This is a genomic window from Actinoplanes flavus, from assembly GCF_017592555.1.
Classification (GTDB): domain Bacteria; phylum Actinomycetota; class Actinomycetes; order Mycobacteriales; family Micromonosporaceae; genus Actinoplanes; species Actinoplanes flavus.
In genome coordinates, this window is record NZ_JAGFNS010000004.1 from 113227 (window position 1) to 168653 (window position 55427).

Genomic DNA, 55427 nt, shown 5'->3' on the forward strand with positions numbered 1-55427 from the left:
CAGCTGCGCGACCTGACCGGGCGGAGCCTGCGCGAACTCGAACGCGACGTCCACGTCAGTAGTTCCTCGTTGTCCCGTTACTTCTCCGGGCAGGCCGTTCCACCGTGGCCGACGGTGGTGGCGCTGTGCCGGGCGGCCGGCCGTGACCCGCGGCCGTTACGGGAGATGTGGGAGCGGGCGAAGGACGAGCCTCAGCCCTCGGTGAGCCCGGCCGCCCCGCCGCCGGTGCGCAACGATCTGCCGCACGACGTCACCGCCTTCACCGGGCGGGAGGCGGAACTGGACGCCCTGCGCGCCGCCGCGCGCGACACGCCGGTGGTGGCGATCGACGGCATGGGCGGGGTGGGCAAGTCCGCGCTGGCCATCCACGCGGCGCATCTGCTGGCCGCCGAGTTTCCCGACGGCCGCCTCTACCTGGACCTGCACGGGTTCACCCCGGGCCGGGAACGCGTCGAGCCGGCGGAGGCGCTGCGTGTGCTGCTGGCCGCGCTCGGTCTGCCGCCGGGTGGCATTCCCGACGGGGTCGCCGAGCGGGCCGCGCTGTGGCGTTCGGAGCTGGCCACGCGCCGCGCGATCGTGCTGCTGGACAACGCCGCCGACGCGGATCACGTACGCGATCTGCTGCCCGGCGCCGGTCCCGGCTTCGTCGTGATCACCAGTCGCCGGCGGATGGTGGAACTGGACGGCGTCCAGCCGATCTCGCTGGACGTCCTGCCCACCGAGGAGGCGGCGCAGCTGTTCGTGGCCTCCGCGGGCGGGACCCGGCCCGGCGACGTCGGCGAGGTGCTGCGCCGCTGCGGGAACCTCCCCCTGGCCATCCGGGTCGCCGCCGCACGGTTGCGGCACCGGCCGGCGTGGACGCTGGACACGCTGGTGGAGCGGCTGCGTGAGGGCGAGCTGGCGGTGCCGGACGTGTTCGAGATGTCGCTGCGCCAGCTCGACCCGGCCCAGCGGCGGATGTTCGGGCTGCTGGGGCTGGTGCCGGGTGAGGACATCGACGCGTACGGCGCCGCCGCCCTCGCCGGGATCCCGCCGGCCAACGCCCGTTGGCTGCTGGAGGACCTGGTCGACGTCCACCTGGTCCAGGAGCCGGCGCCGGGCCGCTACCGGATGCACGACCTGCTGCGGCAGGTCGCCCGCGCCGAGACCACCGTCGCCGGCACCGTCCCGGCGATCGCCCGGCTGGCCGACTACTACCTGAGCGGCATGCTGGCCGTGAAAGAGCTGGTCGAGGTCTTCGTTCCGCTGCCGGTCACCGTGTCACAGCCGCCTCCCGCGCGGCCTCTTCTCGGCGACTACGAGACCGCCGTGGATTGGATGGACACCGAGTGGGCCAACCTCACCGCGGTCTTCTCGCTGGCCGTGGAGTTGTCGATCGACGCGGCGGCGGTCGGGCTCGGCCAGCTCGCCCTGATCTCCCACGCGCGCCGCGGTGGCGTGGCGCAGCTGCACCGCGGGCTCGAGGCCAGCCTGGCCGCCGCCGAACGGCTCGGCGATCGCCGCCTGCTGGCCTCGCACCGGTACCTGCTGGGTTTCGCGCTGACCCGGGCCGGCCGGATGGCGGAGGCGGAGCCGGAGCTCGAGACCGCCCGCGGGCTGATGGCCGCGGAGGGCGACGTCGTCGGTGAGGCCTTCACCCTCCTGCTGCTGGCGGAGATCCGGATGCACACCGCCGACGCCGAGGGCGCCGTCGCCCTGCTGCGGCGGGCGACCGGACTGCTGCCACCCGGCGAGGCCGCCGTCCGCGTGCGCGGGTCCACCGGTCTCGGCTACGCGCTGGTGCAGCTGGGGCGCTACCGCGAGGCCCGCGAGGTGGTCCTGGAGGTGGTCGAGACCGCACGCGGGCTGGACCGGCAGACCGAACGCCGGTGCCTGGAGGTGCTGGGCCGGGCGGCACTCGGCCTGGGCGACGCCCGGACCGCCCTCGATTTCGCGGAGCAGGCCGTCGCGCTCGACCGGGCGACACGCCATCCGATCTTCGAGGCGGCCAGCCTGACGGACGCCGCGGTCGCCCTGCGTCACCTCGGTCGCGCCGAGGAGGCGACGGCCAGGCACGCCGAGGCCATGCGGATTCTCGAACGGGCGGGCGAGCCGCACCGGATCGTGCTCTGCCTCCTTCCGTACGCGCGGGCGTGCCGGGACACCGGCGATCCGGATGCCGCGGCGCGGCACTTCCGGGCGGCGCTGGCGACGGCCACCACGCATCGGCTCGACTATCTGGTGTCCGCCGCGCGTGCGGGTCTGGACCGGGTGTCCCGTCCCGTCCCGGGACACCCGGACGACAGCCGTCCGCAGCGGTGACAGCGCAGGTCAGCCGGGTGCCGGCGGGCCGGCTGGTGTCCCGCCGGGCGCGGCCCGGTTTGTCCTGACCGGACGCTCGGCCGAGGCTCGTCGCCATGACTACGAAGCAGACGTTCGACACCCCCGGCCCGATCACCGCCGTTCTCGACTTCCCCGCCGGGCGCGTGCGGCTGGTCGCCACCGACCGGGCCGACACCACGGTCGAGGTCCGGCCCGCGGACGCGGCCAAGGGCCGCGACGTGAAGGCGGCCGAACGGACCGTGATCGAGTACGCCGACGGCGTCCTGCGGATCCACACCACCGAGCCCGGCAACCGGGTGCTCGGCGCCTCGGGATCCCTGGAGGTCACCGTCGGGCTGCCCGCCGGCTCGCGCATCGAGGCCACCACCGAAGCCTGTGAGCTGCACGGCTCCGGCCGCCTGGGCGACGTCGCGTTCGAGGGCGCCTACCGCCGCATCAAGATCGACGAGGCGGCGACGGTTCGTCTCACCGCGGTCGACGGCGATGTCGAGGTCGGCCGGCTGGGTGGCCCCGCGGAGATCAGCACAGCGCGGGGCGACATCCGGATCGGCGAGGCGGTCGCCGGAACGGTGGTGCTGCGCACGCAGGCCGGCGACGTGTCGGTCGGCGCCGCGCCCGGCGTCTCCGCCACGTTGGACGCCGGCACCGGCCAGGGCCGGATCGACAACGCGCTCAAGAACAGCGGCGCCCCCGACCTGATCATCCACGCGACCACCACCCGCGGCGACATCGTCGCGCGCGGCAACTGAGAAGCAGCGGTCAGCACCGATCCGGCCACCGCGGCGAAGGGGTACGGGAGTCCACAGCGGACGTCTTCGCCCGGTGGGCCGGTGGTATGCCGAAAGGAGAGGTTCGGAGCTGTTCCCCGGCCGGTGCGGGCGTCGGACGTATCGACGACGATGGAGCGTGATTGGATGGGCGGGTGACGATCACGGTTGGCGACTCGCCCGAGAAGGGCCGCTTCGAGGCGCGCGACGAGTCCGGTGAGCTGGCCGGGGTGCTGACCTACCAGGTGAGCGGCGCCATCGTCGTCTACACGCACACCGAGGTCGATTCCCGCTTCGAGCGGCAGGGCGTCGGCTCGGCCCTGGCGCGCGCCGCGATGGACGACGCCCGCGAACGGAACCGCACCGTCGTACCCATGTGTCCTTTTCTCGGCGAATGGCTCGACAAGCACAAGGAATACGACAAGATCGTGGCCCGGTCGACCCGAAGGGTCAAATAGCCTTTCGCAGCCGGGGCGCCAGCTCGGACTCCGCGACCGGTTCGCCGATGTGGGCGATCAGGGTGCGGGCCCAGGCGGTCAGGTCGGTCACGGCCACGTCGTGCGGGGCGGCTTCGGCGTACGGCTCGATGCGATCCGCGGCGCGGGTGAGCAGCCGGACCGCGCCCACCGTGTTGCCCCGCCGCAGATGGGTGATGCCCACCGCGAGCTGCGCCAATCCCTTCCACAGCTCCCGGTTGTCGTCGTCGCACGCCTTCCACGCGGTCTCCAGCACCTCGTGGGCGTGGAACGGGCGACCGGCGTCGAGCAGCCGCTGCGCCTCCCGCAGGGATTCGCCCGGCGGCAGCACCAGGTCCTCCGGTGTCGTCGGCACCCCGGTGAGGCCGCGTGGCAGCGGCCGGCCGAGGCCGTCGCGTGGGCGGTTGTTGCGGGCCCGCCCGGAGGCGTCGCGATCACGGGGGACAGGTGTTCCGGACGTCATGCCCCCATGGTGCCGTGCCGGCTCAGGCGGGGCCGACGAGGGTGGCGATGCGGGCGGCGTCGCCCCAGGACAGGGTGAAGCCGGCGCCGCCGTGGCCGTAGCAGGCGTAGACGGGCCGGTCGTGGCCGGCGACCGCCTCCACCCGCACGCCGGCCCGGCCCGGCCGCAGCCCGGTGGCCCGCGACAGCACCGGCTGCCCGGCCAGTTCCGGCACGAGGGCGGTGACCCGCCGCAGGATGCCGGCCTCGATGTCCGGGTCGATCCGCTCGTCCCAGGAGCCGATCTCCCCGGTGCCGCCGCAGACCACGTCGTCGCGCCGGGGCACGACGTAGGTCAGCCCGTCCGGATTGTCCGAGTCGGTGATCCACTCGGTGAGCCCGGGATTGGCCAGCCGCACCACCTGGCCCCGGATCGGGAAGCAGGCCTGATCGTCGCCGAGCAGCGCCGCCGACCGCAGCCCGGCCGCCACCACCACGGCGTCGGACGGCGGCAGGTCCGCCAGCGACGTCACCTCGGCCCGGTCGGCGGCGACCCCGAGGGACAGCACCGCGGCACGCAGCCACGTCAGGTAGGTGCTCGTCTCGACCAGTGGCACGACGCACCGGATCCCGGTGGTTCCGGCCCACTCGGCCGGTTCGGTGTGCGGCACGGCCCGGGTCCAGCCGGTGTCCGGGTCGGGGTGGCGGGACAGGACGGTGCCGGGGCGCATATGGACACCGGTGCTGGGATTGCCGGCCAGTTCCTCGAGCCGCCGGTAGGTGACCGCGGCCGCGTCGAGGACCGACGGGGAGTGGTCGACGTCGTGCGGGAACCAGATGGCGGCGGCCACCCCGGAGACCCCGTCCACGGCCTCCCGGTCGGCGACGATCCGCACCTCGTGCCCGGCCACGGCCAGTTCGTACGCGACGCTCAACCCGATGACCCCGGCGCCCACCACCGTCACACTGCCCACAGACCCCGACGATACCGGCGTTTGGCCGACGGTCACCGGGGCATCCGGGCGCCATGAAGATCCCCGCCGCGCGCGGACCCGTCTCGTCGGCGCTGGCCGCGGCCCTCGGGCGGGCGCCGCACGAGCTCGCTCCGGAGATCGCCGCCGGATTCGTGCCGGACCCGGCGCCAGCCGCGGACCTCGCGTGGGTGCCGCACGAGGTCGCCGCCGGATCCGTGCCGGACCCGGCGCCGGCCGCGGACCTCGCGTGGACGGCGCACGAGGTCGCCGCCGGATTCGTGCCGGACCCGGCGCTGGCCGACGAGGATCTCCAGTTGTCGCTGTTCGTCATGTACGAGCTGTCCTACCGGGGCTGGGACGGCGTCGACGACCGGTGGGAGTGGCAGCCGAGCCTGATCCGGCTGCGGGCCGCCGCCGAACAGCGGTTCGAGACGGCCCTGCGCGCACTGGCCGGTCCCTACCGCGACGCCGTGCCCGATCCGCTCACGCCCGCGTCGATCGCGCACACGCTGACGGCGATGACCGGCGAGCAGGGCGGCCCGTCGCTGTCCAGGCACCTGCGCGGCCGGGGCACGCTGGAACAGTTCCGTGAGTTCGCCGCGCACCGGTCGGTCTACCAGCTGCGCGAGGCGGATCCGCACACTTTCGCGATTCCCCGGCTGAGCGGCGCGGCCAAGGCCGCACTCGTCGAGATCCAGATCGACGAGTACGGGCAGGGCCGGGCGCCCCGGATGCACCAGGAGATGTTCAAGGCCACGATGACGGCCCTCGGGCTGGACACCACCTACGGCGCCTACGTCCACGTGGCTCCGGCGCTGACGCTGGCGACCAACAACCTGATGTCGCTGTTCGCCCTGCACCGGCATCGGCGCGGGGCTCTGCTGGGTCATCTGGCGGCCTACGAGATGACGTCGACGGGACCCAACCGGGCGTACGGCAACGGCCTGCGCCGGCTGGGTGGGGACGCCGGCGCCACCCGCTTCTATGACGAGCACGTGGAGGCGGACGCCGTGCACGAGCAGCTGGCGGCGTACGACATGTGTGGCGAGTTCTGTGCGGCCGAGCCGGATCGTGCCGCCGACGTGCTGTTCGGCGCCCGCTGCGCGCTGGCCCTCGACGGGTTGTGGGCGCAGCGGGTCCTGGACTGCTGGGAACGGGGCGAGAGCTCCCTACCCGGGTTCGTCTGAGCGCGGGGCGGGCGTCTGCCGGCCCGCTCCGGCCCGGAAACCGGCCGCCTTGTGGGAGCCGTCGCAGAACGGTTTGATCGCCGACTTCCCGCACCGGCACAGCGCCACCGTGGCCCGTCCCGGGTCGATGACCTCGCCGTCCGGCGTCCGGAGCGTGAAGTCGCCGCGGACCAGCAGCGGGCCGTCCTCGTAGACCACCACGCTCGCACCGTGCCCGTCGTCGCCGGCCTTCATGTGGCCGCTTGCCCGTCGCCGGCCTTCATGTGGGCCGCTCGCCCGTTGCCGGCCTTCATGTGGGCCGCTCGCCCGTTGCCGGAGATCATGTGGCCGCTTGCCCGCAGCCGGAGCGCTCAAACGCGGGTGGCGGTGAGCAGGACGAGGGCGATGCGCTCGGCGTGTGCGTAGGCCGGGCCGTCCAGCTCCTCGCCGTACACGTCCGGGTCGACCTCCCGGTACGCCCAGGTGAGCCCGGTTCCGGCGAGGCGCCCGGCGACGGCGTCGTGGAACGGGTCGCGGCCCTCGACGATCCCGGAGCTGGAGAACAGCACCAGCGTGCCGCCCGTGGCGAGCCGGCCGGCCGCCGCCGCGGCGATGTCCAGGGACAGTTCGTGCCCGTGCGGGCCGCCGTCGCGGTAGGCCCGCCCGGCCGGGTCGATCATGAACGGTGGGTTGGCGATGATCAGGTCGAAGTCGCCGTCGACGCCGTCGAGCAGGTCGCTGCGGCACACCCGCACGTGCGGTGTGCCGGCCAGTTCGGCGTTGAGCCGGGCGAAGCGCAGCGCGGCCGGATTGATGTCGACCGCCAGGATCTCCGCGCCGGGTGCGCGCTTGGCGACGGCGATCGCGCCGGCGCCGGTTCCGCAGCCGATGTCGACGGCCCGGCGTACCGGGCGGTCCCGGCTCTCGATCTCGGCGATCGCGGCGTTCGCCATCCGGTAGGTGTCCGGCCCGAAGAACACCGCGTCCGGCGCCGTCGTCGGAAACGCCGAGTGCACGAACAGTTCGCCGTCGTAGCAGGAGAATCGCACCCGGCTGCGCCAGCCGTCCGGGCCGCGGTCCAGGACGCCGGCGGCGTCCATCAGCCGCACGATCCGGTCCGGCAGCACACCGGGCCCGAACGGCCGGCTCCAGCCGAAGACATCACGCGGGCTCCGGGCCCGCGCGTTGCCGGGCCGCCGGTTGACCCGCTCGTGGGTGGCCGGCGTGATGGTGGTGAACCGGTAACCGCCGGCCCGCAGCGCGTCCCCGAGTGCGACGAGCGCGGCGTCGGTCTCCCGCTCCGCGGTGGTGGTGATCGTCATGTCGGCCGGGTGCCCACCGCGCGACGTTCCAATCCGCCGTGCCGACGGGATCCGGCCACACGACTTGACGTGATCGACCGGCCGTCGGAGGCTGCACACACATCGCCGTAACGATGCGGGGAGGTGGGATGCCGGGCTTCGAGGTCGTCACCATGGGGCGCGTCGGTGTCGACATCTATCCGCTCCAGACCGGCGTCGGCCTGGAGGACGTCACCTCGTTCGGCAAGTTCCTCGGTGGCAGCGCGACGAACGTGGCGGTCGCCGCGGCCCGGCACGGCCGCCGGACCGCCGTGATCACCCGGGTCGGCGCGGATCCGTTCGGCCGGTACGTGTGCCGCACGCTGGCCGAACTCGGGGTGGACGAGCGTTTCGTCGCCACCGTGCCGGGCCTGCCGACGCCGGTCACGTTCTGCGAGATCTTCCCGCCGGACGACTTCCCGCTCTACTTCTACCGCCTGCCGACCGCCCCCGACCTGATGATCCAGCCGGACGAGCTGGATCTCGGCGCGATCCGGGCGGCCGCCGTGTTCTGGTGCACGGTCACCGGCCTCTCCCAGGATCCGAGCCGGTCCGCGCACCACGCCGCGTGGCGGGCGCGTGGCCGCCGTCCGTTCACCGTGCTCGATCTGGACTACCGGCCGATGTTCTGGGCGTCGCCGCAGGCCGCGCGGACCGCCGTCCAGGAGGCGTTGCCGCACGTCAGCGTGGCGGTCGGGAATCTCGGCGAGTGCGCGGTCGCGGTCGGCGAGGACGATCCGGACACGGCCGCCGCCGCGCTGCTCGGCGCCGGGGTGTCACTCGCCGTCGTGAAGCTGGGGCCCGAGGGCGTTCTGGCCAAGACCAAGGATCATGAGGTACGGGTGCCGCCCGCCGAAGTGGACGTGGTGAACGGCCTGGGCGCCGGGGACGGTTTCGGTGGCGCGCTGTGCCACGGCCTGCTGGCCGGCTGGCCCCTGGACCGGATCATCCGGTTCGCCAACGCGGCCGGCGCGATCGTGGCGGGCCGCCTGGAGTGCTCCACCGCCATGCCGACCACGGCCGAGGTGGAGCGGGTGCTGGCGGCCGGCCGTGTCTGACCCGGTCCGCGCGGGCTCGTGCGGTCGTGCCGGTGGTCCGGGTGGGTGGAGAGGGATTCGAGGAGGCAGGTCATGAGCTTCGCGAACCGCATCGGTGGGGCGCCGATCTCCTGGGGCGTGTGCGAGGCGCCCGGCTGGGGGTACGAGCTGTTCGCCGACCGGGTTCTCGCCGAGATGGCCGCGCTCGGGTTGCGCGCCACCGAGCTGGGCCCGACCGGCTATCTGGGCATGACCTCGGCGGACGTGCGGGCGGTGCTGGACCGGCACGGGCTGCGGTTGATCGGCGGTTTCCTGCCCGTACCCATGCATGTCGGGACCGGCGCCGACCTGACCGCGGCGGCGCTCGCGATGGACACGCTGGCCGCCGCGGGCGCGGAGGTGGTGGTTCTGGCCGCGCGTTCGGGCGACGGGAGCTACGACCGCAAGGTCCGCCTGGACGACGGCGAGTGGCGCCGGCTCTTCGCCACCCTGGACACCCTGCGGGAGATGGCCGGCGACCGTGGTCTGCGGCCCAGCCTGCACCCGCACGTCGGCACGGCGGTCGAGGACCGGGACGCGGTGCTGCGGCTGCTCGACGGCAGCGACGTGCCGGTCTGCCTGGACACCGGTCACCTGCTGATCGGCGGCATGCACCCGGTCGAGCTGCTGGACCAGGCGGCCGACCGGATCGCCCACGTCCATCTCAAGGATGTCGATCTCGCGGTGGCGGCCACCGTGCGCGACGGCGGCCGCAGCTACATGGACGCCGTCAAGGCGGGCCTGTACACCCCGCTCGGCGCCGGTGACGCGGATGTCGCGGGGATCGTCGACCGCCTGGAAACCGCCGGCTACACCGGCTGGTACGTGCTGGAGCAGGACTGCGCGCTCGCCGGGCCGCCGGACGCCGGCGCCGGCCCGGTCGGCGACGTGCGCCGCAGCCTGGAGTTCCTGATGGAGGTGGCGCGGTGACGACCATGGTGCAGCCGGGGCAGACCCCGGCCGAGGCGGGCGGGCCAACGGTGACCCGGATCGGTGTCATCGGCACCGGCGTCATGGGCGCCGACCACGCCCGGCTGCTCACCGAGGCGGTGTCCGGCGCCCGGGTCGGCGGGGTCTTCGACGTCGACGGGGGCCGGGCCCGCGGGGTGGCGGCGGCCAGCGGTGGGGCGCGGGTCTTCGCCGACCCGTACGCGCTGATCGTCGACGACGGCATCGACGCGGTGCTGATCGCTTCGTCGGACGCCACCCACGAGGACTACGTGCTCGCCTGTGTGGCGGCCGGCAAGCCGGTGCTCTGCGAGAAGCCGCTGGCCCCGACCGTCGAGGCCTGCGCCCGGATCGTGGAGGCGGAGACGGAGCACGGCAGCCGGCTGATCACCGTGGGGTTCATGCGGCGCTTCGATCCGGGCTACACCGGCATGCGGGCGCTGCTGGCCGCCGGCGAGATCGGCGCGCCGTTGCTGATGCACAACGTGCACCGGAATCCGGCCGCGGTCCCGGGGCTGCCCAGCTCCGCCCTGATCACCAATTCGGCGGTGCACGAACTGGACGTCGTGCGGTGGCTGTTCGGGGAGGAGATCGTCGAGGTGGCGGTGCACACGCCGCGGCCGAGCGGGCATGCCGGCGGCACCCTGGACCCGCAGCTGCTGGTCCTGACGACCGAGTCGGGGGTGCTCGCCGACGTCGAGATCTTCGTCAACGCCCGGTACGGCTACGAGGTGCGCTGTGAGCTGGTCGGTGAGACGGGCACGGTGACGGTGGACGCGCCGCCGCCGACGTCGCTGCGCCGGGGCGGGCTGCACGCGCGGGCGCTGCCGGGGGACTGGCGGCCGCGGTTCGCCGAGGCGTACCGGCTGGAGTTGCAGGACTGGATTGACGGGGCGTCCGGTGGAGCGTCCGCCTGGGACGGGTTCGCGGCGACGTTCGTGGCGCACGCCTGTGTCGCGGCGCTGGCCAGCGGTGAGCGCCATGCCGTGGATTTGCCACCGGTGCCCGCTCTCTACCGGCGGTGAGGTTCTACCAGCGGACCGGCACCTCCTCGAGGCCGCCGACCAGCAGGCCCTGACGGCGGCGCAGCTCGTCGACCGGCACCGCCAGCTCCAGTCCGGGCAGCCGGTCCAGCAGGACGGTCAGCACGGTGCGCAGTTCGACCCGGGCCAGCGACTGACCGAGGCAGGAGTGCGGGCCGGCGCCGAACGTGAGGTGCGAGTTGGGGGAGCGGGCCAGGTCCATCTCGTCGGCGTGGTCGAAGACGCGTTCGTCCCGGTTGGCCGACGGCGTCGAGGACAGCACGGTGGTGCCGGCCTCGACGACCGTTCCGGCGATCTCGGTGCGTTTGGTGACCAGGCGGTGCATGCCGAATCCGAGGTTGGCGTCGAAGCGCAGCACCTCCTCGACGGCGCTCGGCACCAGGCCGGGCTCGGCCAGCAGGCGTTCCCAGCGTTCCCGCCGGGCCAGCAGCATGGCGGCCATCTTGCCGATCATGTTGGCGGTGGTCTCGTGGCCGGCGACGAGCAGCGCCTGACCGGTGAAGACCAGCTCCTGCTCGGTGAGGCGGCCGTCCTCCGCGTCGACGACGGTGACCAGCTCGGACAGCAGGTCGTCGCCGGGCTCGGAGCGTTTGGCCTCGACGTGGGCCCGCATGTACTCCCACATCTCCAGGCCGGAGCGCCGGGTCTCCTCGGCGGTGAACCGGGTGATGTTGAGGAAGTGGTCGGACCAGCGGGCGAATCGCTCACGGTCGGCGGCGGGCACGCCGAGCAGGTCGCAGATCACGTAGACGGGCAGCGGGAACCCGAGGGCGGTCCGCAGGTCGGCGGGTGGGCCCTGTTTGGCCATCTCGTCGATGAGGTCGTGGGCGATCCGGGCGATGCCGGGCTCCAGCGCGGTCATCCGCTTGGCGGTGAACGAACGGCTGAGCAGGCGGCGCCAGCGCAGGTGCTGTTCCTCGCCGGCCATGAACGCGGCCTGGGTGCCGACGGCGTTGTTGCCGGCCGGCGTGTTGCGCACGAAGCGGCGGTCGGTGATGGTGGCGCGCACGTCGTCGTACCGGGTGAGCAGCAGCGCCTCGGTGCCGGCGGCCGTGCGGACCGGTGCGACCGGGCAGGTGGCGCGCAGTTCCCGCCATTCGTCGGGCGGGTCCACGGCTGTCGGTGGCGTGAACGGGTAGTCGAGCATCTGCACCCTCTCCCTGAGGTAAACGCCTGATTACTTGGTACCGTACGCACGGGATGACCCGGTAGCAAACGGTTGAAAACGATCACCGGAGGAGCCATGAAGGTCACCGTCGACGAAGACAAGTGCATCGGCGCTGGTCAATGCGCTTTCACCGCGCCGCACGTGTTCGACCAACGCGACGAGGACGGCGTCGTGATCCTGCTGGCGGAGATCCCGTCGGCCGCCGACGAACCCGCCGCCCGGGACGCTGCCACCCTCTGCCCGGCCGGCGTCATAAAAATCCTGGACGGTGATGTCGAGAACCGGTGACCGGCTCCGTCCCCGGTCCGAACGCCGACCACAATGGGTCGCAACAGCACCGAGGAGATGCCCATCATGGCCAAGTACCTGCTGCTCAAGCACTACCGCGGCGCCCCGGCGGCGGTCAACGACGTGCCCATGGAGAAGTGGACGCCGGAGGAGATCTCGGCACACATCAAGTACATGGGCGACTTCGCGAGCCGGCTGGTGCAGACCGGCGAGTTCGTCGGCGAGCAGGCGCTCCTGCCCGAGGGCTCCTGGGTGCGGTACGACGGGGAGGGCCGCCCGCCGGTCACCGACGGCCCGTTCGCCGAGACCAAGGACCTGATCGCCGGCTGGATGATCATCGACGTGGACAGCCACGAGCGGGCCGTCGAACTGGCCGGCGAACTGTCGGCCGCCCCGGGCAAGGACGGCAAACCGATCCACGAGTGGCTGGAACTGCGCCCCTGCTTCGCCGAGCTGCCCACCATCACCGAATGACGCCGGAGGATCTGCGGAGCCTCACCCCGGGCGTGCTCGGGATCCTCGTCCGCCGCGGAGCCGACTTCGCGGCGGCCGAGGACGCCGTCCAGGACGCGCTGGTCGAGGCGCTGCGGGTGTGGCCGGACGACCCGCCGCGCGACCCGAAGGGCTGGCTCGTCACGGTGGCGTGGCGGCGGTTCCTCGACGCGGCCCGCTCCGAGACGGCCCGCCGCCGCCGGGAGGAGGCCGCCGATCAGGAGCCGCCGCCCGGCCCCGCGACCTCGGTCGACGACACGCTCCAGCTGTACTTCCTGTGCGCGCATCCGTCGCTGACCCCGGCATCCGCGGTGGCGCTGACGCTGCGGGCCGTCGGTGGACTGACGACCCGGCAGATCGCCGAGGCGTACCTGGTGCCGGAGGCCACCATGGCGCAGCGGATCAGCCGCGCCAAGAAGACGGTCTCCCGCGTGCGTTTCGACCAGCCCGGTGACGTGGCGACCGTGCTGCGGGTGCTCTACCTGGTGTTCAACGAGGGCTACACCGGCGACGTCGACCTGGCGGCCGAGGCGATCCGGCTCACCCGGCAGGTCGCCGCCGCCATCGATCACCCCGAGGTGTACGGGCTGCTCGCGTTGATGCTGCTGCACCACGCTCGGCGCGCCGCCCGTACCGATGCCGACGGTCTTCTCGTGCCGTTGGCCGAGCAGGACCGCACGCGCTGGGACACCGCGCTGATCGCCGAAGGCGTGATGATCCTGCAGGAGGCGCTGGCGCGCGACCGCCTTGGCGAGTTCCAGGCGCAGGCCGCGATAGCGGCCCTGCACGCCGACGCGCCGACGGCGGCGGAGACCGACTGGGTGCAGATCGTGGAGTGGTACGACGAACTGCTCACCCTCACCGACAGCCCGGTGGTGCGGCTGAACCGGGCCGTCGCGGTGGGCGAGGCGGACGGCGCCCGGGCGGGCCTGGCGGCCCTGTCAGCCTTGGACCGAGCCCTTCCCCGGTACGCCGCGGTCGCCGCCTACCTGCTCGAACGTGACGGCGATCGGAAACGGGCGGCCCGGCTGTACGCGGAGGCCGCCGCCCAGGCGCCGAACCTGGCCGAACACGACCACCTGACCCGCCAGGCCGCCCGTCTCAACCGTCAGCTGTGACGGGCCGCCGCCTCCTCGACCGGGAGCGCGGCGACGTACCGCCGCATGAAGGCGTTGAACCCGTCGACGTCGGCCTGAACAGGTTCGGCGGTGTCCAGCCGGGCGCCGGCGAAGACGACGTCGGTCAGGAAGGCGTCGAGGCTCTGGCCGGGCGTGCGGGCGGTGCGGAAGGCGGCCAGCACCGCGATGCCCCAGGCGCCGCCCTCGGAGGCCGCGTCGCCGACCGACACCGGGGTGTCGATGGCGGCCGCGAGCAGCCGCTGCGCCACGCCCTCGGTCTTGAACAGGCCGCCGTGCGCGAACATCCGGTCCAGCCGCACCGATTCGGCCTTCTGGAGCACGTCCATGCCGATGCGCAGGGTGGCCAGGGCCGAGTACAGCTGGGTCCGCATGAAGGTGGCCAGATTCAGGCTGCTGCCCGGTTCCCGCAGGAACAGCGGCCGCCCCTCGTGCAGCTTGGTGATCGGCTCACCGGACAGATAGTTGAACGCCATCAGGCCGCCGCCGTCCGGGGCGCCGTCCAGCGCCGCCGTGAACAGGGTCTCGAAGACCGCGTTGCTGTCCGCCTTCGCCCCGAGCGCGGTGGCGAACTCGGCGAACAGCCCGGCCCACGCGTTCAGCTCACTGGCGCCGTTGTTGCAGTGCACCATCGCCACCAGGTCGCCGGCCGGGGTGGTGACCAGGTCGATCTCCGGGTGCCGGCGGCTCAGCTCGCCGTCCAGCACGATCATGGCGAAGATGCTGGTGCCCGCGCTGATGTTGCCGGTACGGCGGGCCACCGAGTTGGTGGCCACCATGCCGGTGCCCGCGTCACCCTCCGGCGGGCACAGGGCGGCGCCCGGCTGGAGCGTGCCGGACGGGTCGAGCAGTCGTGCGCCCTCCTCGGTCAGCGTGCCGGCCGCCTCGCCCGCGGGCAGCACGGCCGGCAGCAGCTCGGCCAGCTTCAGCGGCACCCGGCCGGCGGCCAGCTCGTCGAACTGGCCGAGCATCCGGGCGTCGTAGCCGCCGGTGGCGATGTCGATCGGGAACATGCCGCTCGCGTCGCCGACCCCGAGCACCTGGCGGCCGCTGAGCTTCCAGTGCACGTACCCGGCGAGGGTGGTGAGGTGCGCGAGCCGGCCGAGGTGCTCCTCGCCGTTCAGGACCGCCTGGTAGAGGTGGGCGATGCTCCAGCGGTGCGGGATGTTGTAGCCGAACAGCTCGCTGAGCGCCTCGGACGCGTCACCGGTGTTGGTGTTGCGCCAGGTGCGGAACGGGGTGAGCAGCTCGCCGTCGCCGTCGAAGGCCAGGTAGCCGTGCATCATCGCGGACACGCCGAGGGCGCCCACGGTGCGCAGCTCGGTGCCGTGCTTGGCGCGCACGTCCCGAGCCAGGGCGGCGAAGCAGCCCCGCAGCCCCTCCCACACCGCCTCGAGGGAGTAGGTCCAGGTCCGGTCGACGAACTGGTTCTCCCAGTCGTGGCTGCCGACCGCGATCGCCGTGTGGTCCGGGCCGGTCAGCACCGCCTTGATGCGGGTCGATCCCAGCTCGATGCCGAGGGCGGTGCGCCCCTGGTCGATCGCCTCGCGCAAGTCAGCCATCGTGAAAGAGTCCTTCCGTACGTGTTTCCGACCTTCGCCCGACAGGGACACTACGCCTTGACACGTACATCGAGACCTAGCGGTCTGCCCTCGTCGTGACCGTCTTCTCCCAGATCATCCGGACCGCGGGCAGCACCTCGGAGACCGCCGGAACGGCCGGGCCGGGCTCGCGGACGCCGACCGCGAGCGCCGGGGCGGACCGCTCCAGGCCGCCGGCCATCCGTTCGATGTCGGTCATGATCGAACCGGTGAGCACCAGCACGCCGGTGTCCTCGATCTCGGTGCGCACCTGCCGCAGCGTCCGCTGACGGGTCTCGCGCAGGTCGCCCAGCACCTGCTCCAGCTTGCCGGCGTCGGAGGCGTGGGCCTCGAAGGCCTCCGAGACGGCGATCAGCACCTGGCCGAGGCGCTTCGGCACGGCCGGGGTGTGCGAGGTGGCGGCCGCGTCGAACATCGACCGGGCCACCGAGTTGACCTGGTGCACCCCGTGCTCCAGGGCGCGGACCCGCTCGTTCAGCGGGGTGACCGTGGCGACCGGGGTGGTCAGCGACCAACGGGCCTGCTTGGTCAGCTCCTCCACGGCGGCGATCGCGTCCTCGAGGTCCTCGTCCAGTTCCCGGGAGCGGGCCAGCCACTGCTCGGCCTGCTCGCGGTCGTACCCGTCCTGGACGCCGTCGCCGAGCCGGCGCAGCAGCCGGGCGATCTCGGTCGACAGCTGGGTGGTCTTGACGCGGGCGCGCTCCAGCGGGGTCAGCCCGCCGACCAGCGGTGACAGGATCACGCCGACCACGATGCCGAGGGCGGTGGCGGCGACGCGCTCCCACACGAACGCCTCGGTGACGGCAGTGCCGCCGACCATGATGCCCAGCGAGGTGAGCGGCACGAGCACCGAGGCGTCGCCGAGGCGCAGCACCCGGCCCACGGCCAGGCCGAGACCGGCGATCACCGCGATCGACCACGCGTTGAGGCCGAACGCGCCCCACGCGGCGACCGAGAGCGCGATGCCGGCGACCGTGCCGACCAGGCGCTGGGCGCCCGCACGCAGCGACGCGTGCGAGCTCATCTGCACCGACAGGGTCGCGATGATCGCGGCGGTGACCGGGCCGACCAGGTGCAGCATGTCGGCGGCGTTCCAGGCGATCCCGGCGGCCAGGGTGGTGACCAGAATCGAGCGGATGGTGGCCGGCTCGACGCGGGCGGCCAGCCGGAACAGCCCGGCGGGCAGGTGCGGCCGCATCCGGTCGAGAGTGGTGCGGCAGGCCTCCTCCACGACGGGCCGGACGGTGCGGCGCAGGAGGGTCACGACCAGCGCACAGAGCACGAGACCGGTGACGACGAGAGTGATCGGATCAAGGGCGGTGGTGAGCGAGCGGAGCACGATTCGGCTTTCTCTTCCACGATCGGGTTCGTCGAAAAACCTATCGGCGCCGCTGAGGACAAATGAGGAAAACAGGGCTAATGTGACGGCCGTCGCCCGGTCCGGGCGATGCCCGGACCGGGGAGCAACCGTCACACGCTGGTGCAGACGTTGCCGTTGAGGGTGAAGACGGTCGGCAGCACGTTCGGGCCGCTGTAGTTGCCGACGAATCCGGCGCCGGTCGACGCCCCGGCGGCCAGCGTGCCGTCGCTGGTCACCCGGACCGTGCGGCCGCTGGAGGTCCAGGTGGCGTTCCAGCCGCTGCTCACGCTCTGCCACGTGGTCGGCCAGGTGAACGTCAGCGTCCAGCCGTTGACCGTGGCGGCCGTGTTGTTGGTGATGTCGACCTGGCCCACGTAGCCGTTGCCCCAGTCGTTGACGTCGCGGAACTTCACGGTGCACGCCGCCGTCGCCGGGGTGCCGGTGGTGAAGGTCAGCGGTGGCGAGCCGGCCGATGCCCGCCCGGAACCGTCACGAGCCACGACGTTGACCGTGTACCGGCGGCCCGGCTCCAGATTGGTCGCGGTGAGCGAGGTGCCGGTGGTCTCGCCGAGCAGTTCGGCGGCGCCGCCGTTCTGCCGGTACACCTCGTACTTGAGGCCGGATCCGGTCGGCTGCCAGGAAATCGTCGCCGAGCGGTCGGTCACCGTCGCGGTCGGCTGGGCCGGCGCCTTCGGCGCGCCCGTCACGGTGCCGGCCGACTTCACGGTCAAGAGCGTTATCGAGTACGGGGGAAGCGTCTGCGACGCGGCCGTACCCGCCGGCGCCGTGGTCACCGCGCCGGCGCCGTTGGTGTAGGTGGACACCGTCGGCGTCCCCGCCGCGGCCGTGAAGCCGTGGTAGTTCAGTGACACGGTCCGTTCGGCGTCCGGGTCCTTGTTGATCATCAGGACCGCCACGTCGCCGTTCGCCCGGCGTACCGCATGGGTGCTGACCAGCGCGTCGCCGGAGCCCGCGGCGATGAACCGGTCGCCCGGCCGGGCGAAGTCGCCGACCATCGACAGCGCGTGGTACGGCGCGAACGGCGTGTTCAGCGGCGGCTGGCAGACCGTGTTGTCGGCCGTGCAGTTGCCGCTGGACAGCAGCCCGTAGTCGCCGTAGTCGGTCTGCCCGGCGACCGTGGAGACGGTGCCGAGGCCGTTGTGGACGTTCCACCACTGGACCGTGAAGACGCCCTGGGCCAGCAGGCCGCTGTAGGCGTCGGCCAGGAACAGCGCGCCCGGCTGGGTGTTGCGGCCGACCTCGACGTTGGTCTCGGTCATGCTGATCCTGATGCGGCTCGCGTTCGCGGCGGCGTACCGCTCGATCTGCTGCCGCAGCGTCCAGACGGCGTCCTGGATCTGCGCGGTCTTGGTGAGCGTCTCGGCCGGGGTGCCGCCGCCGGGGTACCAGTGCACGTCCACGAAGTCGATCACGTGGCCGGCGCGGGTGAGCACCTCCTGGTTCCAGGAGCCCTGGTCACCGGCGCCGACGATGGCGTCCGGCCAGTTGCCCGGCATGGTCAGCACGGCGCCGATCCGGATGCTCGGGTCGACGGCCTTCATGGCCTCGGCGTACGCGATGACGGTCGCCGCGTACTCCTTGGGGCTCTTGTCGGCGTGGTCGTCGGCCTCCCAGTCGGCGCCGTAGTGGCCGTTGCCGTAGTTCTCGTTGCCGATGGTCCAGTAGGTGACGTCGTAGTCCTTCTCCACGTTCGCGTACCGGACCCAGCCGGCCGCCTCCTCGGCGGTCCCGGTGCCGTAGTTCGCGATGATCATCGGCTCGGCCCCGGTGCGCTGGGCGCCGGCCATGAACGTGTCGAAATCGGTGTTGGGCGCCACGTAACCGCCGGGCGCGGTGTGGTTCTCCCAGTGGTAGATGTCGGCGTACGAGCCGCCCGGGTAGCGCAGCATCCGGACCCCGGCGTCGTTGAGCAGGTCGGCGACGGCCGGGGTGCCGAGTTGCGAGTCCCAGATGGCGTGATTGACGCCGATGGCCTGATCGGCGACTTCGGCGAGGCCGGCCCGGACGTCGACGTCGACGCGGGTGGTGGTGGCGAGGGCGGTGGCGTGGGCGCCGGATGGCGCGGTGGTGACGCCGGCGAGCAGGACGGTGCTCGCCAGTGCCTTCCACAACAGGGATCTGCGCACGGGGGTCTCCGGGGGAGCGACGGGGTTGGGAGCGCTCCCAATAGTGATCCTTTCGATAGAAAGCTGTCAATCGGCCAGGGCGGTCAGGTCCTCCGCGGTCATCCCCACCTGGGCCGCGACCAACGTGATCACACGCTCGTGCGGGCGCCGGCCGCCCATCGCCGCGGCGATCGTCGACTGGGCCAGCCCGCACCGCCTCGCCATCTCCGGCCGGGAGATGCCGTGCGATTTCATCAGCGCGGTGAGCACCACGCCGAAGCGGTGCCGCTCCGGCTTCCCGGCCGGCTCCCGGCCGGGCCCGATGACCAGATCACCCACCTTGGCCTCGAAACGGACCAGCCGGTCGCCGTGGATCCGGATCCGGGCGGACAGCGGCAGCTCCTCCCCGCCGGCCCGGCCCACGGTGCCCGGAACGGCCACCTCCACCGGATCCGGCACCACGTCGATCCGGGTCATGTCCACCGGGTCGGCGTGCCCCGCGCTGGTCACTCGCCACGAGCGGTCCCACCAGGGAAGGCCGTCGAGGAGCTCGCCGAGCAGCGGCACCAGGACACCGGTGTCGACCTCCGTCCGGCTGGTGTGGGCGTAGCGCGGCCAGTGCCGCAGAGCCTCGATCTCCGCCTCGGTCAGTGGGCGGTCCAGCATCGCATCCATCGATGGATGATCGCAGGTCAGACACCCAACGCGCGGGGTTGTGCCTCGACCGTCCACTCCGACGCGAGCCGCCGGTAGTACGGGCTGCGGACCAGGAGATCCTCGTGATCGCCCACCGCGACGACCCGGCCGCCCTCCAGCACCACGATCTGGTCGGCGTCCCGGACGGTCGAGAAGCGGTGCGCGGCCACCAGCAGGGCACAGTCCCGGGCGACCTGCTCGATGGCCCGGCACAGCGCGGCCTCGTTGACCGGATCCAGGTGGGCGGTGGGTTCGTCCAGCAGCAGCAGGACCGGACGGGCCAGCAGCGCCCGGGCCACGGCGATCCGCTGGCGCTGGCCACCGGACAGCCGGATCCCACGCTCGCCGAGCGGGCTGTCCAGGCCGTCGGGCAGACGCCGGACCAGATCGTCGAGGTTCGTCAGCTCGACGACCCGCGCGATCTCCGCGGGGCTCGCGGCGGGCGCGCCATAGGTGAGGTTCTCCCGCAGGGTGCCGTGGAAGATCGGCGAGTGCTGTTCGACCAGGCCGATCCGGGCCCGGCACTCGGACCGGCGCATCGCCCGGACGTCCGTGCCGCCGAGCAGGATCTGGCCGCTGTCCGGGTCGTAGAACCGTTCGGCCAGGGCGAAGATCGTCGACTTGCCCGCGCCGGAGCCGCCGACCAGCGCGATGTGCCCCCGCTCCGGCACCCGCAGCGTGAGACCCCGCAGAACCGGCTGCCGCGGGTCGTACCCGAACCAGACGTCACGGAATTCCAGAGCCGCCGCCGACGGCGCCGCCTCGGCCGGCCGGCGGGCGAGCGGCGCCGGCTCGTCGCTCTCGCCCGGCAGGTCCAAAATCTCGTTGACGCGCTCCAGCGCGCCACGGCTCTCCTGGATCGCGCTGATCGCCTGGAAGACCGAACTGATCGGTACGGCCAGGTAGGTGATGTAGAGCAGGAACGCCACCAGGTCGGGCAGTGAGCTCGCCCCGGTGGTGACACGCACCCCGCCGACCAACAACACCACGAGGAAGGAGCCGTCCACCGCCAGGTGGCTCGCCACCCCCACGGCGGCGCCCAGCCGGGCCGTACGGACACCGTGCGCATAGGCGGTACGCGCCTGCGCCCCGATGCGTTCGGTCTCCCGCTGCTCGGCACGGCTGGCCCGGACCGTCCGGAGCGACGACAGCGCCCGGTCCAGGTCGCCGGCCATCTCACCGGTGGCCTGCTGGCCACCGAGCGAGGCCCGCCGCATGCCGCGCGTCATCGGCGCCAGCGTGCACAGACCGGCCGCCACGAGCACCGCCACCACGAGGAACAGGAGCGGGTCGAGCCAGATCAGCACGGCCACCGCCCCGCCCAGCCCGATCACGCCGGCGACCGCGTCCGTACAACCGTCGGCGACGAGGCGGCGCAGCGCGAAGCTGTCGGTTCCGGCCCGCGAGATCAGATCGCCGACCCGGTAGCGGTCGTGGACCGGCATGGTGAGGCGCAGCAGGCGGTGCACCAGGTTGAGCCGGATCCCGAGAACGATCTCCTCGCCGGCCCGGGCCAGCACGAATCCGGCGACGGCCTGGACCAGCGCCTGCGCCGCGAACAGCGCCGCCAGCAGCAGCACCACGACGGTGAGCGGCCGCCCGGCGCCGGCGGCCTCGACGAGATGCCGGACCAGCAGCGGCTGAGCGAGACCGAGCCCGGAACCCGTCAGGGTCAGCGCCACGGCCAGGGCGATACGGCGGTGGTGCCCCCGGAGCGGGTCGAGGAGACCCAGCCGGCCACCGGCCGGGCGCGCCCGGTCAGCGGTCACCGGAGGCCGGAACCGTGATCAGTTTGGCCAGGTATCCGTCCGGTAAGGGCTCGTCCACCATCCGCCCGTCGGCCTCCACCCAACTGTGCGCGCTGAACGGCGGCGCCATCCCGACCCCGACGCACCACGCCGGCCAGTGTCCGGCGAGGCGGCAGAGAATCACGGTGGCCAGCGAACGCGGCAGGCATCCCTGCGGCCCCAGGCATCGCAGGCTGACCGCCAGGACCATGTCCCGGGCGGCCTTCGCCTCCGCGTACCCGGACGGCCGGGCTCCGCGGCGCAGCACCGTCAGCACCGCGCGGATGCGCTTGGGTGGCGCCATCGCCAGGGCACGGGCCAGGAGTACGACGACACGGGCCACCAACCGCCGGCCGACGGTGCCCGGCGGTGTGGGGCGTACCAGTGCGGCGGGCGTGGTCACGGGACCACCAGACCGGCCGCGGTGAGTTCGGTGAGCACCGCGTCGACGTCGTGCAGCGCCCGGTCCCGGTCGACGTCGAACGCGTCGAGCAGCGTGTCGGCGGCGCGGTCGCGGTCACCGCCCTCGGTCAGCACCCGCATGATCAGGGCGGCGCTGGGGTTGAGCTGCCAGTACCGCCCGTCCCGCTGGTCCAGCAGGACGGTGCCGTACTCGGTGTCGGCCGTCGTCAGATCAGGGTGCAGCCGTGGCGACATCGCCGGAACTCCTCTCCATGGTGTCGAGCCCGCGCAGCCACACTTCGCAGCCGATGGTCGAGTAGAGGACCGCGTGGCGCAGGCTCGGATCGTCCGGCCGTTCGGTCAGGTCGACGAGCCGGTCGCGGTCGACCAGGCCCATCTCCGCCAGGCGTGACTGATCCCACAAGGCGATCAGGTCGGCCCGGTTGCGGCGCAGGCCCAGGGCGGCGTCCCGGGCGGCCTGAGCCTTGCTGGTCCGGGCCAGGCACTCGTCCGGGACGATGCCCCGCATGGCCTCCACGAGCAGCGGTTTGTAGCGCCACGGGGTGACCCGCTCCAGTGGGTTCACCGAAAGGCACGCGCTGATCACACGATCGTCGAGGAACGGCGAGGCCATGGGCAGACCGGCCCGCCGGCTCATCTGCTCCCACTGCCGCAGGATCCGGCCGGTGACCAGGATCTGTTCGATGTCGGCGTGCATGCCGCGGTCATCGCTCAGCGGCTCCACCGATTCCGCTGCCGCCCGCATCGCCTCCACCACCAGTTCGGCGGCGTGATCGGTCACCCACGGGAACAGGCGTGGTGGCGAGGTCCAGCCGAGTGTGCCCCGTACCGGTTCCGGCAACGGCTGCCGCAGGTCACCGGCGGCGCCGGCGAACCAGCGCCGGTAGCTTCTGGTGTCGGCGAGAGCGCCCAGCATCGGGCGCAGCGGCCAGGTGAACAGGGCCCGGAAGCCCCTCAGTTGCCGGATCGCCGCTACCGGCCGGCGGCGCAGCAACCGGTGATAGTAGCCCTCCGAGCACCAGGTGAGGTGGTCACCGCCGATCCCGGTCAGATGCAGCCGGCTGCCCGCGGCGGTCAGGTTCGGTACGTGACTCAGCGCCCGGGCCCGGTCCAGCATGCCGATGGTCGGCTCGTCCAACGGATCGTCGATGTCGAGCAGTCCCTCGTAGACCAGCGGCGAGTCCTCGGCCCGCCACACCAGGTGCTCCACACCGGGCATCCGGGCGGCGGCCCGCCGCGCCCACGGCAGGTCGTCGTCGGTGGGGTCCAGCCCGGGCCACGTGCTCGCCAGCACGCGGCTGTCACCGGTCGAGGCGAGGAAACACACCGCCGTCGAGTCCAGCCCCCCGGACAGGTCGCTGCTGATCGTCCCGCCGGCCGCCGTTCGCGCGCGCACCGCGTCGGCGAGGGCGTCGCGGACCAGGGGAGCGCCCTCGGCCAGCGACCGGACGGGCTCCGGAGGTGTCCACCAGCGTGCGATGTGTACGGGTCGGCCGCCGCTCTCCAGGATCGCGTAACGTCCGGCGGGAACGCCGTGCACGCCGCGCCACAGGGGCGTGTCCAGCAGCGGATGCGGCGCCGGCCAGAGCAGCCGTACCGCGACCTGCCGCTCGTCGATCGCCGCGCCGGTGAGGGCGGCCAGCACGTCGGCCCGGTCGCAGCCGACCTGGACGCCGTCGACCTGGGCGTGGTGGGCGATCCGCAGATTCGAGACGCTGCCCTGGAAGCGGACCCGTCCGGCCGCGGTGGCCACCAGGTGGAAGCTTCCGGTCAGCGAGGCGGCGAACGCGTCGAGTTCCACGACGTCCCGCAACCGGCCGGCCCGGCGGGCCAGCGTCTTCGGGTCGATCGGGCAGCAGCCGAGCAGGGCGATCCCGGCGGAGCCCGCCTGCGCCACGGTGAGTTCATCGTCGGACCAGCGCCCGACGATCCAGGGCCGCCCGGACGCGTGCCGGACGATACGGGTGTGCGGCCCGTCCAAGCGCCGGGCCACGGCGAGGCCGGCCTCGTGGTCGGGGAGGACCACGAAGTACGGCTCGCCGTGGCGCAGCATGTCAGTCACGACAGACATGAATGCGGTGCGGTGTCGAGAAGCTCAGTTCTTGCTCAGGATCAGCCGGTCGTTGCCGCTCCGGCCGAGGAGCCCGGTCTCGGTGCGGAAGCCGCCGAGGACGGTCACCTTGGGAGCCTCGTACGGGCGCTTCACAGTGGTCTTCTTCATGACACGGTTCCCTTCTCTCAGGGCGACGGATCCGAACCCGCCGCGATGCCTGGGAACTCTAGGGTCACTTTGTCCATTTAGTCCATTATCGTCCCTCGGGAGAGGGTCGCGCCGTCACCTCGCTTCGCGGCGCAGCGGTGGCAGCGGGTCGGGCACGGGGTCAGGGCGGCCGCCGCCGCGAGGCCGCTGACGTGCAGGATGGTCTCCACCGCCGCGTCGAAGCCGGTCGACTCGGTGATGACGTGCTCGTCCTCGACACCGAGCAGATCCCGGTCGGCGTACCAGTCGCGCATCATGTCGGCGGTGACCGGGATCGGCTCGGCGCGACCGGCGTGCCGGCGTACCGTCTCCTCGAACGACACGTCGAAGTAGAAGACGCTCGCCGGACCGGGATGGTCGGCGATCAGCCGGCGCAGCACCGTGGCGTAGCCGCCGGAGTCCAGAATGCCCTCCAACACCACGTGATAGCCGAGGCCGAGCGCCGACCGCACGGTCGCGTCGATGAACGCGGGCGCGACCGGATCATGGCGATTACTGCCGTGCTCACGCAGCAGGACACGGCGCAGATAGTCCTGTTCGACCAGAGCGGCGCCGCGGCCGTAGCGGCGGCGCACCTCACGGGCCGTGGTCGTCTTCCCGGATCCCGAGTTGCCGCGGATGACGATCAGGGTCGGCTTGAGCATGGCGAATCCTACCGTCACAGCAGCCCCGCCAGCCGGTACAGCACCAGCGAGCCGGCCACCGCGACGTTGAGGCTCATCCCGGTGCCGACCATGGGGATCTCCACGGCGCCGTCGAGCAGGTCGAGCGCCTCCGGCGGGATCCCGGTGGCCTCGTGCCCCAGCACCATGACGGTCCGTCGCCGGGCGGCCGGCAGATCGGCGAGCCGGACCGCCTCGTCGGCGAGTTCCACCCCGATGACGTTCGCGCCCGCCCGGCGTTCCTCGGCGAGCCAGCGCAGCGGGTCGCCGACGCGGTGCACGCAGGCGGGTTGGCGCAGCGTGTTGCCCCGGGCGAGAGCTTCGTCGACCCAGCGGAACGGCGGCACCGCGAGGCACGCGCCGACCGCGTCACAGGTGCGCAGGAGGGTGCCGAGGTTGGCGCCGTGCATCGGCCAGAGGGCCGCCGCGACGAGATGCCCCCAGCATCGGTGGCGGCGGGGACGGCGGGCCGACCGGATCTCGCCAGGGGTCCGGGTGCGGATCGCGGCCTTCACCGGAGGAGGGCGGAGACGCTCCGAGAATCAAAGATCATTTGGTACGTGCTTGTCGGCGCACGCGGGCCATCGACGAGGGATGTTTCGATGGTTCGCCGAGCAGCATACATCCTTCCGAACGCGTAACCTGTCGGTTACGCTTCCTGGGTGGACGAGGTGGCGGGCGCGATCGCCGACCCGGTGCGGCGCGAGATCCTGCTGATGCTGCGCGATGAGCCGATGACGGCCGGGCAGGTCGCGGAGCGGTTCTCGATCAGCCGGCCCGCGGTCAGCCGGCATCTGCGCGTGCTGCGGGAGGCCGGGCTCGTCCGGGACACCGCCGACGGGCGGCGCCGGGTCTACGAGCTGGTCACCGGGCCGCTCGACGAGCTCGCCGGGTGGGTGGAGACGCTGCGGCGCCCGGCTGGATGGCGGCACCACCTCGACGCCCTGGAGACCGAGGTGTACCGGACCCGCCGGGAACGGCGTGACGTGCCCGTTCCAGATCCCGTTCCCGTTCCGGATCCCGTTTCCGTTTCTGTTTCCAAGCCCGTATCCGATTCCGATTCCGTTTGCGAGGAGAAGAGCGCATGACCCCGACACCCACTGGCCGGATCCTGGGCGGTGACCTGATTCTGACCCGCAGCTTCCGTGCGCCCGTCGCGGACGTCTGGGCGAGCCTGACCGAGCCCGACCGGACAGCCCGATGGTTCGGCCCCTGGAAGGGCGACGCCGCGCCCGGCAACACCATCCAGGTCCAGATGGTCCAGGAGGAGGGGCAGCCGTGGATGGACATGACCATCGACGCGTGCGAGCCGCCCCGCCGGCTGGCGCTCTCCGCCGTCGACGACTACGGCAGCTGGCATCTCGACATGGTGCTCACCGAGGCGGACGGCGTCACCGAGTTGCGTTTCACCCAACACCTTTCCGGTACGGAGAACGTCGGCGAGGTCGGCCCCGGCTGGGAGTACTACCTGGACCTGTTGGTGGCGTCCCGGGACGGCGCCCCGCTCCCGCCCTTCGACGACTACTACCCGTCGATGAAGGACCACTACGAGGCGCAACGCTAGCGGCGCGTGTAGCGGTGTTTCACGCCGCGCGGGAAGAACTCCGGGTCGTCGGCGGGGCGCAACTCGATCCGGGGTGTCTGGTAGGCCGGCGGGACGTAGTTGGCGAACTCGCTGTTCAGGCGCAGCAGTTCGGTGCGGATCGATGCGGCGGCCAGGCGGCTCCGCTCCGCGGACGGCTCGGCGCCCGTGGCGAGTTCCACCACCACCGACAGATAGCGGTCGTGGTCGGCGTCCTCGAGGGTGCGCAGCACGAAACGGCCGGTCGTCCAGTCGCTGACCCCCGGCCGTTCCAGGCCCACGGTGACGTTCTCCGGGTAGACGTTGGCGCCGAAGAACGACACGGTGAACAGGGAACGGCCGAACACGTACACGAACGGCAGGTCCGGGCCGTCACCCGGATCGAAGCCGTGCTCCCGGCAGAGCGCGACCATCTCCGGGTGCGAGAGCAGCCCGCCCTCGTCCGCGATGTGGTATCTGACCAGCGGGACCATGCCGTCGGCGCTGAACGCGAGCGTCCCGTCCGGCGCGGTCTCGAACCGGCGGGCCGCCGGGTCGTACTGGACCAGTGCCGGCAGCCGGGAGTCACCGAACAGCTTCGTGGCGACCTCCGGGCGGTCGGCGAGAAACCGCCTGATCCGTACGCTCAACGGTGTCTCGTTGCCGAGCACACCGGCGTCGGCCGTCCCGTACAGCGACGCCACCCCGGACACCGGGTCGGTGATCCCGGCCCGGGCGGCGACCAGATCCCGCCACTGCTCGCTGAACACCTCACCGGCCAGCACCAGCTTCACGTCGTACTCCGGCCAGTTCACGCCCCGGGCCAGTCCGGCATCCACCACGTTCTTCACGAACGGCGGATAGCCCAGCAAGACCACCTGCTCGAAGTGCCCGCCCAACTCACCGACCACCCGCAGGATCTCGTCGATGTCGTTGCCCGGTGCGGCCACCGTGACCGGAAACCCCGCGGCCGACAGCTGCCGGCAGGCGGCGACCGTGTACATCCCGCCAACCCAGTTGCCGAGCGCGAAGCACACCACCGCCAGGGTGCTGCGCCGGTCCGCGCCGAACCCGTCCCGGAACACCTGCGCGAACCGGGCGATCACCGGCTCCTCGTCACGTACCGAGCGCGGCCACACCGTCGCCCGCCCCGACGAGCCGGACGACAGCGCCACCATCACGGCCGCCTCCAGCCGTCCGCCCCGGCACCGTTCCGGCAGCGGGAACCGCAGGTGGTAGCCGTCCTTGGTCATCAATGGGATCTGGCCGGGCTCGCGGACCCCCTCCGGGTCGACGCCGTGCTCGGCCAGAAACCGTCGATACGCCGGAACACTGCCGGCCGCGTCGTGGAACAGGGCCAGAATCGTGGTGTCGGGTTCCATGTCGCCAGCCTGCCTTACCTACACTCACGCGGTGCCGCAAAGCCGTTTCGTCGACAGCGGGCGATGGCTGCCCTCGTTCGCCGGGGAGTTCCTCGTCCGGTGCCCGCGCTGCCCGGCCACCGCGACCGTCCGGCGGGACTGGGACCGGGACGCGCGCTGGTGGGAGCCCGCCTCGGTGACCTGCGGCGGTTGCGGCTTCGCCCGCCGCCAGGACCGGCGGGCCGGGTGCGAGTGCGGGAGCTGCCGTCGCCCACTGCCATCGGGCTGGGCCGGACCGGTACGGGTCTGCGTACGCGGGCACTGCGGCACCTGCGGCAGCCCGGTCCGGTTGTGGCGGCGGGAGGAGACGGCGCCCGGCTACCGGACCGTCACCGTGCACTGCGCCACCTGCGGGACGACCGGGGAGACCGGCTACGACCTGCACCCGGTGACCGTCCCGGACGCCGTCGTGGACAGCTGCTTCGGCTTGCCGCTGCGGTTGCAGGCGCCGTGTGCGGGCCACACCCTGTGGGCGTTCAACGCCGTCCACCTCGCCTACCTCAAGGATTACCTGCGTGCCGGGCTCCGGGAACGGCGCGACGCCCCCGCCAAGTCGGTGATCTCGCACCTACCGCGCTGGCTCAAACAGGCCGGAGCACGGTCCGAGGCCCTCCGGGCCGTACGCCGTCTGGAGCACCTGGTGCCGGCGCTCTGAAGATCTGTCGCGGTCAGGGGGAGGGCCGCGCGCTCCGCGCCCACCGGACCTACGAAAGTGAACGCGTGCCACCGACAGCGGTGGTGAAACCATCCAAGATCGGTGTGCGAGGGGCCGTGGCCGTGACCCTGCCCGCGAGGGCGGTCTAGGCTCCGGCCATGCTGGTTGACGGCGACTTCCCGATCCCGGACTCGTTCAGTGCCGGCGGCCTGCGGCTGGAACTGCTCGGCCCCCGCCACAACGAGGCGGACCACGCCGCCTGGACGTCGAGCATCGACCACATCCGGTCGACCCCCGGGTTCGACCGTGGCTGGCCGCCCGCGGCCGGGATGACGCTCGCCGAGAATCTGGCCGACCTGGAGAGCCACGCCGACCGGTCGGCCCGCCGGGTGGACTTCGCGTACTCGGTCATCGAAGCCGCCACCGGCGACGTGGTCGGTTGCGTCTACTTCAAGCCCACGGCGGTGGCCGGCGAGGTCCGGGCGACGTCCTGGGTGTCCGCCACCCACGCCCACCTGGACGGGCCCCTGACCGGCATCGTGGGTGCCTGGCTGCGCGAGTCGTGGCCGTTCGAGGTGGTCCACTACCGCGACCGCCACACTCCGGTCACCTTTCGCGGGAATCCCACCTGACCCCGGTGGCGTGATCGCGGTGACCGTGGGATGTGTGGTCACCGGGCGGCGAGGAAGCGGTTGACCTGGCGGTGGCTGGTGAAGCGCAGGTAGCGGGCGTGCCCGGCGTGTTCGGCGATGAGGGCCTCGACGCGGGGACGCATCGTGCGGCGGTAGCGGATCACGTACCAGAGGAAGGGCAGGGTGATCCGGTGGCGGCCGCGGCGCCGGGCGATGCCCCACAGGCAGGTGTGTGCGGGCAGGTCCAGAAGGATGACGGTGTCGGCGCGGGCCAGGCGGATCGGTAGCGTCGAGGCGTAGTTGCCGTCGATGATCCACCGGTCGGCGCCCACCAGGTCGCGCTGCGTCGCGGCGAACTCGTCCGCGGGCGCCGGGTTCCAGCCGTCGTCGTAATAGTGGTCGTCCAGGTGGGTGGCGGGAAAGCCGAGCCGGACGGCGAGCCGCCGGGCGAGGTGACTCTTGCCGGCGCCGCCGCAGCCGAAAATCGCGATGCGCCGCATCGGCGCCGGTGTGTCCTCGTGTGCCGCCGGGCCGGGGGACAGGAGACGGTCGACGATCCGCAGGTATCCGTCCGCCTGGATCTCCCGGCCCAGGTTGTCCGAATCTGGATTGCCGATCGTGGACAGGATCCGCTCGGCCGCCCCGAAGTCGCCGCCATCGGCCAGCGCCTCGGCGAGGCCGATCGCTGCGCACTTTCGGTAGAACAGGTCGTCGATCGAGGAAAGCAGGCGCCGGGCCCGGTCCTCGTCGCCGGCCCGGGTGTACGCCGTCACCAGCGCCGCCTGGGCGTGAACGCGGGTGAGGAACTCGGTTTCCGCGGCGACCAGGGGTTCGGCCCGCCCGGCCAGTTCCAAAGTCCGTTCCACGTCGGGGAACCTGCTGAACATCTCGGCCGCGTACGCGTGGTCGCTGCCGTCGACGTCGAGCAGAAGCAGCGCGATCTCCTCGGCCAGTTCCCGGGCCTCCGCCACGCGGCCCTGGAGCAGGAGGGCGTGCACGATACACATCCGGACGCGGGCCGGGCCGTTCAGCGAAGGGGTGTCGCGGGCGAGCCGGGCGGCCTCGCCGGTGAGACGGGCGGCATCGTGCGGTTCGACCACGCTGGGCGGGTGATCGGGCTGGGCGCACCGAGCGAGCCGCAGCAGCGTGTTGATCTGCTCCGACGGATCGGGGAGGGACCGGGCGATCTCCTCCGCGGGGCCGAGGTCGCCGAGGTACGTGAGGACCGGGGCGAGCGCACCCTGCGCGATCATGGCGATGCCGTCGGCCTCGATGGCGGGAATCAGTTCGCGGGCACTGTTCAAGTGACGTCTCACCCGGTCCAGGGAGCCGATCCAGGCGTACGCCGTGGCGAGATCTATGTGGTGGAAGGGATCGTCCGCCCTGGCTTGCGCGGCGACCGCCTTCGCGGCGGCTGCGGCGCGTCTCGGATCGCCCATCCGGGCCCAGGCGCCGGTCACCGTCACCAGGCGGTGGGGTTCCCGCCATCGCCTGGCGACGGGCCGGGCCAGCTTCTCGGCCCGGTCGGTCAGCGCCCGGGCACGAGCGAGACGGTGGGATGCGGCCAACCGGCGGCCCCTCGGGAGTCGGTGCGGTGTGACGCGATGGTATCCGGGTCACCGGACCGAACGCAGTCGTCGCATCACGACACCGGCCACGTCGGTCAGCGGGACGAAACCCCAGACGCGCGAGTCGATGCTCTCCGGATGGTCGCCGAGCAGCACGCCCATCCCGGGTGGCACGGTGCGCCCGGCCTGTGCCACGGACTCCGGCGCCGGATCACCGGGAAGCGCGGCCAGCCGCTTCACCAGCCACGTCGTCACGTACGTGCCGTTGCGGCGGTCGCCGTCGGGGTGGTGGGCGATCACCACGTCACCGCGCCGGAGCCGGTGGGTACGGCGTACCAGAAGGCGGTCTCCGGGGTTGAAGGACGGCGACATGCTGTCGCCGACGACGTCGATGAGCAGGAGCCGTCGCCGTGCCAGCGCGAGCAGGCCGGCGGCCGCGAGTATGGCCAGAACGCCACCCACCATTCGTGGCCGGTCCCTTCGATGTCGGGGCGGTGGCCGGTCCGGCGGGGCCGGCCACCGCGGGGTGTCAGCAGCAGCCGGCGCGCGAGCTGTAGTACGGCCCGGAGCAGCTGCGCTGCTGGGAGGCGTAACAGCGGGGCGAGCCGCTGACGATCCGGTTGTAGTAGTAGGTGCATACGGGCCCGCCGCAGCCGACGTAGGCGAGCGTGCAGTTCGTGCACGCGGACGCCTTCGCCTTCGGCAGCACGGCGCTCAGCATCTTGTCGCCCAGGCGGGCGATGGTCCTGGTCATGCGAGTCGTTCCCTTCTCGATGAGCCCGACGTTTCGTCGGCGCGAGCCGAGCCTGACAACGGCCGCTAACGAGCCGCTAACGGTGCGCTATCGGCTGCGGACGGCGTCGATGAGATGCGTGATCCGGCGGCCGGGAGCGACCCCGAGACCGACGGCGAGGGTACGGCTGAGCCGCTCGTGAACGGCCAGTGCCGCCGCCATGTCACCGCGCTCCACATGCGCCGCCATCAGGTGCTCCCAGGCCCGTTCCCGGTACGGGGCCTGCCGGACCAGCGGTTCCATGGCGTCGATGACGGCGGCCGGGTCGCCGAGCGCCAGTTCCGCCTCGGCGAGGTCCTCCATGGCCCGCCAGCGGCGTTCGTCGAGCGCGTGGGTGACCGCGGCCGCCCAGGACGACCGCAGATCCGCGCATGCCGACGAGCCTCGCCACATCCGCAGCGCTGCCCGTAGCGCGTCGGCACGGTCCGGCGGCGGGGCGTCCCGGGCTCGCCGCAGCAGTTCGTCGTGTTCGGCGAGGTCGGTGGCGACCCGGTGCTTGCACAACACGTACCCCGGAGGTTTGGTCTGGATCGCGTCGGCGGCGCCGAGCCTGGCGAGTTCCTGGCGGAGCGCGCAGATGTGGCCTTGCAGTTTGGTGGTGGCGGTCATCGGCGGCCGGTCGTCCCAGATGGCTTCGAGCAGTTCGGGCACGCTGAGGGTGGTGCCGAGGCCGAGGCTCAGGGCGGCCAGCAGCGCCCGCCGGCCGGGACCGCCGACCGCCATGGGGATGCCCGCCACGGTCACCTCGAGGGGGCCGAGCAGCGACACCCGGACCATCGCGGTCATGGCGTCGTCCCGGTGACGAGGACGTCGTAGCCGGACGCCTGCAACCGGAACAGCTCCGCGTAGCGGCCGTTCGCCGCCATCAGCGCGGCGTGGTCGCCCTGTTCCAGGATCGTTCCGTCGTGCAGGACCATGATCAGGTCGGCGTCCCGGACCGTGTTGAGCCGGTGCGAGATGAGCAGACCGGCACGGCCGCGCCGCAGTGCGGACAGCCGCCGGTGGATCTCGTGTTCGGCCGCCACGTCCAGCCCGGACGACGGTTCGTCCAGGATCAGCAGATCCGCGCCGTCACGCAGGCAGGCGCGGGCCAGGGCCATCCGCTGCCACTGCCCGCCGGACAGCACGACACCGGCGGACGGGTCGGCTTCGTCGGTGAACGCCCTGGTCAGTACGGTGTCGTAGCCGCGGGGGAGGGCACGCAGGGCGTCGTCCACTCCGGCGGTACGGGCCGCGGTCACGATGCGTTCCGGGTCGTCGGCGGCGGTCACGTCCCCGACGGCGATGTTGTCGTGGGCGGACAGCTCGTAGGACATGAAGTCCTGGAACGTCGCCGAGATCCGGGCCCGCAACGAGACCGGGTCCAGGCCGGTGATGTCGGCGCCGTCCCAGCGGATCACGCCCCGCGTCGGCGGGTGGAAGCCGCAGATCAGCTTGACGAGAGTGGACTTGCCCGCCCCGTTCTCGCCGACGACCGCGAGTGAGGCGCCGTACGGGATGGTGAACGTGACGCCGCGCAGCACCCAGTCGTGGTCGGGGGAGTAGCGGAACCAGACGTCGTCGAACTCCAGCCCGCGGCGTAGCGGCGGCGCCTCCGGCAGCGGTACGGCGGGCGCCCGGCCGGCGGCGGTGACGTCCACGTAGTGACCGAACATGATCATCGTCTCGCCGGCCATCGCGAGCTGCTGGACGAGACCCGAGACCGACATCTGTACGGCGGCGAGCGCCGCGATCACCACGACCAGGTCGCCGACCGTGCCGTGGCCGTTCAGCACCTGGCGTACGAAAACGGCCAGCGCGATCAGCGACACCACCCCGGTCAGCGCGGCCAGGGAACCGTCCACCCGCAAGGCGATCCGGTCCTGCCGTCGCTCCTGATCCTGGGCGGCGTGCAGCTCACGCATCATCCGGCCGCGCAGGAACCCGCCGAGCCCGAACAGCCGGATCTCCTTGGCCGCGCGCATGTCGAGCAACAGCCCGGCGTAGAAGGCCTGTCGCCGGAACAGCGGCGCGGTGCGTTCCAGCATCGCGCCGCGCAGCCGGGCCAGCCGGATCTGAGCGACGAGCGTGGGTGCGGCGGCCAGGAACACGAGCGCCGCCACCGGACCCGACCAGACCATCAGAGTGGCGGCGAACGTACCGATCGTGATCAGTTCCTGGCCGACCCCGAGGAACATGGTGCTGAGCTGGGTCGGGGCGTACCTGCTCGCCTCGCCGGCCAGGCGCAGCCGGTCGTGGTATCCGCTGTCCTCGAGTTCGGCGAGGCCCGGATGCGCGGACACCGCGGTGAACAGCTCGGCCTGGGTGCGGACGAGGACCCGTCGTTCGGTCTCCCGCTCCACGTAGTGCGACACGTGCGCGAGGACCGGACTCAACAGGCCCAGGAGGCCCAGCCCGGCGACCCCGGTGACGATCTCGGTCGTACCCCGGGTGGTCAGGCCTTCGATGATCGCCCTGGTGAACCAGGCGACCGCCACCGGCGTCAGCCCGCCCACGACCATGAGGACGACGCTGAGCGCGGCGGCCCAGGGTGCGGCGCCCACGTGGATGGCGAGAGCCCGGCGGATCAGGAACCCCGCCCGTCTCACGGCGCCACTTCCGCTGCGCTCCGGCGCCGCCCTGAGGTGATCTCGCTCGCCGGCTCGCTCATTGGCCGCCCAGCACGTCGTCCAGGCCGTGGTCCCGGTTCAGCAGGACGCCGGCGTCGTCGAAGAGCAGGAACGTCGGTGTCGACTCGGCCCGGAAGGCGGCCATCATGTCGCTCGTGCCGGTCTCGACGATCAGCCGTCCGGCCTTTTCCAGCCGCGGTGACAGTTCGTCGGCGTCGCCGTCGGCGACGGTCAGGACGCTGACCACGGTGATGCCCATGGCGGCCAGGTCGTCGGCGCGGGCCGCGAGCCGGTCGGCCTGGCCGGGGCAGTGGTGGCAGCCGGCCGAGAAGAATCCGATGAGTGCCTGTGTTCCGGCCAGGTCGGTGCGGGACAGCCCGCCGTCCGGTGACGTGAACTCGGGCATCGGGTCACCGGGACGCATCCCGGTGTCGGGTGGGGTGGTGATCTCGATGAGTCTCTGCTCGTTCTCCCGCAGCCGCCGGATGACGGCGCCGGTCAGGACCAGGTCGAGCAGGACGAGCGCGGTGAGGACGGCAACCGCTACGGACAGCACAGCCATGGGTCTCTCCGGTGTGGTCGGTGGTTCCGGACGAGTCAGCGGACGGGGGTCGCTCCGCGGAAGAGCCAGACGATCTCGTCGAGCCAGGCCAGGGCGGCCACGCCGATCGCCGCGACCGCGGCCGCGGCGAGTGCCTGCGGGCCGGTGAGCCCGGTGAGCGGATCGGCGGGACCGGCGAGTGCGCCGGTGGCGACGGCGCAGAGCAGCGCGGCGCGCAGCACGTGGCGGCGCGACACCGGGGCGCTGGACGCCCCGAAGCAGTGGCAGCCGGCCCGGGAGCCGCGCCGGACCGCCGTGGCCAGAGCGACGGTGAAGACGGCGAACAGCGCCGCCGCCAGGGCCAGGCCCACGGTGGCGCCGGACGGCCGGAACAGGGCGGCCACCACGATCATCTCGGCTGCCACGGCCGCGGCGGCGACCGGACGGGCCCGGTGGCGCGGCGCCAGACCGAAGTCCACGACGGCGCCGGCGAACGCCGTGAAACCGGCGCGGCTGCGCAGTTTGCTGATCAAGGAGATGGCGAGAACGCCGGTGAGCAACAGAATGCAGATGACGGTGACGACGCGCATGAGGCCCCCGATGACCGCGTGTCGATGTCTTAACAAGTGCGAATCAACGGTTAGGAAACTACGTCCCTCGATCGATGTCAGTCAACCGCTTCGGTGAAGATTCCGGTATTGAATGTGAGCGCTCACAGGCGTACGAAGATCGTTGATCTTCCTAGTCGCAGCGGATGAGCCAGTGGCAGGGGCCTTATCAAGGCGCTATGTTGTTAGCGCGTCACGTGGCTCTCCGGGTCCGTCGCAACAATCGCGTGCCGATCCGTTTTCCGGCCATTCCGCTGCCGCCGATTCGGCGGTCGGCCGGCGCCGGTAGCCTGGCCCCGTGCTCCGGATGATCTCCCTGGCGGCGGTGATGGCCGCTCCGCTGCTGGCCGGGCCGCTCAACGAGGGCCTGCCGGTGTGGATCACCCCGTTCAGCCTGCTCGCCGTCGTGGCGGCCCTGTCGCTGTGCCGGTCCCGGCCGTGGGCGGCGGCGCTCGGTCTGCTGGGCGCCAGCGCCGTCGACTGGCGGCTCCTGCCCGCCGCGGCGATCCTGTCCTACCTGGCCGGCCGCCGCGAGCCGCCGGCCGCGGCCGCGCTGGCCGGGCTCGCCGGTGTGCTGGCCTTCGGCACCGTGGTTCCGCTGCTGCGCGGCCCCAACCTCTACGGCTGGCTCGTGTGGATCGGCGGAGTGACCGTTCTCGGCCTCTTCCCGGCGCTGACCGGCTCGTTCCGGCGCCTCCAGGCCGAGCTCGTGCAGGCGGGCTGGGACCGGGCCGCCCAGATGGAACGCGAACAGCGGATCGTCGCCGACCAGGCCCGCCTCCAGGAACGCGCCCGCATCGCCCAGGACATGCACGACTCTCTCGGCCACGAGCTGAGCCTCGTCGCTCTGCGGGCCGGCGCTCTCGAACTCGACGGCACGCTCACCGGAGAGCAGCGGGCCGCCGCCTCCGAGGTCCGTGCCGGGGTGACCACCGCGGCCGACCGGCTCAGCGAGATCATCGGCCTGCTCCGCGACGACGACACCCCGCCGCGCCCGTCCGGCGACCAGATCGAGGCCCTGGTCGACCGGGCCGCCGGCTCCGGTGTGCCGGTGACGCTGACGGCCGCGGGCGACATCGGCGACGTGGCGCCCATGCAGTACCGCGCCGCCCACCGGGTGGTGCAGGAGGCACTGACCAACGCCACCAAACACGCCCCGGCAGCCCCCGTGCGGGTGGTCCTCGACCGCACCGGTGACGAGATGACGGTGACCGTCCACAACGAGCCACCCTCGCGCCCGCCGGCGGAGCGCCCGCCGCACGGTGGCCGTGGCCTCACCGGACTCGGTGAACGAGTCGGCCGCGCGGGTGGCGTCCTGCGTGCCGGACCACTACCGGACGGCGGTTTCCGGGTGGTCGCCCGGCTGCCGACACGGCCCGGTCCGGTTCTCGAACCCGGTCCGGATCCCGTCGCACCGGCCGGGCCGGAAACCGCCCGCCGCCGGGCCCGGCGCGGGCTGATGCTCGCAATCGCCCTGCCCGCGCTGCTCACGGCCGGGCTGGCGGGCACCCTGATGGCGGTCTACGCCCACGACAGCCGCACCTCCCACCTGCCGCCGGAGCGGTTCCGGGAGCTGGCGGTCGGCGCGAGCCGCGACGAGGTGGCCGGCCGGCTCCCCGAACGGCAGGCGCCCGAGCACCGCGACGAGAACGGCCCGCCGCCACCGCCCGGCAGCGCCTGCGAGTACTACCGGTCCACCGCCGGGTTCCTGCCCACCCCGTTCGACGTCTACCGGCTGTGCTTCCGCGACGGCCGGCTCGTCGCCAAGGACGTGCTCCCACCGAGCCGCTGAGAGGACCATGTTGATCCGCGTGATGCTCGCCGACGACGAGGCGCTGATCCGTGCGGGCGTCCGCGCGATCCTCGCCGGCGAACCGTCGATCGAGGTGGTGGCCGAGGCCGCCGACGGCCGGGAGGCGGTGGAACAGGCCCGCCTGCACCGCCCCGACGTCGCGCTGGTGGACATCCGGATGCCCGTCATGGACGGTCTCGAGGCGGTCGCCGAGATTCGGCGGACGGTGCCGTCGACCGCCACCGTCGTGCTGACCACCTTCTCCGAGGACGAGTACATCGCCCGGGCCCTGGACGGCGGCGCCAGCGGGTTCGTCCTCAAGACCGGCGACCCGCGCGAGCTCATCGCCGGGGTGCGGGCAGTGGCCGAGGGCGGCGCCTACCTGTCGCCGCGGGTCGCGCGCCGGGTGATCACCCACTTCCGCGGCGGGCACGTGACCCGGGGCGCGGCGGCTCGCGAACAGCTGGCGGTCCTGACCGGGCGGGAACGCGACGTCCTGCGGCTGGTCGGCGAGGGATTGTCCAACGCGGAGATCGCGGTCCGGCTGCACCTCGTCGAGGGGACCGTGAAGGCGCACGTCAGCGCGATCCTGGCCCGCCTCGGGCTGCGGAACCGGGTGCAGGCCGCGCTTCTCGCGTACCAGGCTGAAATGCTCGGATGAGCGGGAGCCGCGGCAGCAGGGTGACCACGATCGCGGTGGCGACGGCCCCGATCAGGAAACCCGCCACCACGTCGTGCGGGTAGTGCACGCCGACGAACACCCGGGAGAATCCGGCCAGCAACCCGACCGGGAGCGCCAGCAGACCCGTCCGCCGGGAGACCAGCAGGATCGCCACGACCAGCGCGGCCGCGATGGTGCTGTGGTTGCTCGGGAACGACCAGTCCCCGGTGGGTGGGCATGCGCTGGCCACGATCGTCAGATCGGGAAAGGTACGGCAGGGGCGTTCCGCGTCCAGGTAGGTCTTCGACCACTCGCTCAGCCCGTACGCCAGCACCACCCCCACGCCGCCGGCCAGCACCCTCGTCAGGGCCCGGCTCCGGCGGGCACGCCAAGCCGTCAGCGCCCACATTCCCGCCAGCAGCACCACGCCGAGCTCGGTGAAATGCGCCATGAAGCCCTGCACGAACTCCGGAGTGGTGGCCGCCCACTCGACGATCGCCCGATACCAGCCACCGGCCACATCCGGAACATTCTCGATCCGCGTCTCGATTGCCATGCCCATGAACCGTAGGCACGGCCGGGCCTCCCGCCATCGGACGTGGGTCAGGACCGGCCCCTGACGAAAGTGAGGGTACTGGAATGAGAGATTGAGCCTCTGGAATGTCTCACTACGTCTGGTTACCGTCCGGTAACCCGCATGAAGCATTGGAAATAATCGATGCCTGTGCGGGCTGACCCGAGGGAGGCCGGATGTCCGTACGAACCCGCATCGCTGCCGCACTGCTCGCCGGAACCGTCGCCGGTGTGACCGTCCTGCCGGCCCAGCTGGCCGAGGCCGTCACCTCACGTGGCGTCAAGATCCCGGCCTTCTACACGCCTCCGGATGTGCTTCCGTCGGCGAACGGCACGCTGATCCGCACCGAACCCCTCAAACTCGCCCTGTCCCTGCCCGGCATCACCGGCACGCTGCCGGGCAAGGCGACGCGCATCATGTACCGGTCCACCGACGCGGGCGGGTCCCCGGTCGCCGTGACCGGCGCCTACATCGAGCCGTCCGCCGCCTGGCGCGGACCCGGCGCCCGCCCGCTGGTCGTGCTCGCCCCCGGCACGATGGGCCAGGGTGACCAGTGCTCCACCTCGCTGGCCCTCCAGAAAGGCCTGGTCATCAGCCTGGGCAGCCAGTCGACGGTCTCGGTCGGCTACGAGATCCTGGCGATGTACCGGTTCCTCGCCAAGGGCATCGCCGTCGTACAGACCGACTACGTGGGACTCGGCACCACCGACCGCCTGCACACCTACGTCAACCGGCTCGACTCCGGCCACGCCGTGCTCGACGCCGCCCGGGCCGCCCTGGCACTGCCGAACACCTCACTCACCGGGCAATCCGCCGTCGGCCTCTACGGTTACAGCCAAGGCGGTGGCGCGGTCGCGTCGGCCGCCGAACTCCAGTCGACCTACGCCCCGGACGTGCCGCTGAAGGCCGGCTACGCGGGCGCGCCCCCGGCGAACCTGGCCGAGGTCACCGCGGCCATCGACGGCAGTGAGCTGCTGGGCGCGCTCGGCTGGTCGGTGAACGGCTTCGCCCAGTCCGAACCGGCCCTCCAGACGCTGCTCGACCGCTACCTCAACGCGGCCGGCCGGTCGACGCTCAAGAAGCTGTCCACGATGTGCGTCGGTGACGCCATCCTCACCTACGCCAACAAACGCAGCACCGCCTGGACGACCACCGGCCAGTCGGTTTCCGAGATCATCAAGGCCGAGCCGGCGCTGCGTGACTACCTCGCCGGGCAGACCATCGGAACGCGCCGGCCCACTGGCGTGATCCGGGTGGCCACCGGTGTCAACGACAACCTCGTCCCCTTCGCGCAGGCCCGTGCCATGGCCGCCGACTGGTGCCGGCTCGGCGGCGAGGTCGTCTACGCCCCGATCAGCCTGCCCAAGGTCCCCAGCCCGGTGATCAACCACTTCGGACCGCTGCTCAGCGACCAGGGCACCGCGGTCGGCTGGCTCGGCGACCGGCTCGCGGACCGCCCGGCCACCACCAACTGCTCGGCCTTGAACGGATCGTAAAAGCTGTCAACAGGGGAGTTTCACTAGGCTGGCGGCATGACGCTGCGCATCGGAGTGATCTTCCCGCAGACCACGCTGGGCGCGGACCGCGGCGCGGTCCGCGCCTACGCACAGGCCACCGAAGAACTGGGCTACACCCATCTGCGGGCCGCCGATCACGTGCTCGGGGCCGACCGGGCCGCCCACCCCGGCTGGACCCGCGCCTACGACGTGGACAGCACCTTCCACGAGCCGTTCGTCCTCTTCGGCCACCTCGCCGCGATCACCTCGCTGGAGCTGGCCACCGCCGTCATCATCCTGCCGCAGCGGCAGACCGCCCTGGTCGCCAAGCAGGCCGCCGAGGTCGACCTGCTGACCGGCGGCCGGTTCCGGCTCGGCATCGGCGTGGGCTGGAACCATGTCGAGTTCGAGGCGCTCGGCCAGGATTTCGACAACCGCGGCCGCCGTTACGACGAGCAGATCACCCTGCTGCGCCGGTACTGGACGGAACGGTCGATCACCCACCACGGCGAGTTCGAGACGGTCACCGGCGCCGGAATCGCGCCACACCCGGTGCAGCGCCCCATCCCGCTCTGGTTCGGCGCCGGCTCGGCGCCCGCCTACCGCCGCATCGGCCGGCTCGGCGACGGCTGGTTCCCGCAGCTCGCACCCGGTAGCGCCGAACTCGAGGCGGCCCAGCGCGTCATCAGCCGGGGGGGCGGCGGGGGCGGGCGCGCCCCCCCCCCCCCCCGGGGGGGGGCCGGCGGCCCGGGGGCCCGCGCCGCCCCCCCCCAGGCCGCGAAGGCGCCGGCGTGGCGAGATTCCGGCGCCACACACCTTGCCGTCAACACCACCCAGCCGGGCATCACCACGGTGGATCAGCACATCGACGCGCTCACCCGGGCTGCCGCAGCCCTCGACCTCAAACCGGCTTGAAACCATTCATCGGTACGCGTGACCTCGCCCCGCCCATTCAGGGCCGCCCCGCCCGGTCGGCGCGAGCCGGCTGCCCGCTCCCGCCTGTGCCGCGCCCGCCGGGCTGAGCTCGGTGGCCCGCGATCTCCCCGGCACTCCAGGCCGTAACGCGCCCGGCCTGAGCTCAACTCCAGCTGACCCTCAGGGCTGTCTCAAGCGCATGGAGACAGCCCTGGGAGCCAGCGTGATGGTCTATCGCTTGGTAGCGAGGGACACCATCGAGGAGAAGGTGATGGCGTTGCAGGCCCGCAAAGCCGAACTGTTCGCCGGGGTGATGGACGGCGGGAAATTCGCCTCCGCTGGGCTCACCGCCTCTGACATCCGCGAACTTCTCGGTCAGGACTCTCGCCTGCCGTGCGCGTCGAAAGAGCCCAGGTGGCCATCGCATGATCCCGCCCCGCACCCAGGAGGCCTGTTCGGTGAACCTCTGTCCGCCAGTTCCCGGGTGGGAGACCTGACCGACGGCGGAGGATGCGATGAACCAGGAACTGAGCGGTGACAAGCGCACTGCGGCGATCGAGCGCATGGTCGCACTGACACAGAAGGTGAAAACCGGCGCCCACAACCTCGACCCGCAGACCCTGCTCGCCGAACTCGATGAGCTGGCTGACCTGATCGGCGACATGCAACCGTACGCCCAGGCTCTGAAAGAGTTCCAGACAGCCGCGCGCGGTATGCTCGCCTGGACCGACGGCGACTTGGCCGGGGTTTCCCGCTTCGCCGCGCAAGCGGCGCAGGCCCGCGACCGGGTGCCACCGGCAACGCTGCGCCACAACGCCGAGATCAACGATGCCATGGCACAGAGCATCGACGCGGCCGCGCACGGCGACCTCGGCGCCGCGGTGGCGGCCGTCGAGCGGGGCATCGCCGCCATCGCCGACCTCGACCCGTCCGATCGGCGCCGGGCACGGCTCGACGACGTCCGGACGACACTCGAGATGTTCGCCCGCCTACAGGCCGACCTTATGGCGGGCGGGACCACGCCGCCGGCTACGGCACAGGCCGACCTCGCCACGATCCGCCGCATGGCACAGCAGCCGCACCTCACCGAAAACGACCGCAGCCTTCGGCTCGCGCTGCTGGCGTTCGCCGAAATGGGGCTCGCCCAGGACTCGCCCGCGGCCCTCGACGCGGCCGTGTCGCAGCTCGAGCAGGTGGTGGCGACGCTGCCCGCCGATCAACCGTCACGACGGATTCCCTTCTTGGTCCAGCTCGGGATGGCACGGCTGCGGCGGATCGACGTGACCGGCGCCCGCGACGATCTGCCCGCGGCCACCGCCGAACTGGAGGAGGCCAGCGAATTGGCGGCCACCTCGTTCCAGGGCCTGCGGGCCGGCATCGCGCTTCCCTTGTCGTACGCGTACCGCTTGGCCGGCCGACTGGGGCAGAGCCGCGAGACGGCCCGGGAGGGATTGCGCCGGCGAGCGTGGAGTGTGCTGCTGCAGGCTCGGACCGCTGACGTCCACGCCTCCGCCCGTACCGCCGCGATGGAGGCGCTGGAGGCTGCCCGATGGTGCCTCAACGACGGCGACGTAGCCGGCGGGGCGGCATCGCTCGACGCGGCGCGCGCGTTGATCCTGTACGCGGCGATCGAGACCCGCGATCTCGCCACCCGGCTGGAGCACGACGGCCAGGTCCAGCTCGCCGGCGAGTGGCGGGCGGCCGCCGCTAACGGCGTGGCGCTGGTGCCGTTCGACCTGCGCCGCCGAGTCATGGCGGCATTGACCGGTGTCCGTGCCGCCGCCGACGGATCGGTATCGGCCGACATCGGCACCGGCCCGGTCCGGCTGCTCGACCCACCGAGCAGCTACGAGATCCAGGCGGCGCTGCGAGCCACGGGTGCCGACGCGCTCGTCTACCTCGCGCTGATCCCCGGCGACCTCACCCGACAGCCACCGACCATGGACGGTGTCGCGGTGGTGATCCGGACCGACTCGCCACCCGCCGCGGTCGCGTTACCGGCGCTGGCCACCGGACCCGTCACCGACCTCGACGCGTTCCTCGCCACGACTGCGCGGGCCTCCGAAGGAGAATGGCGCGACCTGGTCCCCGATGCAGACACCACCCTGGACGGGTTGTGCGACTGGGCCTGGACGGCGGCGATAGGCCCCCTCCTGGAGAAGCACCTTCCGGCACCGACCGGGCGGCCGCCGCATATCGTCCTCATCCCCATGGGCGACCTGACCCGGATCCCGTGGCATGCCGCACGGCGGCAGGCCGGCGGCGAACACCGTTACGCCGTGCAGGACGCGGTGTTCTCGTACGCGGCGTCCGCACGCCTGTTCTGCGACGCGGCCTGGCGCAGCGACGTCGCGGTAAGTGACACCGGGCTCATCGTGGGAGACCCGGACACTGCCGGTGCGGCCGCCGATCTGCCTTCCGCACGGGCCGAGGCGCTGGCGGTGCACGGCGCCTTCTACGGCCGCGCCCACTACCTCGGCCGTACCGCTGACGGCACGGTCGGCCCGCAGGGCGCCGGCACACCGGCCGAGGTACGGTCGTGGCTCAGCGCGCCCGACGGCGGCACCATGCTGCATCTGGCCTGTCATGGCACTGTCACGCCCGGCTCCGACGCCGGCGACACGTCGTACCTGCTCCTGGTCGGTGGCTCCCGGCTCGCCGCCGAGGAACTCGTCCAGGCGGTGTCCGCGGGCCCGGACCGGGCGATCGGGCTCGCCGTGCTGGCTGCCTGCAGCAGTAGCGTGTCCGGCCGCGGCGACGACGAGGCGTTCAGCCTGAGCACCACCCTGTTGGCGAACGGCGTCCGCACGGTGGTCGGCGCCCAGTGGAATGTGCCGGACGCCGCCACATCGGTGCTGATGTTCATGTTCCACCACTATCTGCGCGACCGTGGGCTGCGCCCGGCTCACGCACTGCGGGCCGCCCAGCTGTGGCTCCTGGCATCGGACCGGCAGCCACCTGCCACGATGCCCGCCGAACTGCGGCGCCGGCTGCCGGATCCCGGCGCTGCCGACACGGTTTCCTGGGCCGGCTTCATCCACTCCGGCCGGTGATCGCAGGTCGGGAGGGTCGGTTCCGGTCAGGAGTTGGTGCGGGTTGATTTCGCGGCGGCCCGACGACAGCCGGAACGGCACCGGCCACCGCCAGCGGGTCAGGTCCGCGAGCCGTGCCTAGTTGGCGATCTTGTTGGCGAGGACGGGCAGGCTTCGAGCGGTACCAACCCCTCCCAGCGTGGCATTGAGTTCTCGGTTGAGAGTCGCCGACTTCGCCATCCTCCTACTCGCCTCCGGACTATTCCTCGCCGTCATTGCGAGAACCGAATACGGTAAAGACGATCCGGCCGAAATTCGTGAAACGTCTTCACCCTCCATGGCCAGCGCAGCGAGGCAATCCGCCGCAAGCGTGATGCCGTCACCTGTCTCTCATGCTGCGCCCAGTTCCTCCGTCTGCCGGATCCCGCATCCAACACTGAAACAGCGAATCCATAGCTGGGTTACAGGGCCGGTCAGGTCGCAGCGCGAGCGCTCTCCGGCGGTGTCCCGAAGATTGTCGGGCTCCAAGGTTTCTAACCCGTCCGGACGGCCGGATGCCGAACCGTCCGGGCGACGCGCGGGGGTGCGGGGGTGCCCCCATGACCCTCTTGAGCTGCTGAAACACGCAGGCTTACTATCGAACATGCGTTCGATATGGCCACGCGGTGGGTTTAGGGGAGGTGGTCGATATGCTGTCTCGCAGCACTCCTTGACGGTCGACCAGGATCCGGGACCTTTCAGCTGGAAAGTTCTCGAACTGGTCGAGGACCGGAAAGGAGCAGAACCGTGACGGACGGCCCTCAAAGAAGTCGTCGATGGTGGCAGAACCCGGCGGCGGTGGCGGCGTTGATCAGCGCCCTCGCCGCTCTGCTGACCGCCATCGCGACACTCGCAGGTGTGCTCAAGGGGAACGGCCCCGCCTAGCCTGACAGCTAGAACAGGGCCGTACGTGGTAGGTGGTCCGCCCTCATCGTTTTGCCGCGTCGGGGGCGGGCCTTCTACGCGTCGAGCGGGCGATGACCCGCTTGATCTCGATTCTCGACGGATACCCCTGCCTGGACGGCGGTAACGTCGTGCTCTCGCTCGCGAGACTAATCAAGTCTTTCTGACGTGCCTGCGCCTGGGTTTCATCTCCGTGTAAACGGCTGGCTACCGACACCTCGCATGATCAGGCATTCGGTGGTGTCAACGGCGGCTGAAAATGGGTTCTGGTCCTGACCCCATCTCGTGATCGCAACTGACCCCAGGGTGTCTGATCCGCGGCTGAGCAGAACGCGTTTGCGGAGAAGATCGAACTGGCGGCGAAGCCCCTGGGCCCAGGACGGTGGTCGAATCCACGCTGACGTGCCATGTGATCAACCCGGCCGCATCAGCCAAGGACTGCAACCCGGTCAGGGCCTGCGCCCACACCCCGGCCCGCTGCGTCGGGCCATGTGAGGGTGATTTTCTGGTCGTTGAAACGCCACACGGCACGCCAACCGCTGTTCTTGGGTTCGATTCTCGCCACGATCGAACGGTACCCGTGCCCTGGGGAGAAAGGCCAAAATCAATTGACGCCAATGGTGGTGGTTAAGCGTCGAATGCGCACTCACAGAAGTTGGATAAACATGGACGAAGGCTGGTCGAAATGGGGCCGTAAATGCGACTCGTAACCCCTCGGTCGCGAGTTCGAGTCCCGCTTGCCCCGCCAAGTGAAGCCTGGGCCGGCTTCATTCACTCCGGCCGGTGATCGCAGCGGGCCGTGACGAGGTCTGCGATCGCGGCCCGCAGGCTTTCGGCCGCATGGCCTGGCCTCGTCGTGGCCCGGGACGGCGAGGCCGATCCTGCCATTCAGGACGATCCATTCGACGGGCCGAAGTCCAGGACGGCCCCGAGCGGAACTGGTCCCTCGCCCGCGTAGTCGCCGCCCAGCGATGCCGCTGGTGAGTCGTCCTCGGCGAGCGTCAGACTGGGCCAGGGCCCGGCGAGCGCTGCGTCGTCCAGGGTGATGCCGAGGTGCTCGAGTACGAGGGCCACCACTGGAGCCATCCCGGCGCCCTCGCCTTCGTGGGCGGCGAGCACCTCCTCCACCCGATCCCACCAGGGGCCGAACGGTTCAGACCGGCTGTGCCGCATCCCGGGCTCGAAGTACTCGACGCACTCTCCGTCGCGCCAGTACTGGAAGACGTCGATGCCTTCGGTGGTCGCCACACTGTACGTCTCAGTTCCCCGAGACAACTCCGCGAGCGATTCCTCCGCAAGGCCGATGCTGCCGTCCTCCTCGACGCAGAAGACCCATTCACCGATCCTGCCGGCCCGCAGCAGCGACACCGTCCCGTCACCTGATTCGCCCGAGACCAAGTCCGAGGCCGCGTCCCAGTCGAGCAGACGTGCCTGGTCCGGGTCGGCCCCGTACCGGGCGAACACGTCCTCGGGGCCGAGTGCGCGGGTGAAGGTAACGCATAGCCAAGTCCTCGCCCCGCGGAGCGGGCGGGACGGGGAATTCGGCGGTGGGCGGTCCACCGCGTACCGGAAATGGGTTTATTGAAGGCCGGAGCGGACTGAGGTGATGCGCTGGGTGTTGAAGCCGAGCCAGTGCATGCGGCCTACGTAGCGGGCGTGTTCGACTTTCAGGCAGCGATCCACGATGACGGTGAGGCCGCCGGATGTGGCGATATCGGCGCCCTCCTGGTTGATCACGCCGAACTGGGTCCACAGTGTGTCCGCTCCGATCGCCACCGCCTCCCGGGCGATCTGCGGCAACGCGCTCGGGGCGCGGAAGACGTTCACCACGTCGACCGGTACGGGCACGTCGGCGAGACTCGGGTAGGACGTCTCCCCGAGGATCGTGGACTCGCGTGGGTTGACCGGGATGACGCGGTAGCCGTGCCGCCGCATGTAGTAGCCGACGAAATAGCTGGCTCTCAACTCGTTTCCGGACAGGCCGACGATCGCGATCGTCTTCGCCGTGTTGAGCACCCGCTGGATGGTCAGCGGATCCTGGTATCGATTCACCGTTCCGCCACCTCCCGGAAGCCCTGCTCCAGGTCCCAGATCAGGTCCTCGACCGACTCGGTGCCGACCGACAGCCGGACCGTTCCCGGCCCGACCCCGGCGGCCCGCAGCTCGTCGTCGCTCAGTTGCCGGTGTGTGGTGCTGGCCGGATGGATGATGAGGCTCTTCGCGTCGCCGATGTTTGCCAGGTGTGACCACAGCCGGACGCCGCGGATGAGGGTCTGGCCGCCGTCGCGCCCGCCCGCGCAGTCGAACGAGAAGACCGCGCCCGCGCCGAGCGGAAGATACCTCTCCACCAGCGGCTGGTAGCGGCTGCCGGGCAGGCCCGGGTAGGTGATGTTCGAGGCCAGCGGGTGGGTGGACAGGAACTCGGCGACCCGCCGGGCGTTGGCCACGTGCCGTTCCATCCGCAGTGACAGCGTCTCCAGGCCTTGGAGGAACAGGAACGCGTTGAACGGCGACATCGCGCCACCCAGGTCCCGCAGCGTCTCGGCGCGCAGCTTCATGAGGTAGCCGTAGGTGCCGAACGTCTCGTGGAACTTCAAGCCGTGGTACGCGGGCGAGGGGTCGGCGACCACCGGGAAACGGCCGTTGGACCAGTCGAACGTGCCGGCCTCCACGACCACGCCGCCGATGCTGGTGCCGTGCCCGCCGATGAACTTGGTGGCCGAGTGCACCACGATGTCGGCGCCCCAGTCGATCGGCCGGCACAGGTACGGCGTGGCGAACGTGTTGTCCACGATCAGCGGTAGCCCGTGCTCGTGGGCGATCCCGGCGATCGTGGCGATGTCCAGGACGTTGCCGCCCGGATTGCCGATCGTCTCGCCGAAGAACGCCTTCGTGGTGTCCCGGACCGCCTTGCGCCAGAGTGCCGGGTCGTCCGGGTCCACCCAGGTCAGCTCCACGTTCATCTTGCGCAGCAGGTGTTTGAGCTGGTTGACGGTGCCGCCGTAGAGCGCCGCCGAGGCGACCACGTGGTCACCCGGCTCCAGCAGGGTGAACAGGGCCGCCGCCTGGGCCGCGATGCCGCTGGCGAAGGCGACCGCGCCGCTGCCGCCCTCCAGGTTCGCCACCCGCTCCTCGAAGACGGCCACGGTCGGGTTCATGATCCGCGAGTACGTGTTGCCGTACTCCTGGAGGTTGAAGTAGGCGGCCGCCGACTCCGGATCCTCGAACACGTAGCTGGTGGTCTGGAAGATCGGCACCGCCCGGGCGCCGGTGTTCGGATCCGGCCGCTGCCCGGCGTGCAGCTGTCTGGTCTCGAACCCGAACTCGTGCGGCTCCTCCGCCCGGCTCACACCGTCACCTCCGCTTCGCTGCGGCGCCGACATGCGCAAGCTCGCTCATGAGATCTTCTCCTCCAGGAAGTCGCGGACGATGGGGGTCTGCCGGGCCTCCTCCAGCAGGAAACAGTCGTGACCGTAGGGCGCGTCGATGACGTGGTTCGCCACCGGTTTCCCCAGCCGGGTCAGCACGTCGGCGATCTCCCGGGAGGCGGACGGCGGGTAGAGCCAGTCGGAGCTGAACGAGATCAGCAGCGTCCGCGCCTGGACGCGAGCCAGCGCCGCCTCCAGCGAGCCGTGGTCGCGGGCCAGGTCGAAGTAGGTGAGCGCCCGGGACGTGTAGAGGTAGGTGTTGGCGTCGAAGCGGCGCACGAACGAGGCGGCCTGATGGCGCAGGTAGCTCTCCACCTCGTACTCGGGCTCGCTGATCGTGTAGCGGATGTCGGCGCCGGATTGCAGGCGGCGCCCGAATTTCGCCGCCAGGCCGGGCGCTGACAGGTAGGTGATGTGCCCGACCATGCGGGCCACGCCCATCCCGGCGTCGGGGGAGCGGCCGGTGCCGTAGTAGCGGCCACCCTGCCAGTCGGGGTCGCGCTGGATCGACTCACGGGCGATCGCGTTCCACGCCACCCCCTGTGGTTGCAGCGCGTGCGTGGAGGCGATGACGACGATCGCGCCGACCGCATCCGGGTGGTCGACGGCCCATTGCAGGGCCTGCATGCCGCCGAGGGAGCCGCCGGCCACCGCGGCCAGCCGGTCGATGCCGAGCTGGGCCAGGAAGGCGCGTTCACACCGGACCATGTCGGCGACCGTGATCACCGGGAAGTCCGGCCCGTACGGTTCGCCGGTGGCCGGATCGACCGACGACGGGCCGGTCGTGCCACGGCAGCCGCCAAGCAGATTGGTGGAGACCACGAACCAGCGGTCGGTGTCGAACGCCTTGCCGGGCCCGATCATCCCGTCCCACCAGCCGAGGCTCTTCTCGAAACCCTCCCGGGTGCCCTCCTGCGGGGGAACCGCGGCGATTCCGGCGGCGTGTGCGTCACCGGAGAGCGCGTGGCAGACGAGAATGACGTTGTCCCGATCGGGGGCGAGGGTGCCGTACGTCTCGTAGGCCACCCGGACCGACCGCAGCTCGCGCCCACAGTCGAGCGGCAGTGGTTCCGGCAGGTCCAGGAACCGCGTCTTTACCACACCGACTGTCGTCATCAGGAAACAACGCTAGGCCAGGCCAAGATCATTGTCTAGCATCCCGATGGGTGTTGTAGAAGAGTGGATCAAGCGGAAGGATTCCAGCCATGACCACCACCGATAACGGCGTCAACGTTCAGGCCCTGCTCGATGCGCGTGAGGCCCTCAAGGGTGCGCCGGAGGCCGCCCAGTTCATCTGGCGGGCCACCTCCACGTGGAAGAACGGCGTGCACAGCACCACCACGATCCAGAACTTCTTCGGTCTCGGCCAGGAGCAGTCGCACAAGACGAAGACCGAGTTCACCGCCGACCACCCGGAGATCTTCGCGGCCGAGGACAACGGCATCACCCCGATCGAGTACCTTCTGGTCGGCCTGGCCGGCTGCCTCACCGCCGGCGTCGCCTCGGTCGCCCAGAACCGGGGCATCCAACTGCGTTCGGTCACGTCGACGGTCGAGGGCAACCACGACATCCGCGGCATCCTCGGCGCCGACAGCGACGTCCGTAACGGCTTCAACGACGTCAAGGTCACCTTCGCCATCGACGCCGACGCCAGCCGTGAGGAGATCGAGGCCCTGGTCGCGCAGTCGCAGAAGCGGTCCGCCGTCTACGACGCGCTCACCAACCCGACCAGCGTCACGGTCGAGGTCGCCTGAGTGTCGCAACGGGTCACCACGGTCGTCATCGGCGCCGGGCACGCCGGCCTCGCCGCCAGCCACTTCCTGAGCGAGCGGTCGATCGACCACATCGTGCTGGAGCGGGGCCGGATCGCCAACTCGTGGCGGCGGGAACGCTGGGACTCGCTGCGCCTGCTCACGCCGAACTGGCTGAACCGGCTGCCCGGCCACGGGTACGGCGGGCCGGATCCGGACGGGTACATGACGGCCGGCCAGGTGGCCGACTTCATCGGCGACTTCGCGACGGACACCGCCGCGCCGGTCCGGGAGAACACCGCGGTCACTTCGGTACGGCGTACCGATGGCGGCTATCGGGTCTCCACCGACGAGGGTGACCTGGACTGCGCGACCGTCGTGATCGCGTCTGGCGCGTGCAACGCGCCGGTCGTGCCGGAGTGTGCGGCCGGCGTGCCCGACGGGATCACGCAGCTGACCCCGTTCGAGTACCGCAACCCCGGATCGCTGCCCGACGGCGGGGTGCTCGTGGTCGGGGCGTCGGCGACCGGCGTGCAACTCGCCGCCGAGGTGCGACGGTCCGGGCGGCCGGTCGTGCTGTCGGTGGGCGAGCACGTACGCCTGCCACGGACCTATCGTGGCCGTGACGTGCTGTGGTGGATGGACGCGGCCGGGGTGTGGGCGCAGCGTTACGACGAGATCGAGGACCTCGCCCGCGCCCGGCGGTTGCCGTCGCCGCAACTGGTCGGGGAACCGGGCACCACCATCGACCTCAACGCGCTGACCGGGCTCGGCGTCGAACCGGTCGGGCGGCTGGCGGTGGTCCGGGACGGGGTGGCGCTGTTCTCCGGCGGCCTGCGCAACGTCTGCTCGCTGGCCGACCTCAAGATGAGACGGCTGCTGGCCGGATTCGACGAGTGGGCCGGGATCGGTGACGGCCCGGCCGGGTTCGAGCCGACCCGGATTCCGGCCGCGCCGAGGCTGCGGCTCGACCTGCGGGGCGGCGAGATCGCCACGATCATCTGGGCGACCGGGTTCCGTCCCGACTACCGCTGGCTGGACGTGCCGGTCGTCGACGAGAAGGGCCGGCTGCGCCACGACGGCGGTGTCGTGGACAGTCCGGGGCTTTACGCGCTGGGCCTGCCGGTGCTGCGCCGCCGCAGGTCGACACTGCTGCACGGCATCGAGGACGACGCCCGCTTCGTCGCCGGGCACCTGGCCGAGCGGCTCACGCCAAGGGTAGTCGCATGATGGTCAGGTCCAGCCAGCGGCCGAATTTCGTGCCCACCTCACGAATCGTGCCGGCGTGCTCGAACCCGAACCGCTCGTGCAGCCGGATTGACGACGTGTTGCCCGCCTCGATGCCGGCCACCATGACGTGGTGCCCGGCCTCCCGCGCGGCGGCGATCACCGTCGTCATCAGGGCCGATCCGATGCCGAGGCCGTGCCGGTCCTCGCGGACGTACACCGAGTTCTCCACCGTGTGCCGGTAGCCGTCGAGCGGCCGCCACGGTCCGTAGGTGGCGAATCCGGCCACCTGCCCATCGATTTCAGCCACGAACGCCGAACCCCGTGCCAGGTGCGCTGCCAGCCACGCGGTCGCCTCGGCCGCCGACTGCGGCGTCTCGGTCCACAGCGCCGTCGTCTGCTCGATGGCCCGGTTGCGGATCGCCCGGATGCCCTCCATGTCACCGACGTCGGCCGCCCGGATCGTCGTCTCGTATATTAGATTCATGTCCAATATCGTAGACCCGCTGGTGGGGCGAATCGCAAGCCGCATCCGGTCGGAGCGCGAAGGCCGCCGGTGGACCCTGGCCCAGCTCGCCGACGCCTCCGGGGTGTCACCCGCGATGATCAGCCGGATCGAGCGCGGCGAGAGCAGCCCCACCGCCGTCATCCTGGGCAAACTGTCGGCCGCCTTCCAGCTCAGCATCGCCGCCCTGCTCGCCGAGACCGACTCTGAGCCGGTGAGCGGGGTCCGCCGCCGGGACGAGGCCGTCGAGTGGCGGGATCCCGCGACCGGTTACCGGCGCCGCCAGATCACCGGCCCCGACTTCCCGGCCGAGATCGCCGAGATCCACCTGCCGCCAGGCGCCCGGGTGCCCTACCCGGCGGCCGCGTTCGCCTTCATCCGGCAGGTCGTGTGGGTCCTCGACGGCGAGCTCACCTTCCACGACGGCGACACCGTGCACGTGCTCGGGCCGGGCGACACCATCGAGCTCGGCGAACCGGCGGAACGGGCCTTCGTCAACGCCACCGGCAGCGAGTGCCGGTACACCGTGATCCTCACTCGGCACACCGCGCCGTGACCGTCGTCCGCCTGCTTCTCGCCACCATCGCCGGCACGGCCATCGCCAACAACTACGCCATCCAGCCCGCGCTGGCCACGATCGCCGCCGACCTCGGAGCCGGACTCTCGCTGATCGGGCTCGTGCCCACGGCCGCGCTCGCCGGGTGCATGGCCGGATTCGCCCTGCTGCTGCCGCTCACCGACCGGATCGCCCCGGACCGTCTCGTCGCCGCGCATCTCGCCGTTCTGGCCACCGCGCTGACCGTCGCCGCGACCGGGTCTCACCCGGCCGTCCTGCCGGCCGCCTACCTCGTCATCGGCGCCGCCGCGAGCGTGGCGGCACAGGCCGGCGTCATCGCCGGACGGCACGCGCCGGCCGGGCAGCGGACGGCCGCCATCGCCACGGTGGCCGCCGGGATGTCGGCCGGGATCCTGCTCAGCCGTCTTGCCGGCGGAGTACTGACCGACCTGCTCGGATGGCGGTGGATGCTGCTCGCCTTCGCCGCCGTCGCCCTGGCCGGAGCGGTCGCCGCCAAGCTGCTGCTGCCCGGCGCCCGGCCCGGCGCGGACCGGAATCTCGCCACCGAGTCGGCAAGCCAGCCCGGCATCGACCGGGGAAGCGCCACCGGTCCGCGCGCCGGCCAGACCTACGCCGCCGCGCTGGTCGCGCTTCCCCGGCACCTGCGCCGCCACCGGGCGCTGCGCTGGGCGGTCGCCTCGGGCGGCCTCTGGTATCTGGCCTTCCACCTCGTCTGGGTCACCCTGGCGCTGGCGCTGGCCCCCCTCGGCCCGACCGTCATCGGCCTCTACAGCCTGGCCGGGCTTCTCGGCTTCGCCGTCCTGCCGTACGCCGGGCGCGTCACCGACCGCTACGGTCCTCCCACCGTCATCGCGGCAAGCCTGCTGATCGCCGCCGCCGGAGCCGCCCTGCTCGCGACCGGCCTCGACCACCCACCGGTCACCGCGCTCGGCCTGGCCCTGCTCGACGCCGGCTGTTTCGCCGCCCAGGCCGCCAACCAGAGCCGCGTCCAAGCCCTCGACCCGCGCCAATCCGGCAGCCTGAGCAGCGTCTACCTGGTGCTGTACTTCGCCGTCGGGGCGATCGGCGCCGCCCTCGCCGCGCCGCTGCTGCACGGCGCCGGCTGGCACGGCGCCGTTCTGGTCGCCCTCGCCGCCTTACTCGCGGCTCTCGTCGTGGACCAGGCGGCCGTACGAGGTGAGCGTCCGCAGCGCCTGGAACGTGACGAACCCGCGCCACTCCAGACGTGACGCCTCACTCGGCGGCTCCCAGGTGACCGGCCAGCCGCCGTCCGGCAGTTGCGCGGCGGCCAACTGGTCCAGGTGCGCGTCGATCTGGGCGTCGTCGAAGAGTTTCCGCCACGGTGAATCCGCGGTCGGCGCGACGTGCAGGGGTGTGAGACCGTACTCGCCGGGCGTCGGCGTGACCTGGAACATCGATGTGCCGATCATCTGCTCCAGGACGGCCGGGGCGTGCTTCTCGGCCCGTTCCCGGTCCGGAACGTGCGCCAGGAACGCCATCACCTCGGACAGCCCGTGCACCTCGTCCGGCAGGGTGCCGGTCTCGACGGCGTCCCAGCAGAACCGGGCCGCCGCCGCCCGCCACGGGTGGTCGAAACCGAGCGCGTACAGGTGCCCGGCCAGCCCGGCGGTCGGATTGACACCGGGCTGATAGGTCCAGTCGGTCCAGTGGGCGGCCCGCGGATGGTCCTCGATCACCGGGAACGCGAGCGGCACCGCACCGCCGACGGACACCCCGGCCAGGTAGTCGCAGGCGTGGTTCAGCAGGCGGGCGTCGTGGGCGCCGGCGATCGCCATCGACTGGAAGGCGATCTCCACGTCGATCGGCAGGCTGGCCGGGCAGCGCTTGTCGGGTTCGAGACCGTGGCCGAAACCGCCGTCGGCGTTCCGATAGGCGCGCAGCGCGTCCACCACCCCGTCCGGTGACGCACCGTCGAAACAGGTGGCGAAGAGGCGGCGCTCCAGCGGGCGGGCCTCACGTTGCAGGAAACGGGCGGCAGCCAGGAAATCGGTCATGCGCCGACGATAGGCAGCGGTGTCCGGCGCCGTCTTGTAGGAAACGGACACCCGGCGATACTGGGATCCATGGGCTACCGGGAGTGGGCGCCGCCGCCTTCGCTGCGTGGCTCCGTGGTCTGCCTGTGGCGCCGGACCCCCTCCGCCGGCGACTCCCCGGCGCTGGTGCTGCCGGACGGCTGCGTCGACCTCATCTGGGAGCAGGGGCGCGGGGCGTTTCTCGCCGGTCCGGACACCGGGCCGATGCCGGCCACGATTCCGGCCGGCAAGACCATGATGGGGGTACGCCTGAGGCCCGGCGCCGGAGGACCGCTGCTCGGCATGCCGCTGGACCCGCTGCGTAACCTCCGCGTCGACCTGTCCGACCTGCGCCCCGAGGCGGCCCGGCGGCTGCCGGACGACCTGCCCCCGGCCGAGGCGCTGCACCGGCTCGTGACCATCTCCGGTGGGTTCGCCGAGGACCGGCCACCGGACCCGGCCATGCTCGCGGCGGCGCGGTGGCTGGATGACCCGCACACACAGGTTCACGACCTCAGCGCGCGGCTGGACATCGGCGACCGCCAGTTGCGGCGCCGGTTCACCGCGGCGGTCGGCTACGGGCCGAAGGTCCTGCACCGGGTGCTGCGATTCCGCCGTTTCCTGGACCTGTTGGACTCGGCGGGCGGCCTCGGTGAACTCGCGGTCCGGGCCGGTTACGTGGATCAGGCCCACCTCAGCCGGGAAACCGTGGCCCTCGCCGGGCTGCCGCCGGCCGCGCTCGCCCGGACCGTCAAGGCGCGTGGGAAGCAACCTGTGCAGGCGGTTGACTCTCCCACCGTGTGAGGCGCCAGCCTGGGTCTGTGACTGACTACATCGGATCCGGTCCCTACTGTTACGCCAACTCGCTGGCCATGATGCTCGGCGCCGGAGCGCCATCGCCGTCGACGATCGAGGTGCTGACCGGCTCGCCGTTCGGCTTCGAGATCCTCGGCGGAGGCCTACCCCTCTTCGATCCGTACGGGTGGGATCCGGACCGTGGTCTGGACGACGCGATCGCCCTGCTCGGCTGGACGTGCGAACGCGCCGGCGCCGAGGACGACGAGCAGGCACTCGCCAGGCTGCGAGACGCGTTGGAGGCCGGGCCGGTGCTGGCCGGACCGGTGGAGTTCGGCCTGCTCCGGCACCTGCCGGGGATGACCGGCCCGATCGGGTCGGACCACTTCGTCGCGGTGCTGGAGATCGACGGCGACCTGGTGCGCTTCCACGACCCGCACGGCTGCCCCTACGCGACCCTGCCGGTGCCCGACTTCCTGGCCAGCTGGCGTGCCGACACCATCGGTTACCGATCCACGGCGTACACGATGCGAAGCTCTTTCCGGCGGGTCCGGGAGGTCGCCGCCGACGATGCGCTGCGCGCGAGCCTGCCCGCAGCGGCGGCCTGGCTGCGTGGCCGCGACCTCCCGGTTCCCGCCGGGACGCTCGGGGGAGCACCCGGCGTGCTCCTGCTCGCCGACCAGGTGGCCGAGGGCCTGAAGCCCGAGGTGCGGGATCACCTGGCCCACTTCGCGATCCGGGTGGGCGCACGGCGGCTCG

58 protein-coding genes (2 of these 58 only partly in view) are annotated in these 55427 nt (G+C 71.8%); 27 read left to right on the top strand and 31 right to left on the bottom strand.

What is annotated here, in order from left to right; all coding sequences use genetic code 11:
- From J5X75_RS07710 to J5X75_RS07720, 3 genes are all read left to right on the top strand, one after another.
- On the top strand, positions 1-2301 hold the 3' portion of the coding sequence (locus J5X75_RS07710) for an ATP-binding protein (protein WP_208466617.1). It extends 30 nt beyond the left edge of the window; 2301 of the gene's 2331 nt are visible here — the last part of the coding sequence; its start codon lies beyond the left edge, outside the window; the stop codon is at positions 2299-2301.
- Between the two features lie 95 nt (positions 2302-2396).
- Positions 2397-3071 carry a DUF4097 family beta strand repeat-containing protein gene (locus tag J5X75_RS07715; RefSeq protein WP_208466618.1) on the top strand — a complete coding sequence of 225 codons (675 nt, stop codon included), beginning with the start codon at positions 2397-2399 and terminating at the stop codon, positions 3069-3071.
- Between the two features lie 173 nt (positions 3072-3244).
- Positions 3245-3547, top strand: coding sequence for a GNAT family N-acetyltransferase (locus J5X75_RS07720; RefSeq protein WP_208466619.1), 303 nt, complete (start codon positions 3245-3247; stop codon positions 3545-3547).
- On the opposite strand, the gene J5X75_RS07725 is transcribed toward J5X75_RS07720, so the two are convergent.
- Both J5X75_RS07725 and J5X75_RS07730 read right to left on the bottom strand, forming a co-directional pair.
- Positions 3540-4028: a DUF309 domain-containing protein gene (locus tag J5X75_RS07725; RefSeq protein WP_208466620.1), complete on the bottom strand. Its 489-nt coding sequence runs from the start codon at positions 4026-4028 to the stop codon at positions 3540-3542. The two genes, J5X75_RS07720 and J5X75_RS07725, sit on opposite strands and share 8 nt — an antisense overlap.
- A 22-nt stretch (positions 4029-4050) precedes the next feature.
- Positions 4051-4980: an FAD-dependent oxidoreductase gene (locus tag J5X75_RS07730; RefSeq protein ID WP_208466621.1), complete on the bottom strand. Its 930-nt coding sequence runs from the start codon at positions 4978-4980 to the stop codon at positions 4051-4053.
- Positions 4981-5033: 53 nt separating this feature from the next.
- Between J5X75_RS07730 and J5X75_RS07735 the strand changes: the two genes are divergently transcribed.
- The gene (locus tag J5X75_RS07735; RefSeq protein ID WP_208466622.1) at positions 5034-6167 is read left to right on the top strand and encodes an iron-containing redox enzyme family protein; all 1134 of its coding nucleotides are present in this window, start codon (positions 5034-5036) and stop codon (positions 6165-6167) included.
- Here the strand turns inward: J5X75_RS07735 and J5X75_RS07740 are convergent.
- Complete coding sequence (locus J5X75_RS07740) at positions 6150-6401, bottom strand: CDGSH iron-sulfur domain-containing protein (RefSeq protein WP_208466623.1); 252 nt, start codon at positions 6399-6401, stop codon at positions 6150-6152. The two genes, J5X75_RS07735 and J5X75_RS07740, sit on opposite strands and share 18 nt — an antisense overlap.
- A gap of 116 nt (positions 6402-6517) precedes the next feature.
- Complete coding sequence (locus J5X75_RS07745; RefSeq protein ID WP_208466624.1) at positions 6518-7468, bottom strand: methyltransferase; 951 nt, start codon at positions 7466-7468, stop codon at positions 6518-6520.
- A gap of 128 nt (positions 7469-7596) precedes the next feature.
- Between J5X75_RS07745 and iolC the strand changes: the two genes are divergently transcribed.
- From iolC to J5X75_RS07760, 3 genes are all read left to right on the top strand, one after another.
- A complete protein-coding gene (gene iolC, locus J5X75_RS07750) occupies positions 7597-8544 on the top strand; it encodes a 5-dehydro-2-deoxygluconokinase (RefSeq protein ID WP_208466625.1) in 948 nt (315 codons plus the stop codon).
- 72 nt (positions 8545-8616) lie between these two features.
- The gene (locus tag J5X75_RS07755) at positions 8617-9492 is read left to right on the top strand and encodes a TIM barrel protein (protein WP_208466626.1); all 876 of its coding nucleotides are present in this window, start codon (positions 8617-8619) and stop codon (positions 9490-9492) included.
- Between the two features lie 5 nt (positions 9493-9497).
- Positions 9498-10535: a Gfo/Idh/MocA family protein gene (locus J5X75_RS07760; protein ID WP_208466823.1), complete on the top strand. Its 1038-nt coding sequence runs from the start codon at positions 9498-9500 to the stop codon at positions 10533-10535.
- A gap of 4 nt (positions 10536-10539) precedes the next feature.
- Here the strand turns inward: J5X75_RS07760 and J5X75_RS07765 are convergent, their stop codons facing one another.
- Complete coding sequence (locus J5X75_RS07765; protein ID WP_208466627.1) at positions 10540-11700, bottom strand: cytochrome P450; 1161 nt, start codon at positions 11698-11700, stop codon at positions 10540-10542.
- Positions 11701-11772: 72 nt separating this feature from the next.
- Here J5X75_RS07765 and J5X75_RS07770 point away from each other — a divergent pair, with 72 nt between their 5' ends.
- The 3 genes from J5X75_RS07770 to J5X75_RS07780 all read left to right on the top strand — a co-directional run bounded on the left by J5X75_RS07770 (position 11773) and on the right by J5X75_RS07780 (position 13619).
- The gene (locus tag J5X75_RS07770; protein ID WP_372441862.1) at positions 11773-12009 is read left to right on the top strand and encodes a ferredoxin; all 237 of its coding nucleotides are present in this window, start codon (positions 11773-11775) and stop codon (positions 12007-12009) included.
- 66 nt (positions 12010-12075) lie between these two features.
- Entirely contained in the window at positions 12076-12483 is a 408-nt protein-coding gene (locus tag J5X75_RS07775; RefSeq protein ID WP_208466628.1) for a YciI family protein, read from the top strand.
- Complete coding sequence (locus J5X75_RS07780) at positions 12480-13619, top strand: RNA polymerase sigma factor (protein WP_208466629.1); 1140 nt, start codon at positions 12480-12482, stop codon at positions 13617-13619. Before J5X75_RS07775 ends, J5X75_RS07780 begins: the two co-directional genes overlap by 4 nt.
- Here the strand turns inward: J5X75_RS07780 and J5X75_RS07785 are convergent.
- The 11 genes from J5X75_RS07785 to J5X75_RS07830 all read right to left on the bottom strand — a co-directional run bounded on the left by J5X75_RS07785 (position 13610) and on the right by J5X75_RS07830 (position 25067).
- Positions 13610-15199, bottom strand: a complete 1590-nt coding sequence (locus J5X75_RS07785; RefSeq protein ID WP_208466630.1) for a xylulokinase — start codon at positions 15197-15199, stop codon at positions 13610-13612. The genes J5X75_RS07780 and J5X75_RS07785 overlap by 10 nt on opposite strands.
- A gap of 76 nt (positions 15200-15275) precedes the next feature.
- Positions 15276-16577: an FUSC family protein gene (locus tag J5X75_RS07790; protein ID WP_208466631.1), complete on the bottom strand. Its 1302-nt coding sequence runs from the start codon at positions 16575-16577 to the stop codon at positions 15276-15278.
- Between the two features lie 131 nt (positions 16578-16708).
- Entirely contained in the window at positions 16709-18745 is a 2037-nt protein-coding gene (locus J5X75_RS07795; RefSeq protein WP_208466632.1) for a cellulose binding domain-containing protein, read from the bottom strand.
- Positions 18746-18811: 66 nt separating this feature from the next.
- Positions 18812-19399: a helix-turn-helix domain-containing protein gene (locus J5X75_RS07800; RefSeq protein WP_208466633.1), complete on the bottom strand. Its 588-nt coding sequence runs from the start codon at positions 19397-19399 to the stop codon at positions 18812-18814.
- Positions 19400-19416: 17 nt separating this feature from the next.
- A complete protein-coding gene (locus J5X75_RS07805) occupies positions 19417-21189 on the bottom strand; it encodes an ABC transporter ATP-binding protein (RefSeq protein WP_208466634.1) in 1773 nt (590 codons plus the stop codon).
- Positions 21179-21610 carry a lasso peptide biosynthesis B2 protein gene (locus J5X75_RS07810; protein WP_208466635.1) on the bottom strand — a complete coding sequence of 144 codons (432 nt, stop codon included), beginning with the start codon at positions 21608-21610 and terminating at the stop codon, positions 21179-21181. Before J5X75_RS07810 ends, J5X75_RS07805 begins: the two co-directional genes overlap by 11 nt.
- Positions 21607-21864, bottom strand: coding sequence for a lasso peptide biosynthesis PqqD family chaperone (locus J5X75_RS07815; protein WP_208466636.1), 258 nt, complete (start codon positions 21862-21864; stop codon positions 21607-21609). The genes J5X75_RS07810 and J5X75_RS07815 overlap by 4 nt, the downstream gene beginning before the upstream one ends.
- Positions 21842-23683 carry an asparagine synthase-related protein gene (locus J5X75_RS07820; protein ID WP_274383469.1) on the bottom strand — a complete coding sequence of 614 codons (1842 nt, stop codon included), beginning with the start codon at positions 23681-23683 and terminating at the stop codon, positions 21842-21844. Before J5X75_RS07820 ends, J5X75_RS07815 begins: the two co-directional genes overlap by 23 nt.
- Positions 23684-23725: 42 nt before the next feature.
- Positions 23726-23851, bottom strand: coding sequence for a keywimysin-related RiPP (locus tag J5X75_RS44025; RefSeq protein ID WP_238487517.1), 126 nt, complete (start codon positions 23849-23851; stop codon positions 23726-23728).
- A 77-nt stretch (positions 23852-23928) separates the two neighbouring features.
- Complete coding sequence (locus J5X75_RS07825) at positions 23929-24534, bottom strand: AAA family ATPase (RefSeq protein ID WP_208466638.1); 606 nt, start codon at positions 24532-24534, stop codon at positions 23929-23931.
- A gap of 14 nt (positions 24535-24548) precedes the next feature.
- Positions 24549-25067, bottom strand: coding sequence for a TrmH family RNA methyltransferase (locus tag J5X75_RS07830; RefSeq protein ID WP_307797972.1), 519 nt, complete (start codon positions 25065-25067; stop codon positions 24549-24551).
- A 147-nt stretch (positions 25068-25214) separates the two neighbouring features.
- Between J5X75_RS07830 and J5X75_RS44030 the strand changes: the two genes are divergently transcribed.
- Both J5X75_RS44030 and J5X75_RS07840 read left to right on the top strand, forming a co-directional pair.
- Positions 25215-25640 carry a metalloregulator ArsR/SmtB family transcription factor gene (locus tag J5X75_RS44030; protein ID WP_208466639.1) on the top strand — a complete coding sequence of 142 codons (426 nt, stop codon included), beginning with the start codon at positions 25215-25217 and terminating at the stop codon, positions 25638-25640.
- On the top strand, positions 25637-26116 hold the full coding sequence (locus J5X75_RS07840) for an SRPBCC family protein (protein ID WP_208466640.1): 480 nt from the start codon (positions 25637-25639) through the stop codon (positions 26114-26116). Before J5X75_RS44030 ends, J5X75_RS07840 begins: the two co-directional genes overlap by 4 nt.
- On the opposite strand, the gene J5X75_RS07845 is transcribed toward J5X75_RS07840, so the two are convergent.
- On the bottom strand, positions 26113-27495 hold the full coding sequence (locus J5X75_RS07845; RefSeq protein WP_208466641.1) for a phenylacetate--CoA ligase family protein: 1383 nt from the start codon (positions 27493-27495) through the stop codon (positions 26113-26115). The genes J5X75_RS07840 and J5X75_RS07845 overlap by 4 nt on opposite strands.
- 31 nt (positions 27496-27526) lie before the next feature.
- Here J5X75_RS07845 and J5X75_RS07850 point away from each other — a divergent pair, with 31 nt between their 5' ends.
- Together J5X75_RS07850 and J5X75_RS07855 are read left to right on the top strand one after the other, a co-directional pair.
- Positions 27527-28189, top strand: coding sequence for a hypothetical protein (locus J5X75_RS07850; protein ID WP_208466642.1), 663 nt, complete (start codon positions 27527-27529; stop codon positions 28187-28189).
- 158 nt (positions 28190-28347) lie between these two features.
- A complete protein-coding gene (locus tag J5X75_RS07855) occupies positions 28348-28821 on the top strand; it encodes an N-acetyltransferase (RefSeq protein ID WP_208466643.1) in 474 nt (157 codons plus the stop codon).
- A 38-nt stretch (positions 28822-28859) separates the two neighbouring features.
- Here the strand turns inward: J5X75_RS07855 and J5X75_RS44035 are convergent, their stop codons facing one another.
- From J5X75_RS44035 to J5X75_RS07890, 7 genes are all read right to left on the bottom strand, one after another.
- Positions 28860-30389, bottom strand: coding sequence for a P-loop NTPase family protein (locus tag J5X75_RS44035; RefSeq protein WP_238487518.1), 1530 nt, complete (start codon positions 30387-30389; stop codon positions 28860-28862).
- Between the two features lie 48 nt (positions 30390-30437).
- Entirely contained in the window at positions 30438-30854 is a 417-nt protein-coding gene (locus J5X75_RS07865) for a S26 family signal peptidase (RefSeq protein WP_208466644.1), read from the bottom strand.
- A 64-nt stretch (positions 30855-30918) separates the two neighbouring features.
- Positions 30919-31143, bottom strand: a complete 225-nt coding sequence (locus tag J5X75_RS07870; protein WP_208466645.1) for a hypothetical protein — start codon at positions 31141-31143, stop codon at positions 30919-30921.
- Between the two features lie 87 nt (positions 31144-31230).
- Positions 31231-31968, bottom strand: coding sequence for an AfsR/SARP family transcriptional regulator (locus J5X75_RS07875; RefSeq protein WP_208466646.1), 738 nt, complete (start codon positions 31966-31968; stop codon positions 31231-31233).
- Positions 31965-33770, bottom strand: a complete 1806-nt coding sequence (locus J5X75_RS45890; RefSeq protein WP_208466647.1) for an ABC transporter ATP-binding protein — start codon at positions 33768-33770, stop codon at positions 31965-31967. The genes J5X75_RS07875 and J5X75_RS45890 overlap by 4 nt, the downstream gene beginning before the upstream one ends.
- Before the next feature lie 58 nt (positions 33771-33828).
- Positions 33829-34353 (bottom strand): thioredoxin domain-containing protein, encoded by a 525-nt coding sequence (locus J5X75_RS07885; RefSeq protein ID WP_208466648.1) that lies wholly within the window; start codon positions 34351-34353, stop codon positions 33829-33831.
- A 35-nt stretch (positions 34354-34388) separates the two neighbouring features.
- Complete coding sequence (locus tag J5X75_RS07890) at positions 34389-34922, bottom strand: MauE/DoxX family redox-associated membrane protein (RefSeq protein ID WP_208466649.1); 534 nt, start codon at positions 34920-34922, stop codon at positions 34389-34391.
- Between the two features lie 325 nt (positions 34923-35247).
- On the opposite strand from J5X75_RS07890, the gene J5X75_RS07895 reads away from it, so the two are divergent.
- Positions 35248-36732 (top strand): sensor histidine kinase, encoded by a 1485-nt coding sequence (locus J5X75_RS07895; protein ID WP_238487560.1) that lies wholly within the window; start codon positions 35248-35250, stop codon positions 36730-36732.
- A 7-nt stretch (positions 36733-36739) separates the two neighbouring features.
- Positions 36740-37393: a response regulator gene (locus J5X75_RS07900; RefSeq protein ID WP_274383454.1), complete on the top strand. Its 654-nt coding sequence runs from the start codon at positions 36740-36742 to the stop codon at positions 37391-37393.
- Here the strand turns inward: J5X75_RS07900 and J5X75_RS07905 are convergent.
- Complete coding sequence (locus tag J5X75_RS07905; RefSeq protein ID WP_238487519.1) at positions 37311-37949, bottom strand: phosphatase PAP2 family protein; 639 nt, start codon at positions 37947-37949, stop codon at positions 37311-37313. The genes J5X75_RS07900 and J5X75_RS07905 overlap by 83 nt on opposite strands.
- Before the next feature lie 194 nt (positions 37950-38143).
- Between J5X75_RS07905 and J5X75_RS07910 the strand changes: the two genes are divergently transcribed.
- From J5X75_RS07910 to J5X75_RS07930, 5 genes are all read left to right on the top strand, one after another.
- Complete coding sequence (locus tag J5X75_RS07910) at positions 38144-39463, top strand: lipase family protein (protein WP_208466652.1); 1320 nt, start codon at positions 38144-38146, stop codon at positions 39461-39463.
- A 42-nt stretch (positions 39464-39505) separates the two neighbouring features.
- The gene (locus tag J5X75_RS07915; RefSeq protein ID WP_372450853.1) at positions 39506-40378 is read left to right on the top strand and encodes an LLM class F420-dependent oxidoreductase; all 873 of its coding nucleotides are present in this window, start codon (positions 39506-39508) and stop codon (positions 40376-40378) included.
- 223 nt (positions 40379-40601) lie between these two features.
- Positions 40602-40916, top strand: a complete 315-nt coding sequence (locus J5X75_RS07920; protein ID WP_208466654.1) for a hypothetical protein — start codon at positions 40602-40604, stop codon at positions 40914-40916.
- Positions 40894-43431, top strand: a complete 2538-nt coding sequence (locus J5X75_RS07925) for a CHAT domain-containing protein (protein ID WP_208466655.1) — start codon at positions 40894-40896, stop codon at positions 43429-43431. The genes J5X75_RS07920 and J5X75_RS07925 overlap by 23 nt, the downstream gene beginning before the upstream one ends.
- A 765-nt stretch (positions 43432-44196) precedes the next feature.
- Positions 44197-44334, top strand: coding sequence for a hypothetical protein (locus J5X75_RS07930; protein ID WP_208466656.1), 138 nt, complete (start codon positions 44197-44199; stop codon positions 44332-44334).
- Positions 44335-45240: 906 nt separating this feature from the next.
- On the opposite strand, the gene J5X75_RS07935 is transcribed toward J5X75_RS07930, so the two are convergent.
- From J5X75_RS07935 to metX, 4 genes are read right to left on the bottom strand one after another with little or no spacing between them, the layout of a single operon-like run.
- Complete coding sequence (locus J5X75_RS07935) at positions 45241-45912, bottom strand: DUF6461 domain-containing protein (protein ID WP_307797973.1); 672 nt, start codon at positions 45910-45912, stop codon at positions 45241-45243.
- A gap of 18 nt (positions 45913-45930) precedes the next feature.
- Positions 45931-46404: a CoA-binding protein gene (locus J5X75_RS07940; RefSeq protein ID WP_208466658.1), complete on the bottom strand. Its 474-nt coding sequence runs from the start codon at positions 46402-46404 to the stop codon at positions 45931-45933.
- The gene (locus J5X75_RS07945) at positions 46401-47702 is read right to left on the bottom strand and encodes an O-acetylhomoserine aminocarboxypropyltransferase/cysteine synthase family protein (RefSeq protein ID WP_307797974.1); all 1302 of its coding nucleotides are present in this window, start codon (positions 47700-47702) and stop codon (positions 46401-46403) included. The genes J5X75_RS07940 and J5X75_RS07945 overlap by 4 nt, the downstream gene beginning before the upstream one ends.
- A gap of 45 nt (positions 47703-47747) precedes the next feature.
- Positions 47748-48896, bottom strand: coding sequence for a homoserine O-acetyltransferase MetX (gene metX, locus J5X75_RS07950; protein WP_208466660.1), 1149 nt, complete (start codon positions 48894-48896; stop codon positions 47748-47750).
- An 89-nt stretch (positions 48897-48985) separates the two neighbouring features.
- Here metX and J5X75_RS07955 point away from each other — a divergent pair, with 89 nt between their 5' ends.
- Together J5X75_RS07955 and J5X75_RS07960 are read left to right on the top strand one after the other, a co-directional pair.
- Complete coding sequence (locus tag J5X75_RS07955; RefSeq protein ID WP_208466661.1) at positions 48986-49534, top strand: OsmC family protein; 549 nt, start codon at positions 48986-48988, stop codon at positions 49532-49534.
- Positions 49535-50761 carry an NAD(P)-binding domain-containing protein gene (locus J5X75_RS07960; protein WP_307797975.1) on the top strand — a complete coding sequence of 409 codons (1227 nt, stop codon included), beginning with the start codon at positions 49535-49537 and terminating at the stop codon, positions 50759-50761.
- On the opposite strand, the gene J5X75_RS07965 is transcribed toward J5X75_RS07960, so the two are convergent.
- Positions 50739-51245 (bottom strand): GNAT family N-acetyltransferase, encoded by a 507-nt coding sequence (locus J5X75_RS07965; protein WP_208466662.1) that lies wholly within the window; start codon positions 51243-51245, stop codon positions 50739-50741. The two genes, J5X75_RS07960 and J5X75_RS07965, sit on opposite strands and share 23 nt — an antisense overlap.
- Here J5X75_RS07965 and J5X75_RS07970 point away from each other — a divergent pair.
- Positions 51244-51819: a helix-turn-helix domain-containing protein gene (locus J5X75_RS07970; protein WP_208466663.1), complete on the top strand. Its 576-nt coding sequence runs from the start codon at positions 51244-51246 to the stop codon at positions 51817-51819. The genes J5X75_RS07965 and J5X75_RS07970 overlap by 2 nt on opposite strands.
- On the top strand, positions 51816-53069 hold the full coding sequence (locus J5X75_RS07975; RefSeq protein ID WP_208466664.1) for an MFS transporter: 1254 nt from the start codon (positions 51816-51818) through the stop codon (positions 53067-53069). Before J5X75_RS07970 ends, J5X75_RS07975 begins: the two co-directional genes overlap by 4 nt.
- On the opposite strand, the gene J5X75_RS07980 is transcribed toward J5X75_RS07975, so the two are convergent.
- Positions 52977-53855, bottom strand: a complete 879-nt coding sequence (locus J5X75_RS07980; protein ID WP_208466665.1) for a hypothetical protein — start codon at positions 53853-53855, stop codon at positions 52977-52979. The genes J5X75_RS07975 and J5X75_RS07980 overlap by 93 nt on opposite strands.
- Before the next feature lie 69 nt (positions 53856-53924).
- On the opposite strand from J5X75_RS07980, the gene J5X75_RS07985 reads away from it, so the two are divergent.
- Both J5X75_RS07985 and J5X75_RS07990 read left to right on the top strand, forming a co-directional pair.
- A complete protein-coding gene (locus J5X75_RS07985; RefSeq protein WP_208466666.1) occupies positions 53925-54677 on the top strand; it encodes a helix-turn-helix domain-containing protein in 753 nt (250 codons plus the stop codon).
- A 17-nt stretch (positions 54678-54694) separates the two neighbouring features.
- Positions 54695-55427 carry the 5' portion of a YobF C-terminal domain-containing protein gene (locus tag J5X75_RS07990; protein ID WP_307797976.1) on the top strand. 182 nt of this gene lie beyond the right edge of the window, so the window shows 733 of its 915 coding nt (coding positions 1-733); its start codon is at positions 54695-54697; its stop codon lies off the right edge, out of view.

Coding starts and splice junctions, on each gene's coding strand:
- J5X75_RS07715 (WP_208466618.1), top strand. CDS start 2,397: ATGACTACGAAGCAGACGTTCGACACCCCCGGCCCGATCACCGCCGTT.
- J5X75_RS07725 (WP_208466620.1), bottom strand. CDS start 4,028: ATGACGTCCGGAACACCTGTCCCCCGTGATCGCGACGCCTCCGGGCGG.
- J5X75_RS07735 (WP_208466622.1), top strand. CDS start 5,034: ATGAAGATCCCCGCCGCGCGCGGACCCGTCTCGTCGGCGCTGGCCGCG.
- J5X75_RS07740 (WP_208466623.1), bottom strand. CDS start 6,401: ATGAAGGCCGGCGACGACGGGCACGGTGCGAGCGTGGTGGTCTACGAG.
- J5X75_RS07745 (WP_208466624.1), bottom strand. CDS start 7,468: ATGACGATCACCACCACCGCGGAGCGGGAGACCGACGCCGCGCTCGTC.
- iolC (WP_208466625.1), top strand. CDS start 7,597: ATGCCGGGCTTCGAGGTCGTCACCATGGGGCGCGTCGGTGTCGACATC.
- J5X75_RS07755 (WP_208466626.1), top strand. CDS start 8,617: ATGAGCTTCGCGAACCGCATCGGTGGGGCGCCGATCTCCTGGGGCGTG.
- J5X75_RS07760 (WP_208466823.1), top strand. CDS start 9,498: ATGGTGCAGCCGGGGCAGACCCCGGCCGAGGCGGGCGGGCCAACGGTG.
- J5X75_RS07765 (WP_208466627.1), bottom strand. CDS start 11,700: ATGCTCGACTACCCGTTCACGCCACCGACAGCCGTGGACCCGCCCGAC.
- J5X75_RS07775 (WP_208466628.1), top strand. CDS start 12,076: ATGGCCAAGTACCTGCTGCTCAAGCACTACCGCGGCGCCCCGGCGGCG.
- J5X75_RS07780 (WP_208466629.1), top strand. CDS start 12,480: ATGACGCCGGAGGATCTGCGGAGCCTCACCCCGGGCGTGCTCGGGATC.
- J5X75_RS07785 (WP_208466630.1), bottom strand. CDS start 15,199: ATGGCTGACTTGCGCGAGGCGATCGACCAGGGGCGCACCGCCCTCGGC.
- J5X75_RS07800 (WP_208466633.1), bottom strand. CDS start 19,399: ATGGATGCGATGCTGGACCGCCCACTGACCGAGGCGGAGATCGAGGCT.
- J5X75_RS07815 (WP_208466636.1), bottom strand. CDS start 21,864: ATGTCGCCACGGCTGCACCCTGATCTGACGACGGCCGACACCGAGTAC.
- J5X75_RS07820 (WP_274383469.1), bottom strand. CDS start 23,683: ATGCTGCGCCACGGCGAGCCGTACTTCGTGGTCCTCCCCGACCACGAG.
- J5X75_RS44025 (WP_238487517.1), bottom strand. CDS start 23,851: ATGAAGAAGACCACTGTGAAGCGCCCGTACGAGGCTCCCAAGGTGACC.
- J5X75_RS07825 (WP_208466638.1), bottom strand. CDS start 24,534: ATGCTCAAGCCGACCCTGATCGTCATCCGCGGCAACTCGGGATCCGGG.
- J5X75_RS07840 (WP_208466640.1), top strand. CDS start 25,637: ATGACCCCGACACCCACTGGCCGGATCCTGGGCGGTGACCTGATTCTG.
- J5X75_RS07845 (WP_208466641.1), bottom strand. CDS start 27,495: ATGGAACCCGACACCACGATTCTGGCCCTGTTCCACGACGCGGCCGGC.
- J5X75_RS07855 (WP_208466643.1), top strand. CDS start 28,348: ATGCTGGTTGACGGCGACTTCCCGATCCCGGACTCGTTCAGTGCCGGC.
- J5X75_RS07865 (WP_208466644.1), bottom strand. CDS start 30,854: ATGGTGGGTGGCGTTCTGGCCATACTCGCGGCCGCCGGCCTGCTCGCG.
- J5X75_RS07870 (WP_208466645.1), bottom strand. CDS start 31,143: ATGACCAGGACCATCGCCCGCCTGGGCGACAAGATGCTGAGCGCCGTG.
- J5X75_RS07875 (WP_208466646.1), bottom strand. CDS start 31,968: ATGACCGCGATGGTCCGGGTGTCGCTGCTCGGCCCCCTCGAGGTGACC.
- J5X75_RS07885 (WP_208466648.1), bottom strand. CDS start 34,353: ATGGCTGTGCTGTCCGTAGCGGTTGCCGTCCTCACCGCGCTCGTCCTG.
- J5X75_RS07890 (WP_208466649.1), bottom strand. CDS start 34,922: ATGCGCGTCGTCACCGTCATCTGCATTCTGTTGCTCACCGGCGTTCTC.
- J5X75_RS07895 (WP_238487560.1), top strand. CDS start 35,248: ATGATCTCCCTGGCGGCGGTGATGGCCGCTCCGCTGCTGGCCGGGCCG.
- J5X75_RS07900 (WP_274383454.1), top strand. CDS start 36,740: ATGTTGATCCGCGTGATGCTCGCCGACGACGAGGCGCTGATCCGTGCG.
- J5X75_RS07905 (WP_238487519.1), bottom strand. CDS start 37,949: ATGGCAATCGAGACGCGGATCGAGAATGTTCCGGATGTGGCCGGTGGC.
- J5X75_RS07910 (WP_208466652.1), top strand. CDS start 38,144: ATGTCCGTACGAACCCGCATCGCTGCCGCACTGCTCGCCGGAACCGTC.
- J5X75_RS07925 (WP_208466655.1), top strand. CDS start 40,894: ATGAACCAGGAACTGAGCGGTGACAAGCGCACTGCGGCGATCGAGCGC.
- metX (WP_208466660.1), bottom strand. CDS start 48,896: ATGACGACAGTCGGTGTGGTAAAGACGCGGTTCCTGGACCTGCCGGAA.
- J5X75_RS07955 (WP_208466661.1), top strand. CDS start 48,986: ATGACCACCACCGATAACGGCGTCAACGTTCAGGCCCTGCTCGATGCG.
- J5X75_RS07970 (WP_208466663.1), top strand. CDS start 51,244: ATGTCCAATATCGTAGACCCGCTGGTGGGGCGAATCGCAAGCCGCATC.
- J5X75_RS07965 (WP_208466662.1), bottom strand. CDS start 51,245: ATGAATCTAATATACGAGACGACGATCCGGGCGGCCGACGTCGGTGAC.
- J5X75_RS07980 (WP_208466665.1), bottom strand. CDS start 53,855: ATGACCGATTTCCTGGCTGCCGCCCGTTTCCTGCAACGTGAGGCCCGC.
- J5X75_RS07985 (WP_208466666.1), top strand. CDS start 53,925: ATGGGCTACCGGGAGTGGGCGCCGCCGCCTTCGCTGCGTGGCTCCGTG.